This window comes from Nonomuraea sp. KM90, from assembly GCF_052246675.1.
Taxonomy (GTDB): Bacteria; Actinomycetota; Actinomycetes; order Streptosporangiales; family Streptosporangiaceae; genus Nonomuraea.
Genome location: NZ_JBQQCB010000033.1, coordinates 1 through 56953, shown reverse-complemented (window position 1 = coordinate 56953; position 56953 = coordinate 1). Strand labels below are relative to the sequence as shown.

Sequence of the window (56953 nt, the reverse complement as noted above, 5' to 3'; positions counted from 1 at the left end):
ACTCCGACCGGGCCGTGGCGCTGTCCATCGGCCAGGGCACGGACTCGCGCGTCCACCGGACGGAGGACGGGGGGCGTACGTGGGCGGAGACGTTCAGGAACGACGAGCCCCGGGCGTTCTACGACTGCATGGCCTTCTTCGACCGGCGGCACGGGCTGGCCATGAGCGACCCCGTGGACGGCAGGTTCCGGATCCTGGCCACGGAGGACGGCGGGCGGAGCTGGCGGGTGCTGCCCCCGGACGGGATGCCGCCGGCGCTGCCGGGCGAGGCCGGGTTCGCGGCGAGCGGGCAGTGCCTCGTCACGGCCGGCGGGCGGGACGTCTGGCTGGCCACCGGCGGGGCGGAACGGTCGCGGGTGTTCCACTCGGGCGACCGGGGACGTACGTGGACGGTGGCCGACACGCCCATCCCGGCCGGGGACCCGGCGCGCGGCGTCTTCGGCCTGGCCTTCCGCGACCGGCACCGGGGCATCGCGGTCGGCGGCGACTACCGGCCGGAGCAGCAGTCGCCCAGCGCGGGGGCGGTCAGCAGGGACGGCGGCACCACCTGGCAACCGGCCGCCGCGCCGCCGCCCGCGTACCGGTCGGGCGTGACCTGGCTGCCGCACCTGCCCTTCGCCGCCGTCGCGGTGGGGCCGACCGGCAGTGACGTCACGTATTCGGGCGGGCGGAGCTGGGAGACGTTCGACGGCGGATCGTTCGACACGGTGTCGTGCGCACACGACCGCTCGTGCTGGGCCGCCGGCGAACAGGGCCGCGTCGGGCGGCTCGTACTGCGGTAACCCGCTCGAAGCCGCACCGGGCGGGCTCGTACTCCGGCAACCGCCCGACCTCACCCCCGCCCCCACCCGACCAGCACACCAACCCGAACCGAATAAGACGCGGGCCACGCCCCGGTCGGCGCGCCGGACGCGATCGGCACATCCACGCGGATCGGCAGAGCGGACTCCAATAGGCGGGTCGGCCCGGACGGGCGCGCCGCACCGGGTCGGACGCGCCCGTCCGATCAGCACCGGAAGCCGGACGGCGAGCCAACCCGCCCTACGCGGCTACGCCCCTGCGGGCGTGCCGCAACGAATCAGCGGGCCGCACTCGATCGGCGCGCCGGACCCAATCGGTGGGGCGGACCCGATAAGCGGGCCGCACCCGGTCGGTGGGGCGGACCCGATAAGCGGGCCGCACCCGGTCGGTGGGGCGGACCCGGCCGGTGGGCCGACCCGGTCGGTGGGGCGGATCCGGTCGGCGGGGCGGATCCGGTCGGTGGGCGAGGGTTAGCGGACGTCGTGGGGGCGGAACTGGATGCTGATCCGGGGGCCCGCCGGGCGGGCGGTCTTCGGGATGGCGTGCTCCCAGGTGCGCTGGCAGCTTCCGCCCATCACGATCAGGTCGCCGTGGCCGAGGTCGCGGCGGATCGAGGGGCCGCCGCCGCGTGGGCGGAGCAGGAGCGGGCGGGGGCTGCCGACCGAGATGATCGCGACCATGGTGTCCTCGGTGCTGCCCCGCCCGATCGTGTCACCGTGCCAGGCCACGCTGTCGCGGCCGTCGCGGTAGAAGCAGAGCCCGGCCGTACGGAACGGCTCGCCCAGCTCCGCCCCGTAGTGGGCGTCGAGGGCCCTCCTGGCGTCGTCGAGCACCGGGTCGGGCAGCCGCTCGCCCTCGTCGTAGAACTTCAGCAGCCGGGGCACGTCCACGACCTTGTCGTACATGCGCCGCCGCTCGGCCCGCCACGGCACCCGCTCCGCCAGCCGTTCGAACAGCGTGTCGGCACCCGTCAGCCAGCCCGGCCGCAGGTCGATCCAGGCGCCGTGGTCGAGGTGCGTCCTGCGCACGGCGCCGGCGAGCGGTCCGAGCCCGAGCTCCTCGTCGAGGCCGAGCAATGATGCTTGGAACGCGGCTGTCATGGTGCCGAGTCTACGCCATCGTTCAAACACATATTCGACTGCTGCCAAGGGTCGCCTTCCACCCACCGGACGTGCCAGGCTGTGAGACGCCGGACAAGAGTGGCATCGCCCTCCAACCGCGCCAGAGGTGAAGAGGCCACCCACCGCTTCGTCACGCGAAGGAGCAGGCCATGCTCACCACCGACTACGTTCCGGGCACCCCTTGCTGGATCGACGTCAGCAGCCCCGACACGGAGGCGTCGGACGCCTTCTACACCGGGCTGTTCGGCTGGGATGCCATCTCGCTGGGGCCCGAGCACAGGCACTACCGGTTCTGCCAGGTCGGCGGCCGGACGGTCGCCGGGATCAGCACGGAGACCCCGGGGCGAGGGGCTCCGGCGTGGCTGACGTACTTCCAGGCGCCCGACGCGGGCGTCATCGCGAAGACGATCGAGCAGGCGGGCGGCACGGTCCTGTCACCGCCGATCGACATCGAGGGGCAGGGCGGGATGGCGGTGTTCGCCGATCCGGCCGGGGCCGCGTTCGCCGTCTGGCAGCCGGGCCGGACCAAGGGGCTCGGCCTGGTCACCGAGGCGGGCTCGCTCGGCTGGGTCGAGCTCCACACCCCCGATCCCGCCGGCATCCGCGCCTTCTACCAGGCGGTCTTCGGCTGGCGGATCGAGGACCTGCCGATGGGCGACGCGTCGTACCCCGTGATCTCCCCCGCCGAGGGCGGCGAGTCGTCGGCGATGGCCGGCCTCGCCCAGCTCCAGGCCGGCGACAGCCCGCACTGGCTGCCGTACTTCGAGGTGCCCGACTGCGATGCCACGGTGGCCCTGGCGCAGCGGCTCGGGGGCACGACGCACGCTCCGCCGATGTCGACGGAGGGGGTCGGGCGGATGGCGTTCCTCGCCGACCCCTTCGGCGCCCGGTTCGCGGTCATCACCAGCTCGGCCTGAGCGGCGGCGGCCCCGGCCGCGGTGGATAGCCGGTCGGCCTGCACGCACGCAGTTCGCGCAGGCCGACCCTCCCCGGCGTGAGTCATTTTCCCAGCTCAGGAGTGTGACTGCGGGTACTTCTTCCCGATGGCCCGCACTCCTAACACGCCAGGGCACTTTCCTGTAACGTCTTAAATGTGTTAGCCCGTTACATGACCGGAGCCCTCGCCGCCCGTACCGGTGATGAGATGTCCGGACCCGCGCTCCTGGTCACGGGGCTGGCCGTCACAGGGTCGCCGCTGCTGGCCTCGTGGCTGCTGGCGGGGCTCACCGTGTCGGCCGCCGCCGGGGGGCCGGTGCTCGGGGTGCTGCTCGACCGGGCCCGGCGGCCGGGCCGGCTGCTGGCGGCGTGCCTGCTCGGGTACGCGGCCGGGCTCCTGCTCCTCCTCGGGCTGCTGGTCCCGGGCGGGCAGGTGCGGGCGCCGGATGCGGTCCTGGTCGGGCTTGCGGTCGTGAGCGGCCTGCTGGGGCCGGCGCTCACGGGTGGCTGGACGGCCCAGCTGCCCCTGGTGGCCGGGCCCGCGCGGCTGGGCAGGGCCACGGCGCTCGACTCGATGAGCTACAACGCGGCGGGGCTGGCTGGGCCCGCCGTGGTGGGGGTGCTGGCGGCCGCGAGCGGCGGGCCGGCGACGGTGCTGGCGTGCGCCGGGCTGCTGCTCGCCGCCCTGCCCGCCGCCTGGCGCCTCCCCGCCCGCGGCCCCGGGCCCGGTGGTGGACGGGGTGGAGGGCCGGGCGAACGGCCGGGTGGAGGGCGGGGGATCCGGGCCGAGATGGGTGCGGGGTTCGCGGCCATCGTCCGGAACGGTGCGTTGCGGCGGGCCACCCTCGGGTCGATGGTGTCGTGTTGCGGCCTGGCCATGCTGGTCGTGTCCGCGCCCGTGCTCGGCGCCCGGCTGACCGGTGAGAGCGGCCACGGCACGCTGCTCCTGGCCGTCACCGCCGCCTGCGGTCTCGCCGCCCTGCCGCGCGGGCGCGGGCCGGATGCGGCGCCCGCCACCACGCCCCCGGAGCGGCGGTGGGATGTGGTGCTGGTGGCCGGGACGGCGGTGTTGGGGGCCGGCATGGTGCTGGCCGCCGTCTCGACGGCGTTCTGGACGGCGGTGGTGGCCGCCGCCGTCGCCGGATTGGGCGAGGGGCCGCAGCTCACCGCGCTCTTCGCGGTACGGCACCGCGAGGCCCCCGCCCGGCTGCGCAGCCAGGTGTTCACCACGGGCGCCAGCCTGAAGATCACCTCGTACGCGATCGGGGCCGCGCTGGCCGGGCCGCTGGCCGCGTACTCGGTCGGTGCCGCCCTGCTGGCCGGTGCGGCGCTGCAGGCGCTGGCGCTCGCCGTCCTGCTCTCCCGGCGGCCGGCCCCCGACGCTCCTCGGAGGTCAGTCGCCGATGGCGGAGGAGGTGCGTGAGCGGTGGGCGGCCACGCGTTCGCGGGTGGCGCAGCGGGTGCTGCAGTAGCGGCGCGGGCTGCCGCCGCCGAAGTCCAGGTACGGCCGCCCGCAGCTCGCCGAGGCGCACAGCCCGCCCGGCACCCGCTGGTGGTCGGCGAGCAGCACCGCCAGTGCCATCGCCGACGAGGTCAGGAACCACTCCCCCCACGGAGCGTCGTCCGCGCTGTCGACGTGGACGTGCCAGCTCGTCGTGCCCCCGTGGCTGGTCAGCCGGGGGGCGTGGGCCGCTCCCGAGAGCAGGCGGTTGAGCCGGGCCACCGCCTCCTCGACGGTGGCCGAGCCCAGCACCTCCCGCAGGCGCGCCGCCGCCGCCCGCATCGCCGCCACGTCGTCCGCGCCCAGGTCGAGGTCGCCGATCTCGCCGTGCTCGCGCAGGACCCGCGAGACCGACTCGATCGACGGCTGCTCGTGCAGCAGCGCCACGCACAGGTCGACGGCCCGCGCGGCCATCGCCTTGGTCGAGTGAACCTCCACCCCAGCAGCGTATGCCCGCCCGGCGCGGCGGTCCTCAGCCGCCGCAGGCGGCGAAGACGTACGAGTCGCGCAGCACGGTGTACCGGTCCCTGACCCGGACCTGCCCCGTCACCGTGTCGATCTGCACGATCGTCACCCTGGTGGCCCCCGACGAGTGGCCGGCCAGGTGGGCCGTCACCTGCGTCTCCCCGGTCCAGTCCAGCATGTGCAGGTCCCCGGCCGGCAGCCTGACCTTCTTGCGGCCGGTGATCTGGTCGCCGTCCATGTCGTACGTCACCAGCTCCGCCTTGGACCCGGTCACGAGGCTCGCCACGGTACGCCCGTCGGCCGCCAGCGCCTGCGGCACGTTGGCCTCGATGACCTGCGGCGGCGTGGCCCGGCGCAGCTCCTCCCCGGTGAGGCCGTGGACGACCAGGTCGGTGACGGACTCGTCGGCCGGGACGCTGGTGAACACCTCGTCGCCGTCGCCGCTGAAGCCCAGCACCGACACCTCGTCCGGGATGGTGCCGAGCAGGTCACCGGTCGCGGTGTCGAAGACGCGGGTGTCGGCGGGCCGCTCGCCGCCGATGACCGCCGCCAGCCGGGCGCCGTCGTCGGAGAGCAGCAGGGTCACCTCGTACTGGGCCGCCTTCGGCAGCGCGTCCCGCGCGAACTGCCTGACCCCGCCACCCAGCGTCCGCACGGCCAGGCGGCCCTTCTTGGTGAAGTACGCCACCCGCCGCCCGTTCCCGCTGACCGCGATGGCCGCCGGGACGTAGCCGTTGGAGGAGCCGTCGGCCTCGCGCGCGACCCCCTGGGCGTCGGGCAGGGTCGTCCGCTCGCCGCTGTGCATGACGAGCCGCCAGTCGCCGCACGCCCTGGTGCCGCCGCCCTTGACCGGGCAGCTCTTGATGGAGGCGTAGCGGATCGTGTCGCCGGAGTGGAAGCCAGAGTGGGAGCCGGTGTGGGAGCCGGAGTGGGAGCCGTGCGGCTCCGCGTGGGCGGTGGCCGGCCACGAGAGCGCCAGTGCCGTGGCCATGACCACGAGGATCTTCGCGCGCATGCCGTTCACTCCCCCGCCAGAACGAATGTGCTGCCCTTGGAGCCGATCGTGTACTTGTCGGCCTGCGTGGCCGTGCCGGTCGCGGGGTCGACGGTGAGCACCCGTACCACCGCCGCCTTCCCCTCCTCGCCGGTCCTGACCGTGGCCGTGAGCCGCCCCCCGGCGTCCCACCAGGCCAGGTACGGCGTCGCGTCCGGCTTGAGCGGCAGCTCCGCGCCCGCCGAGAGCCGCCCGGTCGCCAGGTCGTACGTGCGCACCCGGGGCGGCTTCTGCTCGCTCGTCGTGAACAGCGCCACGGTGGTGCCGTCGGCGGCCAGCGCGTGGGTGGCGGCGTTCATGACGAGCGTGGGCGGTGTCCGCCTGATGACGCCGCCGCCGAGCCGGTGGGCGTACATGGCGGTGGTGTTGTCGCTCACCGTGCGCGTGGTCAGCACCTCGTCGCCGTCGGCGCTGAAGCCGAGCGCCCCGTGTTTGGGGGACAGCGCCGTGATCGCCCCCGTGGCGACGGTGATGACCTTGGTGGGCAGGCGGTCGGGCGCGTCGAAGTAGTCGATCAGCACGCGGTCGCCCGACGGGGACAGCGAGAGGTCGATCTCGTCGCTGCCGACGCCCTTGGGCCTGGCCGCCCGCGGCAGCTCCGTGACCGGCCCGCCGGCGGTGCGCCGGACGACCAGGCGGTGGTCACCGGCCCGCTCGTAGGCCATCACGCGGCCGTCCGCGCTGATCGCGAACACCCCAGTGAAGGCGCCGGCCCGTCCCTTCCCGTCGATCCCGCGCCCGGCCGCGCCGCGGACGACGGCATCGCGGCCGTCGCGCAGCCGCAGCCGCCAGTGGCCGCAGGGCAGGGACTCCTGGTGCTTCCTGTCGTAGCACGCCTTGATCCAGGCGGCGCGGGCCGCCGGTGGGGCGTTCTGGGCGTGTGCGGCGGCGGGGGCGAGTCCCAGCGCGCCGGCGACCGCGGGCGCGAGGAGCGCGGCGGCCGCTGAGGAGTGGCTCATGGTCGTGTCCTTTCACTCACCCCCTTAGACACGCACCCCTCGTGGCCGGTTGGTCACAGATCGGCCACGAGCGCGGCGAGCCGGTCCATGGACTCCCTGCCGCCCGCCACGTCGAGGGCGTACCGGGAACTACAGGGGCCGGCGACCGGCGAAGCCCAGCTCCGTACGGTGATACCAGGCGAGCTCCCGCTCCCCCTCGATCCAGCACAGCCGGACCGACACCCCGTCGAGCACCGAGGGGAAGTCGACGAGCACCGGCGCGATGCCCTTGACCTCGATCCCCAGCTCGCTCCACCCGCTCAGGATCTCCTCGATGCGGGCCTGCAGCCCCTTGAGCTCGGGCAGGCCGCCGAGCTCGGACCGGCCCCCGGAGCGCCGCTCGAAGTCGATCTCGGCAAGGTCGGCGCGGGCCGCGATCACCTCGGCCGCCTGTTCCATGACGGCGGGGAGCAGCGCGCGGGCCTCGTCCAGGGTGAAGGTCCGGTCCATGCGCAAACGTTAGCGGTTCGGCCCGTAGGCGTGGACGAGCAGCCGCTCGGCGTGGTCGAGATAGTCGTCCAGATAGGCGGCGGCCTTCTCGGGCGGCCCCGACTCGATCAGCCCGAGCAGGATGCGGTTGCGGTCGACGAACGGCTCGTGGAGGGCCCGCGGGTTCTCCATCACGTGGAAGACGAGCCGCAGCTCGGCCAGGAGCTGGCGCATGGTCTCGTCGATCCTGGGGCTCTCGTTCATGGAGACCAGGGCCTGGTGGAAGCGGATGTTGGCGGTGCCGACGCCCTGCCAGTCGTCCTGGGCGGCGGCCCGCTCGGCGTCGAGCACCGTCTCCTTGATCAGGGCCAGCGCCTGCTCGGGCGGGGTGCGCCGCACGGCCGCCCCTTCGAGCACGCGGCGCACGCGGTAGAGGTCGATCACGTCCGCGGCGGACGGGAGGCGGACGAACACGCCCCGGTTGAGCCGGTGGTCGAGCAGCCGCTCGTGGCTCAGGAGCCGGAACGCCTCGCGCAGGGTGTTGCGCGACACGCCGAGCGCCTCCGAGATGGACTCCTCCGACAACCGCTGACCGGGCTGGAAGAAGCCCTCGCTGATGCGGTCGCGCAGGATGTCGGCCACCCGCTCGGCCGTGCTGCTGCGTCCCAGTCGGGGCCGGTCCTGGGAGAGATCAGCAACCGCGTCATCCACATTTAACAGGGAATCATGGAGCAAACCTCTTGTCGAATTGTTCAACGATCCTTACGTTGATAATTATCCCCCCTCGACTACAAGGAGCGATCGGATGTCAGGCTCCGCGCAACAGACCCGGCGGGTGATCCTCGCCAGCCTGATCGGCACGTCGCTGGAGTGGTACGACTTCTTCCTCTACACCACCGCGGCGACCCTGGTCTTCCCCAAGCTGTTCTTCCCCTCCCTCGACCCGGTCAGCGCGACGCTGGCCTCGCTGACCACCAATGCCGTGGCGTTCGTGGCCAGGCCGCTCGGCGGCATCGTGTTCGGCCACTTCGGCGACCGCGTGGGCCGCAAGACCGTGCTGGTGGTGACGCTCCTGGTGATGGGCGTCGCGACGTTCCTCATCGGCGTGCTGCCCGGCTACGCCAGCGTGGGCGTGCTGGCCCCGGCCCTGCTGGCGCTGCTGCGGTTCGTGCAGGGCCTGGGGCTCGGCGGCGAGTGGGGCGGCGCGGTGATCATGTCGCTGGAGCACGGCGACGGCCGGCGCCGCGGCTTCAACGCGAGCTGGCCGCAGGTCGGCGTGCCCGCCGGCTACGTGCTGGCCACCGGCCTGCTGACCATCCTGTCCTTCACGCTGACCGACGCCGCCTTCCTGTCATGGGGCTGGCGGGTGCCGTTCCTGCTGTCGGGCGCGCTGGTGTTCGTGGGCCTGTGGGTCCGGCTGAGGATCACCGAGTCGCCGCTGTTCGCCGAGGTCGAGCAGAAGGGCGCCAAGGCGAGGATGCCGCTGGTCGAGGTGCTGCGCACGCACCCGCGCGCGCTGCTGTCGGCCTTCACCGCGCGGATCGGGGTGGACGTGGCGTTCTACACCTTCACCGCCTACATCATCGTCTACATCACCGGCGTGCTGGACCTGCCCCGCTCGTACGCGCTGAACGCCGTGCTCATCGGCTCGGCGCTGCAACTCGTGCTGATCCCGCTGGCCGGCGCCATGTCCGACCGGTACGGCCGCCGCCCGGTCTACTTCGCGGGCGTGGTCGGCGCGGCGGTGTGGGTGTTCGTGTTCTTCCCGCTGCTCGACACCAAGTCGTTCCCGCTGATCGCGCTGGCCGCCGTCGTGGCGCTGGTCACCCACGCCGCGATGTACGGCCCGCAGGCGGCCTTCATCGCCGAGTTGTTCAGCACGCGGCTGCGCTACAGCGGCGCCTCCATGGGCTACCAGGTCGCCGGGATCGTCGGCGGGGCGCTCGCCCCGATCATCGCGATCCAGCTCTTCGAGTCGTACCGGTCGACGGTCGCGGTCTCCGTCTACGTGGTCATCGCCCTGGCCGTCACCGCCGTGGGCCTGGCCATCGCCCCCGAGACCCGCGACCTCGACCTGGCCGACACCACGCCCGGACCCACCCGGAGGGCCCCGCAGGTGGGACCCTTCGACTGATCTCCGCAGGGAACGCCGCGGAAGTCGCGGGCGGCGGCTGCCAACGCCGCCCGCGCGGGGGCTCACCTGCGCCTACACCTACACCGGCACCTTCGGCGGCGCCACCGGCCTGGCGGGCCGCCACCGGCCCCGGAAGGCCACCATCGAGACCAGGAACACGATCTGGCCGCCGAGCGCCACGCCCAGCCAGAGCTGCCAGCCCCCCGACTCCACCACCATCGGGGAGACGACCAGCAGGACCACGATCATGACCCGGACGACCATGCCCCAGATGCCCAGCGCGGAGCCCTGCAGCCGGGATTCGACGTCCTCGGCGTCCTCGGAGAAGTTGGCCATCCACGGGACGTACGCGATGCCCATGAACAGGAAGAGCAGCGCGTACACGGCGGTGACGTGCCCGGTGGCCACGCCCGGCCCGATCAGCGCGATGAAGTACGCCAGCGCCGCCGCGGTGAGCACGGTGCCCGCGGCGGTGAACGGCTTGCGCAGCCGCAGCCGGTCCGACAGCCGCCCGACGACCACCACGGCCAGGGCGTTGAGCACGATGCCCAGCGCCACCACGCGGTTGGCCGCGGCCGGGTCCATGCCGAAGGCCGAGGCCAGGATGGTCTGCCCGAAGATCGCGAACGTCCAGTAGAGCACCTGCCAGCCGGTGTTGCCGAGGACGTGGGCCCACAGGTGCGGGTGCCTGAACAGCTCGCGTACGCGGCCGTGGCGGACGTCCTCCTCCACCACCAGCTCCTGCTCGGCCTCCATCACCTGCGCCCGCAGCGCCGCCGACGGCTCGGCGATCTTCCAGATGATGACCGCGCACATCACCAGCGACACGACGCCCATGATGATCGCCTGCGACTGCCACGCGTTGCCGAACAGCGGCAGCGTGAACCCCGCGATGAACGAGGCCAGGAACGACGCCCCGACCGGCCCCCACGTCCAGAACGCGAACGCCTGCGCCCGCCCCAGCCGCGGCGAGAAGTCCCGCACCAGCGACGCGGTGATCGTGATGCCCGCGCCCTCGATGAACAGCATCAGGCAGCGCACCCAGAACAGCCCCGCCACGCTGTCCACGGTGGCCAGCAGGAAGTTGCAGGCGGCCGTGATCGTCAGGGTCGGCACGAGGATCGTGACCCGCCCCCACCGGTCGGACAGGATGCCGCCGAACCCCGCCGAGAGCCCGCCCACCAGCACCGACAACGCAGCGAGCTGCCCGTAGACGGTGAGGGACATGTCGAGGTCCGACATGAGGAGCGGCAGGATCGTGGCGAGCGTGGTCTCGAAGTTGGCCACCAGGCTGGCGAGCACGGCCACCGCCAGCAGCAGGATCCGCCGGCGGCCGACCGGGTAGACGCTCAGTTCGCGGACATAGAACGGCTTCATTCCCATCCTCCGGGGACGGTCCTGTGGCTGTCGCTCTAGAACGCGTTTCTAGTTGCTCCAGGGTTTCCGTTTTGTGTAGATAAGTCAACGTTCTCAGGGATCACGATGTAATCTCGGTCACACGCCGGGCGTTGTGACGCAATCGCCATCGATTCACAGAACAACCGCCCCCGAATAGGCATAAACTGCGCGCCTGTGAGCCTGCCTGTACGAGAACGTTCCCCCCGGCCGGGTGGCGGCCGACACCGCCGTCCCGTGCCCACGTCCTTGCCGCCGGACGCCCCCATGCTCGTGCTCGCCACCCCCGGCGGCACCGATGGCGTGGCCGAGGAGATCGCGGCCGTGGTACGCGTGGACAACCCGCAGATCGAGGTGCGGCTGACCAGCATCACCGACCTGGCGGACTCCCTGCCCGCCGGCCGGGACGCCGTCGTCGTCCCGCTGCTCACCTGGGAAGATCCCGCCATCATGGCGGAGATCGGCAAGGCCGTCGCCGCCAGCGGCTCGGGGGCCGTCGTGACCGAGGCGCTCGGGCCGCACCCGCTGCTGGCCGAGGCCCTGCACATCCGGCTGGCCGAGCGCGGCCTGGCCCGGGCCGACCGCGTACGCCTGCTGAACGTCTCCAGCCCCGTGGACGCCGTCATCCTCGCCACGGTGGGCGGCGAGCGGGCGGTGCACGCCGTGCAGGCCACCGCGGTGCTCCTGGCGTCCAGGCTCACGCTGCCGGTCGTGGCCGCCTCGCTGGACAGCGAGCCCGGCGTCGGCATGGCCGCCCAGCGGCTGCGGGGCGCGGGCGCGGAGCGCCTGGCCATCGCGCCCTGCATGATCGGCCACGAGGCCCCGCAGGGCATCGTGGGCCAGGCCGCGGTGTCGATCAACGCCGGCCACGCCGAGCCGCTCGGCGCCCACAGCGCTGTCGCCGAACTTGTCGCGCGCGCTTACGGGAGTCAACTCGCGACTTGACAAGGGCTTGTAGAGATCGCGGGACTCGCGTTACCTTCGGCGCATGCGCCGAGTGGTCTGCAAGGGTGAGCGGCTCGGCCTCCGTGAGGTGACGGAGGCCGACGTGCCCGCCCTGCACGCCGTCTACGGCGACCCCGCCACCACCCAGCACCTGCCGTTCGCCCCGCGCAGCCCGCAGGAGGTGGCCGTGCTCGTCGACCGCGCCTTGGAGGCCGCCGCCGCCGAGCCGCGCCACCTCTACGTGCTGGCCGTGGTCGACGCCGACCGCCATGACGTCATCGGGGTGGCCCGCCTGCAGATCGAGACCGACCATCCGCACAGCGCGGAGATCGGGTTCGGGCTACGCCATGATCAGTGGGGCCGGGGCATCGGCACGGACCTCGTACGCCTGCTGCTGGCGTTCGGGTTCAAGCAGCTCGGGCTGCACCGCATCTGGGGCGCCCGCTCCCCCGCCAACCTGCCCGCCCAGCTCGCGATGCTGACCGCCGGGATGGTCGAGGAGGGCCGCATCCGGCACCACGTGCACACGCCGCACGGGTGGCGTGACTCGATCGTGCACTCGGCGCTCGAGGACGAGTGGACGCAGCGTTAGCCCGCCTGCCAGGCTTCGACGACTCTGGCGGCCACCTGCGCGGGGAGGCCCTCGGTGCCGTCCACGGCGAAGTCCGCCACCCGCGCCTCGTCCAGGATGGACGCCAATTCCCCCGCCCTTTTGAGGTGCCGGTCAAGCCCCTGGGGGTCGAGCGAGTGGCGGACCCGCAGCCGCCGGTGCACTTCTCGAAGTTCGACGTGGACGCGGCAGACCGCGAGAGGGACGCCGAGCACCTCCTCATGAGCCCGCCGCTCCGCCCGGCTCTCGACGACCCCGGCCGGCACCAGCCGCTCGGCGCCCGCCGCCGTGAAGTTGGCGGCCACGGCGCGCAGGTCGCGCATGGTGAGGCCGCCGTTGAACGGGTCGTCCGGGGGCGCGGGCCAGGCCCGGCGGAGCCAGTCGAGGTCGATGACCGCGTGGGGCACGGCCGCGGCGGCCAGCAGGTCTCCCGCCGCTTCGGCCACGGAGGTCTTGCCGGCGCCGACGGTGCCGGTGATCAGGAGAGCCGCCGCCATGCCGGTGACCTTACCGGTCGGCACGCGTGGCGGGCGCGGGGATTGTCGGTGCGGCATCCTACGATGAGGCACCTCACGGAGGGATAGTCACATGCTCGACTCGCTGATCGTGCCCTTGTTCGTCACCACGGACCTGCCGCCTTCGGCGGAGCTGGCCGAGTTCGGGGAGTTGCTCGCCGAGACGGCCCGCGTGCTGGGTCGCGAGGGCGCAGGCTACGAGGCGTTCCTGGCGGGCAAGGTGTTCTGGCTCGACCAGCCCGACCCGCGCCCGGCGGGCGAGGGCGAGCTGCGCTTCGCCGGGATGCTGGGCTACCTCGCCGCCTCCGGGACCGGCCACACCTCGCGCGAGGTGGTCGGCGACGTGCGGCAGGCGATCGGGAAGGCCGTCGCCGAGCACTACGGCGACGTGGGCGTGGCCCCGGCCGTGTTCGCCATCCGCGACCAGGACGTGCGCGAGCGCACCCCCGAGTCCGCCCTCTACGTCGACACGCGCGACGCCGCGGCCGAGCTGGTGAGCGCGACCAAGTCCTACCTCTGACCGGGCATGCCGCTCCTTCCTCTAGCCAGTTCGGCCCCGCACGTGCGATCGTGAACGGCGATCTCTCCCGGCGAAGTTGGAGGCCCTCGTATGGCGGTGCTCGGCGCGATCTGCTTCGGGCTGGTGATCGGCTGGATCTCCTACGGGACGATGCGCCGCAGGCAGACCAGCGCGGGGCTGGCCGACCTGGCGGCGGTGCTGGCCACGGTCGGAGGGGGCCTGGTGGCGGCGACGCTGGAGCTGCCCGAGGTGTTCGGGGGCTACGCGGTGGGGCTGGCCGTGGGCTTCTTCGGCTATCTGGTGCTGGTCACGCTGCTGCCCGGCTCGAAGTGGACGGGCGAGCCGTCCGGCAGGCCCACGAGCACGTACGACGCCCAGAGTTCGGGCTCGGCGGAGCCGTAGAGCTCGCGCAGCCCGAGCACGGCGGCGCGAGCAGGGCCTTGCCGCCTCCGTCGCCGGCGCGGAGCCTGGCGTGGAGGTCGCGCATGAGGGCGCGGGTGATCTCGGGAGAGACGGGCCAGAGGGCGAGCACGGCTGATCTGGCGCCCGCGCGCAGCAGGGCGTGCCCCAGGGCGGCCACCCCGCTCCCGTCCCGCGGGCCGTTCTCCGGCGTGCCGGGCTCGTGCGCGGTCACCAGCACGAGGCCGGCGTCCACGCTCATGCCCATGAGCCGGCGAGCGGTGAGCAGGCCGTCGGAGAGGCGGATCCCCGAGCCGAGCGGGTCGGCGTCGTCGAACACGCCGGGGCAGGCCAGATGGACCACGTCCCACGAGCCGGGCAGCAGGGCCGACGTGGCGTCCTCCCCCGTGCGCGGCGGGGTGCCGAGCAGGGTGGCGACGTCGCCGGCCTCGGCCGCCACGACGGGTCGCGCGGCGGCGTCCGGGGTGTGGCCGAGCACCAGGGAGCCGCGTCCCCGGGCCGCGGGCCTGCGCGTCAGGCGGGCCAGGACGGCGGCGGAGGGGGCGTAGGCCACGGGGCAGCGTTCGAGCAGCGGGCGTCCGCCCGGGGAGAGGGCGTGGAGCGGGACGCGGTGGAGCTCGGCGTGCGGGAACAGGTGGAGCAGGCTGACGTCGTCGCCGAGGGCTTGGAGGGCCGGCGAGAGCAGGCGGTCGGCCAGGCGGCGCCAGAGGTCGGCGCGGCGGCGGCGGGCCTCGATGTCCAGCAGGTCCGGCCGGCGGCCGTCGGCGGTGCCGAGGAAGTCGGTCAGGAGGGCGCGGTCCACGGTGGTGAGGAAGGCGCGCGGCTCGGGCCAGCCGGTACGGTGCGCGAGCACGACCACGCTCCCCTCGCCACCACCGGAAGTGCCGTCCTCCGCCTCGCCACCGCCGGGAGTGCCGCCGCCGCCGAGTTCCCCCTCACCGGCGCAGACGTGGAACCCCAGCAGCGCGACCGCCCCTCCGCCGGTCTCGGGGACGCCGACGAGGGCGTCGAGCTGTGCCCTGGTGGGCGGGGTGGCCAGGCGCGTGGCGACGTGGTCGGGGGCCGGGGGTTCCATGCGCCGCCACAGCTCCTCCAGCTCGGCCCGGGCGGTGCGGGCGCGCTGGAGGAGCCGGGCGGCCCGCTCCGGGTCGCGGGTGTTGCGGGCGGCCGACCTGAGGGTCCGTACGGCGTCGAGGCCGCGCTGCTCGGCCTCCAGGAGGTCGGCGGGCACGCCGTGCGGCGCGGGATCGGGCCGGTGGCCGAGCTGGGCGGTCAAGGCGTCGAGCTTGGCGTGTTCGGCGTGCGTCCAGGCGGTCATCCCCAGGCCCAGGCGTACGGCGAGCCTGACCGCCCGGTCGCGGGCGGACTCCTGGCCCAGGGCGCAGGCGCGCTCGGCGTCGGCGAGCGCGCCGGGCAGGTCGCCCAGTTCCTCCGCGACGATCGACCGGTGGTGGCAGGCGGTGGCGAGCTCCAGGTCGTGCCCGAGGCCGGCGAGCAGGTCGATGGCCGCCGTCAGCCGCCGCCGGGCGCGGGCGTAGGAGGCGGTGGCGAGGTCGAGGGCGCCGAGGCGGCTCAGCGCCACGGCCTCCCCCGCCCGGAAGCCGAGCTCCCGCGCCAGGGCGAGCGCCTCCTCCAGCCGGGCCTGGGCGGGCGTCGCCAGGGCCGATCGCTCCAGGCCGGCGAGCGCGATCAGGGCCGGCACCGTGCCGCGGCCCCGGCCGTGCGAGCGTTCCAGGTCGAGGGCCCGCTCCACGAACCGCCTGGCCTCGGCGGGCTCGCCGCGCAGCTCGTGGACCAGCCCCAGGTCGGCGTAGGCGGCGGCGAGGTCCTCGCGGCGGCCCAGCTCCTCGCCGATCGCGATGGCCTCCCGGTAGCGGGATCCGGCCGCGTCCAGCTCCCCCAGCTTGAGGTGGAGGGCGGCGCGACCGGCCAGCAAAGGGGCTCGCAGCGCCCGCCAGACGGGGGCCTCGACCAGGGCGAGCCCCTCCTCGTACGCCTGGGCGGCCTCTGGCCAGCGGGCCACGTCGGTGAGGGCGGCGGCGAGCAGGCCGAGGGACTGGACGAGCTGGGCGGGGAGCGCGGAGTCCGAGTCGCGGGCCAGCTCGACGGCCCTGGTCAGATGCCTGACCGCCGTCTCCGCCCGGCCGAGTCCGACGGCGGCGGCGCCCAGGTTGCGCAGGTGCTCGATCACGCGCCTGTCGCGTAACTCGTGCCCGCGGGCGGCGTACTCGTAGGCTGCGGCCAGGTCGCCCAGACGGCGGCAGTACGTCGAGAGCCTGGCCAGCAGGTAGGACCGGTCGTCCGGCTCCCCGGGCACCGGCCGGTCGAGGGCCTGTTCGGCGAGGGCGCGGGCCGTCTCCAGGTCGCCCGCCGCCTGCGCCTCCTCCATGCGCAGCCGGCGCTCCAGCCGCTCCACCTCGTCCCTCCGCCGTCCGCCGGCCCGCAGGGACGCCAGGGCCTGGGTGAGGGTGGCGCGGCCTCGGGTGGGGTCGCCGAGCGTGAGCTGGATGGCGGCCACCCGAGCCAGGACCGTACCGTCCGGGTCCCCGGCCATGGCCGCCACCACCTCGAACGGCGCTCCGGCCGTCCCGAGGTCCGGCGCCTTCTCCAGACCCGCGAGGCCCTCCTCCAGCGCGGCCCGGGCCCGGCGGAACTCCCCGCGTGCCTCCAGGGTGAAGCCGAGCTTGATCGAGGCGAGGGCGGCCAGCCGGTCCTGGCCCGCGTCGCGGAAGCCCGCGAGGGCCGCCTCCAGCGCCTCCGCCCGCGCCCCCAAATCCCTGGTACGGCCCGCGAGCGCCGCCAGCCGGTCGCGTACGACGGCTTCCTTGAGCGCGTCCCCGGCGGCCAGGCCGAGCGCCGAGTACAGCCGTTCCTCCGCCTCCTGGAGCTCCCCCAGCTCCACGTCCACCGCGGCGCGCCCGAGCGTGGCGATCAGCAGCGCCTCCAGGTCGCCCTGCCCGGCGGCCAGCTCCAGGGCCCGGTCCAGGTCGGTCAGGGCGTCGTCGACGCGGCCCAGGGCGGTCAGGCAGGCGGCGCGCATGGTCAGCGCCATCGCCTCCTTCGCCCGCGCCCGCAGCCCGGCGAACGTCTCCCCCGCCGCCCCCAGCTCCTCCAGCGCCCACTCCGGATCCCCCTCCGCGTACGCGAGGGCGCCCAGGTTGTACCCCACGGACGCGGCGCCGTCGCGGTGGCCGAGGGCCTCGTACTCGCGCCTGGCCAGCTCGAAGGCGATCCGGGCCCCGCCGGTGTCGCCGTGGCCGCGGCGGCGCTGCGCGATGCGGTACCACTCGTCGGCCGGCTCGCGCCGGCGCCCGCGGCGCCGCACGATCTCCACCAGCCGGGTCTCGCAGGCGGCGGCCTGGCCCGGGTGGCCGCGCCGGGCGAGGAGGACGGCGTGCGCGTCGAGCGCACGGCAGGCGTCCTCCCAGGCGCCGGCGGCCTCCAGCTCGATGGCGCAGGCGGCGATGCGTTCCCCGGCCGCGGTGAGGTCGTCCTGGTCGACGGCCGCCGTGGCGGCGTGGACGAGCGCCAGGGAGGCAGCCCGGGCCTGTCCGAGCTCCAGGTGCGGGTCCCGGGCCCGGGCCGCGCAGGTGACGGCGGCGGCGGGGTCGCCGGCCGCGAGGTACGCCTCGGCCGTGTGTGCCTGGTGGGCGGCCTCGTCCGCGGCCAGCCCGGCCGCCTCGCACAGGGCGATGGCGCGCAGGTGGTGCTCGACGGCTCGGGCGGGGTCGCCGGTTCGCAGGTGTACCAGGCCCATGGCGGCGAGCTGGGCCGCCTCCGAGCGTGGGTCGCCCAGGTCGTGGTGGACGGCCGCCGAGCGCGCGTACGCGGCCAGCGCCTGCTCCGGCCGCCCCTGGTCCTCGTGGTCGCCGCCCAGGCGGGCCAGCGCGTACGCCGCCCGCGACCGCGACCCGGCCGCCTCGAACGCCCGTACCGCCCGTTCCAGCACGTCGCCCGCGATCCGCCCGCGGCCCGCCTCGGCCAGCCGCCCGGCCGCCCCGAGCAGGAACTCACCCCGCTCGCCCGGCGCCTCGGCCCCTTGCTGCTCCGCCACACGCAGCAGCTTGAGCGCCACGTCCTCGTCCGGTGTCTGCAGCGCCAGCTCGGTCGCGACCAGCGCGAGCTGCTCATCCACCCCCGGCCCGCCACCCGGGCCGGGGGTGCGACCCGGGTCCAGGACGGTGTCGAGGGTCGCGCTCAGCTCCGCGAGGAGGCCGGGGTCGCCGTCCCCGGCCAGGGTCAGCGCCTCGGTCAGGTCGCGGGGGTCGCCCTGCGCCGCGTGGCGGGCCAGCAGGGCCCGGCACAGCGCCCGCTGGGCGGGCACCTGGTCGTGGGAGGCCTTCAGCGCCAGCTCCGCTCCCTGGCGCGCGGCGAGCACCGCCTCGCGCAGGTCCTCGGCCCGCCGCTCGCCCGCCACCCGCACGGCACGCCAGCACAGGACCTCGGAGACGAGCCCGTACGCCGACACCTGGAAGTCCGGCCGCTCACCGGCGGAAAGAGCCTCCCGCAGCACGGCGACGGCTTCGTCGGCGACGGCGACGCCCGCGTGACCGGCCGCGGCGGCGGTGAGAGGCGGAGGAGCGCCGGGGGCCTCACTCGCCACCACGGGGGTGGTGGGGAGGGCTTGGGCGAGGGCCCGGGCGAGAAGCAGGAGGGTGGCGGGTCTGGCCGGGTCGTGGTCGGCGAGGACGGTCAGGGCGGCGCGGGCGAGCGCGACGGGCTCCGCCGGGTCGTCGCCCGTCACGACGGCGCGTCGCAGCAGCGCGTTCGCCAGGTCGGCCAGGAGCCCGGCCCGGTCGGGATGACCGGAGGGGGCGAGCCGGACGGCGTCGCGCATGACGTCCACGGCCGCGTCGAGGTCGGCCGGGTCGCCGGTGACGCCGTAGCGGCGCCGGCGGCGCTCGCCCAGCAGCCGGAGCCGTACGACGGGATCGGTCCCGAGCCCCGGGGCCGTCTCGTCGGGTGTGACGTGCAGGGCCTCCAGCATCTCCACGCCGGCTTCGAGCGAGCGCTCGTTCCCCGTGACGACGTACCACTCGATCAGCCCCGCCGCGTACGGCGCCAGCACCCCCGGATGCGCCCACTGCTCGTGCCAGAAGTCCAGCGCGCACTGCCCCACCCTGATGAACGCCAGCAGGTCGGCGTCCGCACAGGAGGCGGCCGCCCGCGCCCCGGTGAGGTCGACCAGCGCCTGCAGCGCCCGCGACCGGTCCCGGCCGGCCGGCGTCTCGACCGCCGCCAGGTACGCCCTGACCAGCTCCTCGTCGTCGGCCGCCGCCAGCCCCAGCGCCGCGGCCAGCTCCCCGGCGGGGGCGGCCTCCCCGTCCCCGCCCAGCGCCGCCCGCAGCAGCACGTGCACCGCGTCGTCGATGACGTCCCGATCCCCGGTCAGCCCGTACAGGCGCACCAGACCCGAGCCCAACAGCCCCAGCGCGCCGGGCGCCCAGGAGGGGTCGGGCGAGCGCATCGACTCCTGCAGCAGGAACTGCCCGAGCCGGTCCGCCGCCTCCGGCGTCGGGTGCGCCATGGCGCGGCGGACCAGCGCCTGGATCAGCAGCCCCACATGCCGGTACGCGGCCGGGTCCACGTGCCGGAACACCTCTTCGATCAGCCCGGCCCAGGTCTCGGCCGACTCGCCCGGCGGCACCCTGGAGCCGCGCAGCTTCTCCGGCAGCCGGCCCGGGTCCGCCACGGCCACGGCGGCGAAGAAGGCGCCCGCCACCGCGGCGTCCCGCGTGGTCCGCTGGTCGAGCCGGTAGCGGGCCAGGTGCAGCATCCCGATCAGCCGCCAGGTGGTGGCGTCGGACCGGTCCCCGGCGCAGGCCCGCATCGCCTGCTCGGCCTCTGAGAGGGCCGCGGGGTCCCAGATCAGCTCGGGATCCGCGGCCCGCTCGAACCGCTCGATGCGGGCCGCCAGCGCCACGGCCGGATCCGTCATGGGCACACACTCTCACCGGGCGTGCCCCTCCGTACAGGACCACCGGCCCGAGTCCGCCCGCAGTGCCAGCTCGGGGCCAGCTCGGGATCAGCTCGGGGTCAGCTGGGGGTCAGCTCGACGAACGACACGCCCGGCATGGGGAGGTCGAACGCCAGGGTGAGCGACGGGCCCGTGACGCTGGCGGGCGGGGTGAGCTCGTCGAGGCCGTCGGCCGCCCGGAGCTCGTCCCACTGCCCGCCGACCGGCCAGTCGCCGCCGCCCATCGCCTCCCAGGCCGCCTCCACGTTGGTGTGGTCGCGGTCGATGCGGTGGTGGGTGAGCGTGTACGTGCCGGCCAGCCCCTCGACGGTGAGCTCCACCGTACGGGTCAGCTCGGGGGCGCCCTCCGCCTGGGCGCCGTTGAGGGTGCCGTTCCAGACGAGCACGCCGACCCGGCCGTCGTCGTGCCGCGCCGCCCACGCCTCGACGCCGGCCACGTCCCCGGCGAGCTCGGCCGCCAGCTCGGCGTCGCCCAGCCGGTTGGCCAGGCTGAGGGCGTGGAAGCGGGGCTTGCGCAGGTTGCCGACGGTCAGCAGCCCGAACCCGCCGTGGAACAGCCGGGGCGGCTGGCCCAGCTCCTCGAAGTGGTCCGAGGCCACCCAGTGCGACAGCGCCGCGATCCGGCCGGCCGCCGACTTCATGCCGTGCAGCACGAACGCCGCCCCGAACGGGCCGTCGCCGATGCCGTGGAAGTGGGTCGGCGTGGGACCCCACTCGGTCCACCAGATCGGTACGTCCCGCCCGTACCTGGCCAGGGTGGGCCGCCAGTCGAGCGGCGCGTTCCCGTACGTGTGGGTGGAGACGAAGTCGAGCGCCGCGCCCGACTCCGCGACGTGGGCGAGCAGCTCCTCCACCCAGCCGTTGGCGGCCGAGGAGGGCCCGCCGACGCGCAGGTCCGGGTGCACGTTCTTCACGGCGGCGGCGGTGACGTCGTAGAGCAGGAAGTACTCCTCCCGCGTGCCGGACCAGAACACCGCCAGGTTCGGCTCGTTCCAGACCTCGAAGGCCCAGTGCTCGATCAGCTCGTGCACGCCGTACCGGTCCGCCAGGTGCTCGACCAGCGCCCTGACCAGGTCGCTCCACGCCTCGAAGTCCTTGGGCGGCGAGATGACGGCCTCGTACTGGAAGACGGTCTCGGACGGGTCGGAGGCCAGGTCGCGGGGCATGTAGCCGAGCTCCACGATGGGCCGCAGGCCGAGCGAGACGACCCGGTCGTAGACCGCGTCCACGCCGGAGAAGTCGTAGGCGCCGTCCTTGTACACGCCGAGGTCGTCGCCGAGGATGGCGTGCGCCCTGACCGTGCGGACGCCGAGCTCCTCGTGCACCGTCCGCAGCGCCCGCGCGAGCTCCTCGCCGATCGGGCGGCCACCGGTCTCGTCGGTGCTGAGCAGGTGTGACAGGTGTTCGGACCCCACCATGTACGCCCACGGCCGCGGCAGGTCCCGGGTCACCCGCCGCGCGTCCACCCGTAGCGACACCGTGGCCGCCGCGGCGGGCAGGGGGGCCGCCTCGACGGCCGGGGAGAAGGGGCCCGTCGCGTCCATGGCGGCGACGGCGGCCACGGTGTACGCCGCCGCCCCGTGCCCGGTGTCCACGAACCGGCAGGCGGGCACGGCGGGCACGTCCACGTCCGGGAGCACGGCGGGCACCCCGTCCCGGTGCACCAGGTAACCGATGGCGCCGGGCACGGGATCCCAGGTCAGCGTCACATGGCCGGCCCCCGGGACCGCGCGGAGACCGGACGGGGCCTCCAGCGCGGGCCTGGTCGAGGGGGTGACCGTCGAAGGGTCCATCAAGAGCTTCCCCGTTTCATCGCACGTCCCATTCCTCTAGCTGCATCACCGGCCGCAGCGTGGCCTCCACGCCGGAGCCGGCGAAGTACCGGTGCAGGTTGCCGCCCGTGAGCAGGTTGCCCAGGGCCGCCATGGCCATGCCCTGGTCGAGTGCCAGGTACCACTTGGACACGACCCCGGAGCGCACCGCGATCGCGTCGTAGAAGCCGCCGGGGCCGTAGGCGTCGAAGTCGCGGCGCAGCCGGGCCAGGTTGTCCAGCGCCGCGGCCTTCGCGTACGGCAGCGCCAGGAAGCTCGCGTGCGGCGTCACGATGCCGTCCCCGAACGTCTCGGGCGCCGGCTGGGCGGGGCGGCAGCCCTCGTAGCCGGGGTCGGTGCGGGTCTCCTCGCGGTCGGAGGTGTAGCCGGGCTCGTCCATGCCGAGCTGGTCCACGCCGTAGACGCGGTAGCCGCCGTGCGGGTCGTTGGACGGCGAGAAGCCCCAGTAGCCGTACCTGGCCTCCTTCAGGCCGTGCTCGATCTGGGCCCGGACGAACACCGGGTGGTTGCGGCCCCAGCTCCGGGGCGCCCACTTGGCCTCGGGCACCACCAGGTCGGGCATGAGGGCCTCGAACATGGAGCCGCCCCAGTTGGGGACGTACCGCATGCCGCGGTACTCGTACGTGCCCTCCCAGACGTTGACGCCCAGGTACCGCTTCCAGGACCCGACCGGCTTCTGCTCCTGCCAGCCGAAGTCGCAGGCGTTGTCCGGGAAGGTGCGGTAGGGGCCGAAGTAGCTCTCGCGCGGGAGCTGGCCGAGCGCGATGCCCACGTACTGGCCGATGCGGGTCTCGGCGGGGGCGCCGTAGTGGTGGCAGGTCGAGTAGACGGTCGTGCCGGTGCCGGCGTAGTCGCTCTCGACGAAACAGCCGTCCGGCGGCCGCTCCGGCCAGAAGCCGCCGCGCAGCAGGCCGGTGCCGGCGTCGGGGCGGGCGGCGGGGTCGTAGTACGACGTGAAGTCCATCGAGGTCACGAGGCGATCGGCGGCCCGGGCGTGGGCGGGCACGGCGTTGCGGACCATCATGAGCGCGGTGGCCAGCCAGCCGTTGTCCACGCTGGAGGCGAACAGCCGCACCGGGTCGCCGGAGTCGGGGAAGGTGTGGACGAGCTGGAGGGTGGCGGGGTCGTACCAGTTGTAGTACTGGCCGGTGGGGGTGTCGCGCTCCATCCGCTCCAGCGCCCCGAGCACCCTGCCGACCCGGTCGGTGGCGTCCCGGCCGCTGATCAGGCGCAGGTCGCGGGCGACGAGCGTGCTCCACAGGTACGTGCCGATGTTGGTGGGCGAGGTGACCTTGGCCCGCGTCCTGAGGTCGCCGGTCACCTTGTCGGCGGGCAGGCCGGTGGCCGGCTCCACCATGGCGGCCATCGATCTCCAGGTGTCCTTGGCGTAGCGGTGGAGCGTGCTGTCGGCGTTCGCGGGCAGGGCCGGCGCCGCGGCGACGGACACGGCTAAGGACGTCACGAGCAGGACCGTCTTGCGCATGGAGGTGCTCCTCTACTTGAGGCCGGTGGTGGCGATGCCCTGGATGAAGAAGCGCTGCAGGAAGACGAACAGGAACAGGATCGGCGCGATCACCACGACCGATCCGGCGACCAGCAGGTTGTAGTGGGTGCCCTCGAAGCCGTTGAGGATGTTCAGCGCGACCGGGAGGGTGTACATGTCCTCGCTCTGGGCGACCACGGCCGGCCAGAGGAAGTTGTTCCACGCGCCGAGGAACGTGATCAGCCCCAGCGTGGCCAGCGGCGGCCCGCACAGCGGCAGGACGACCGTGAAGAAGATCCGGAACTCCCTGGCGCCGTCGACCCTGGCCGCGTCGATCAGCTCGTCGGGAAGGTCGGAGATGAACTGCCGCATCATGAACACGCCCAGCGGCGTCACCACGGTCGGCAGGATGATCCCGATGAAGGTGTTGACCATGCCGAGCTTCGCGATCAGCACGAACTGCGGCACCACGAGCACGATCGCCGGGATCGCGAGCTGCACCAGCACCAGGCCGAAGGCCAGGTTCTTGCCGCGGAAGGAGAGCTTGGCGAAGGCGTATCCGACCATCGAGCAGAACAGCAGGTTGGTGGCGACCAGGACGAGCGCGATGATCAGGCTGTTGGCGAACGCGGTGCCGAGGCTGACCCGCTCGAACAGCTCGGTGAAGTTGGCCGGCGTCCACGTCTCCGGCCAGAACGTCGGCGGGTCGCGCCTGATCTCCCGCTCCGGCTTGAGCGAGCTGAGCGCCGTCCACAGGAACGGCCCGGCGACCAGGGCCAGCCCCAGGGAGAGCCCGAGGTAGATCACCGCGCGCTGGCGGCGGGTCCTTCTCACCTGTTCCTCCCCAGCCTGAGCTGCAGTACGGCGAGCGCCACGATCACGGTGAACAGCACGGTCGAGGCGGCCCCGGCGTAGCCGTAGTTGCCGACCCCGAAGTGGTTGAAGATGGCCAGGGAGGCCGACAGCGTGGCGTCGAGCGGCCCGCCCCTGGTCATGACCAGCGGCTCCTCCAGGAACTGCATGAAGCCCACCGAGCTGTAGACCGTGCAGAACAGCAGGACCGGGCGGAGCGAGGGCACGGTGACCGAGTGGAACTTGGCCCAGCGGCCGGCGCCGTCCACCTCCGCCGCCTCGTACAGCTCCCTCGGGATGCTCTGCAGCGCGGCCAGCAGCACGACCATGTCGAAGCCGAAGCTGCGCCAGGCCGTCATCACGATGATCGCCGGCAGCGCGGTGCTCTCGCTCTCCAGCCAGTTGTGCCCCTGGATGCCGACCAGCTCCAGCAGCCGGTTGACCAGCCCGGCCTCCGGCTCCAGCAGGAACTTCCAGGCCACGGCGATGCCGATGATGCTGGTGATGTTGGGCAGGTAGTAGCCGAGCCGGAAGAAGGCGGCGGGCAGGCGGGCGATGCCGGAGTTGAGCAGCACGGCGGCGGCCAGCCCGAGCCCGATGGTCAGCGGCAGCGCCGTGACCACGAACACGACGGTGTTGACCGCCGCCCTGCGCATGGCGCCGTCGTTCATGAGCCGCAGGTAGTTGTCGATCCCGACCACGTTGACGGCCAGCGGGTCGGCCACGTCGGTGCTGCGCATGTCGGTGAAGCTCATCCCGATGCCGACGAGCAGCGGCCCCAGGTAGAACACCGCGAACAGCACCACGAACGGCAGGATGAAGACCCAGCCGATGCCCGACCGGCGTAACGCGCTCCTGACCTTCACCGGGGGCGGGGCGGCCGGTGCCTGCCTCGTGAGGACCGTCATGGCGCTACAGGCCGGTCCCGATCGTGTCGGCCTGCGACTGGATCGCCTTGGCCGTCTGCTCGGGCGTGGACCGGCCGCGGGCCAGCTTCTCCAGCTCGGCCTCCAGGACCCGGGCCACCTGCTCCCAGGTGGGGAACGGCGGCGGCGTCTTGGCGTCCTTGAGCTGCTCGCCGAAGACCGCGAGCTGCTTGTCCGCGGTCAGCTCGGGCTGCTGCCAGGCCGACTGCACGGCCGGCAGGGCCTTGACCGTGGTGTACCACTTGGCCTGCACCTGCGGCTCGCTCAGCCACTGGATGAACTTCCAGGCCGCGTCGCGGTTCTTCGCCTTCTTGAACACCGCCATGTCGGCCCCGCCGACGAAGCTCGTCGCCGACACCGGCCCCTTCGGGTAGGGGGCGACGTCGAACTTGTCCGCGAAGCCGGGGCCGCCGTCGTTGTTGAGCACGCCGATCATCCACGGGCCGGAGAAGAAGCCGCCGACCCGGCCCTTGATGAACGTCTGCGGGAAGGCGTTGGCGGGGGTGTCGGTGGGGGCCAGCTTCTGCCGGAACAGCGACTCGTACTGCTTGAGCGCGGTCACCGCCTCGGGGGTGTCGAAGGTGTACTTCCCGTCCTTGACGATCTCGCCGCCGGCCTGCCAGATCAGCGGCAGCACCTCCTGCCAGGAGGCGCCGAGAGTGTAGCTCTGGTTGAAGCCGTCCGCGGCGCCGCCCTTCTCCTTGAGCGCCTTGGCGAACGCGGTGAACTCCTGCCAGGTCCCCGGCGGCTCGACCCCCGCCTTCCTGGCCAGGTCGGTGCGGTAGTAGAGGACGCGGGTCTCGACGTACCAGGGGACGCCGTACGCGGTGCCGTTGACGTCCACGGTCTGCCAGGCGCCGGGGAAGAACGCCGCCTTGTCGACCAGGTTGCCCGGCGTCGGCTCCAGCGCGCCGGTCTTGGCCAGCTCTCCCGACCAGGTGGAGCCGATCATGCTCACATCGGGGGTGGCGCCGCCCGCGATGGCCGCGGTGATCTTGTCGTGCGCCACGTCCCAGCCGATGGCCGTCACGTTGACCTTCACTCCGGGGTTGGCGCTCTCGAAGTCCTTGACGAACGCGCCGAGCGCCTTGCCCTCCTCCCCCATCGCCCAGACCGTGACCTCCCCCGTGATCTTGCCGGTCGTGACGTCCTGCGCCTGCTCGGGCGCCCGCTCCGCGCTGCGGCCGCAGCCCGCGGCCAGGATCGCGAGAGCCAGCACGCCCACGGCGGCGCGCCGGGTGGTGGTGTTCATGTTCGTGCCTCCTGGGGGTGGTGACCGCAGCTGGAGCGGATGACCAGCTCGGTGGGCAGGATGAGGTTGCTCGGGGTGTCGCGGACCCCCGTGATCAGCTCGTCGAGGGCGCGGGCGGCGCGGGCGCCGAGCTCGCGCATCGGCTGACGTACGGTGGTCAGCGCCGGCCGCGCGTGCCGGGCGGCCATGATGTCGTCCCAGCCGGTGACGGCCACGTCGCCGGGCACGTCGAGGCCCAGCTCCTCGGCGGCGAGCAGCGCCCCCAGCGCCACCTCGTCGTCGGAGCAGACGATGGCCCGCGGCCTGCCCCTGCTCTTGAGCAGCCTGACGGCGGCCTCGAAGCCGCACTCCACGGTGTAGTGGCGGGTGTCCACGGCGTCGATGGCGCCGCCGAGCGCGGCCCGGACGCCCTGCCAGCGCTCGTCCACGTCGTCCCGGCTGGTCAGCGGCGCTCCGAGGAAGGCGAATCGCTCGTAGCCGTGGCCGGTCAGGTGGCGGGCGAGCGCGTGCGCGGAGCCGGCGTTCTCGCTGCGCAGGGTGTCGGCGCCGGGCAACGGGTCGCGGGAGATGAACACCAGCCGCACGCCCAGCCGTACCAGCTCGGCGACCAGCGGATCGGGCACGGTGTGACCGAAGATCAGCATGCCGTCGACCCGCCCGGCCAGGTCCTTGACCAGGTCGTTGACCCGGGTGCGGCCCTTCGTGGACAGGATGACCACCGACCGGCCCAGCTCCGAGGCGACCTCCTCGTAGCCGAGCAGGACCTCCGTGTAGTAGGGACCCGCGAGGTCGGGGAAGACGATGCCGTTGGCGGCGTGGCGGCCCTCGGCGAGGCTGACTCCCAGGCGGCTGGGCGTGAAGTTGAGCTCCTCGACGGCCTGGAGCACCTTCTCCCGCGTCCTGGCGGCCACGGGGCCGGTGCCGCGCAGGGCTCTGGACACGGTCGCGATCGACACGCCCGCCCGCTTGGCCACTTCGTAGATGGTCACGTCCATGAGCCTGTGTCTTCCCTTCGTGTAAGCGCTTTCATCCTTGCCTGCTGTAAGCGCTTACACAAATGCAGTGTGCCAGCCGTGTTAACTTCTCGTACAGACCCCGTCGAGTAACGGTGAGGTCACGCCGCCGCTGGGTAGTCAGACGGGCATGCTCTATGGCAAGGAACATGTCCGGCGTTACCAGGAGACCGACGGCGCCGAAGGACACGACTGGAACAACACCGTCGTCCTGCTCCTGACCACGAAGGGCCGCAAGTCCGGCCGGCCCTTCACGACGCCCCTCATCTACCAGCGCTTCGGCGACGACTACCTCGTGGTGGCGTCCAAGGGCGGCGATCCGGACCACCCGCAGTGGTACAAGAACCTTCAGGCCGCGCCCGACGTCGAGGTGCAGGTGAAGGGCGACAAGTTCAAGGCCCGTGCCCGCACCGCCGGCCCGGAGGAGAAGCCGGAGATGTGGCGGGTGATGGCGGCGACCTGGCCCGACTACGACGAATACCAGCGGAAGACCGACCGGGAGATCCCGGTCGTCGTGCTCGAACGCGTCCGCTGACGTCCTCCGGGATCCGCGGACGGAAGGCCCCGCCGTGGCGGGGCCTTCCTGGTTGCAGGCTTGCGTTGCGGGCCTGGTCGCGTCAGGCCTGATTGCGTCAGGCGATCTCGTACGCCCTGATGACGGTCTGGGCGAAGGCGTTGCCGCCGGTGTCGACGGCCTTGATCCGCAGCGAGGCGAACTTCCCGCGCGCCCCGGCCGGGTGCCAGGTGTCGGCGGACCAGCCGCCCTTGGCCGACGGGTGCACCAGCGTGGGCAGCCAGGTGCGGCCGTCGTCGTAGGAGATGTCCATGCTGAGCGTGCGCAGCTTCAGGTCGGGCGAGCCGTCCTGGCGCTGGACGCGGAGCGGGATGCGCGCGTGGCCCGCGGCCGCCCGGTTGCGGTCGTCGAGCTCCGGACTGGCCTTGACGGTCAGCAGCGGCAGCGCCGGCCGGGTGCCCGGCTCGGGGGTCTTCGACCGGAACCGCCACTCAGCGCTGACCCGCGTGGAGAACTTGGTCAGGGTCGGCGCGCGGTCGGCGGTCATCGTGAGCCGGTAGTCGCTCTCCTTCTGCTCGGCCGGCACGTCGACCCAGCCGGGCAGGAACTCGGCGGAGTGGATCTCCTTGCCGTCGCGGTAGAGCTTGGCCTGCGGTGCGAAGTAGTCGCCGACGGAGTGCCGGTCGAGCGTCGGGTCCTCGAACATGCCCACCGCGAACTGCAGCATGTTCTCCTCCCGCCAGCTGTAGTCGCTGTCGGGGTTGAGCCCGGCCCCGAAGACGCCGTTGTTCCAGCGGTCGGTGGTCTTCTGGCCGGCGCGGTAGGTGGTGGTCTGGCCGAAGAAGAACTGGTCGAGGTCGTTGAGCCCCTCCGGCGGGTCCCTGTACTGGACGAAGGACGGGTACCAGCCGGTGTCACCCGGCGAGTAGTACTCGGTCCGGTGGAACGGGAGCGGGAAGCGGGACACGTGGCTGTACGGCATCCAGGCCAGCTCCTTCCCGTACAGCACGGGCAGCGCCATGTGCTCGCCGAGCTTGCCGTCCTGCTGGGCGGCGTACGTGGAGGTGACCTCGGCCAGGTCGCGGCGGCTCGGCCGGTAACCGGGGTCGGCGGGGATGCCCGGCTCGGCCTTCATCAGGTGGTAGAAGTACGGGCTGGCGTCAAAGCGGCCCTCGCCGTTCGGCTTGGCCCACTGGGTCCAGCGGTAGTAGGCGAAGTTCTTGCTGGCCGTCCGGGTCGTCGGGATGGCCTTGATGCCTTCGACGCGGTCGGCGCCCCACATGGAGTTCAGGTCGACGTCCACGCCGAGGGGCTGCTTCCCCTCGATCAGCTGCAGCATGCCCAGCATGCCGATGGCCAGCCGCGCGGTCGGCTCCTCCGTACGCACGTCCACCGGCTTGGCGCGGCGGGCGTCGGCGGTGACGGTGCGGTCGGCGTCGAGGGTGAACTCCGGCTCGGCCGCCATCACCAGCGTGCCGTCGTGGTCCTCCATCAGGATGACGACCGTGTACCGGTGGCCCTTCTCCAGCCGCAGGTCCAGGGTGCCGCCGGCGACGTCGTAGTTGGTCTGTTCCTTGGTGTCGAGGTCGATCAGGCCGGCGAAGGCGAGCTTGGTGGGCTGCCCGTCCGAGCCGGTGAAGGCGAGCTTGAGGCCGTGCCTCTCCGGCTGGACGCGCATGCCGATGCCGGTGCGTACGGTGACGTCGCCGCCCTTGGCCACGACCGTGCCGCTGTACATGCCGGTCGCCCCCGGCCGGGCGGTCACCGTGACCTGCGCGGTGCCGTGGGCGGGCACCTCGACCGAGGTGGCGCCGACGGTGAACGGCGTCGCCGGCTCGCCGTGGGCGTCCTTGGCCGTCACCTCCAGCTCCAGCCGGACGGCGGCGTCGCCGTCGTTGCGGTAGGTGAGCGTGCGCTCCTTGGGCTCGTTGTCGGGCAGCTCGACCTCTCCCATGGAGAGCGAGGCGGGCTCGGCGGTGACCTGCTGGGTGACGGCCCGGGCGACGTCCACCCGGCCGGAGCCCTGGACGTAGGCGCCCAGCTCGGCACCGGGGGCGGTGGAGGCCATGAGAGCCGCCTTGATGCGGTCGGCCTTCCAGTCGGGGTGCAGGCCGGCGACGATCGCCGCCGCCCCCGCCACGTGCGGGGTGGCCATGGACGTGCCGCTCATCGCCGTGTAGGAGTCGTCGACCGGGATCCCGGCCCAGGTGCCGGCGGCCCTGGCGGCGACGATGCCGACGCCCGGGGCGACCAGGTCGGGCTTGACGGCGGCGTCGCCGGCGCGCGGGCCGGTGCTGCTGAAGTTCGCGACCGAGTCCGCGTCGCGGTTGGAGGCGCCGACCGTCAGCGCGCGGTCGGCCGCACCCGGGGAGCCCAGGTTCTGGGGCCCGTCGTTGCCCGCGGCGATCACGAACAGCGTGCCGTACTGCTCGGTGAGGCTGTCGACGGCCTGCTCCAGCGGGTCGGTGCCGGGCGCGTCGGGGCCGCCGAGGCTGAGGTTGGCGACGCGGGCGCCGTTCTCCGCCGCCCACGTCATGCCCTCGATGATGGCGGAGTCGGTGCAGAACCCGCCCTGGTCGCAGATCTTGCCGACCATCAGCTTGGCGCTGGGGGCCACGCCCTTGTTCTTGCCGCCCGAGGCGGCACCGGAGCCGGCGATCGTGGCGGCGACGTGGGTGCCGTGGCCGTGGAGGTCGGCCGTGTCCGGCTCGGCGGTGAAGTTCTGGGCCTTGACGACCAGACCCTGGAGGTCCGGGTGTCCGGGGTCGTAGCCGGTGTCGAGGACCGCGACGGGGACGTCCTTGCCGGTGTGGCCGGCCGCCCACGCTGTGGGCGCGCCGATGTGCGGGACGCTCACGTCGAGCGACACCTTGGCCTTGCCGTCCAGCCAGATCTTGGCCGGCGCGGCCGCCGTCCTCGCCTGCGCGGTCAGCGTCTTCCACAGCGCGCCGGTACGGGGCTCGCTCCTGGCCACGCCGTTGATCGCGGGCAGCGGGCGCCCGCCGGCGGCGCGGAGCGTGCCGGCATCGGCCTGCTCCGGGTACGTCACGATGAGCGGGAGCTGCGGGCTGGCGGCGTCGTCGTAGCCGAGCTCGGCCAGCCGGGTGACGTTGAACAGCCGGGGGTCCAGCGTGCCCGCCGCCAGGAGGGGCATCGCGTCCGCGGGCACGATGCTGAGCCCGTCGGTGGACCGGCGGTGCACGAAGTCGATCTTCTCCCGGCCGGGGCCGGGAGCGATGTCGAGCTGGGTCTGCTTGTCGGCAAGCGCGCGGAGGGTGACCTTGTCCCCGGTGATGAGGGTGATCGTCTTCGCGGGCTCTACCTGGGCGGGGGGCGGAGTGGGTGCCGCCTGAGCCGGTACGGCCGCCGTTGTGACGGCCAGTAGCACGGCGCCCAGAAGGGCGATTCTCTGTTGCACACCCCGCTTTCTAACTGTCGGTGAATTTTGGGGACAAGGTGGTTGATGTGGCCTATTGCGGCAACTGCCGGAAATGGCCAAGATCGAGGCCATGCTAGAAGACGCCCGCGCACTGGAGATCGTCGGCATCAGCGCGTTCGACGAGCGCATCTACCGGGGCGTGCTGGCCTGCCCCGGCATCACGGTGCAGGAGCTGGTCATGAGGAGCGGCGAGAACGCGGGGCGCGTCCAGTCGTCGCTGAGCAGGCTCCGCGCCAAGGGCCTGGTCAGCCGCCTGTGGGGGCGCTCTCCCCGCTGGACGGCGACGAACCCGGGCACCGCGATCCGCGCGCTGGTCCGGGGCATGCAGAGCGAGCTGGACCTGCTCACCGACACGGCCGACGAGCTGGAGACGGCCTTCCGCAACGTCGGCACGGACCCCGAGGGGAGCGGGCAGTTCGAGGTGCTGGCCGGGCCCGAGGAGCAGGCCCGCTGGTACGTCCGGCTGCAGCAGGAGGCCAAGGAGGAGGTGCTGACCTTCGACCGGCCCCCGTACGTGCTGGACTACCACAACCCGCTGCAGACCGACCTGCTCCGCAACGGCGTGCGCTACCGCACCATCTACGTGCCGGAGGCCTTCGACCACACCGGGGCGCTCGACGAGGTGGGCAGCCTGATCAGGGCGGGCGAGGAGGCGCGGATCCTGCCCTCGCTGCCGTTCAAGATGGCGCTCGTGGACCGGCGGCGGGCGGTCATGCCGCTGTACATGGACCCGCCGCTGACGCGCGGCGTGCTCATCAGGGGGTCCACCATGGTCGTGGCGCTGGTGGAGCTGTTCGAGCGCCTGTGGCGGGAGGCGCTGCCGGTGCGCCCCGAGCTGTGGTCGCACGACAGCTCGCCCGAGCCCGCCCAGGAGGAGGAGCCGGCGACGGACCTCGTCCTGGAGGACCGCAGGCTGCTGGCGCTGCTGGCGGCCGGGCTCAAGGACGACGCCATCGCCCGCCAGCTCGGCACCAGCCCGCGCAGCCTCCGCCGCCGCCTGCGCCATCTCCTGGACGAGCTCAACGCGGAGACCCGCTTCCAGGCCGGCGCCCAGGCCAGCCGCCGGGGCCTCGTCTGAGGCGCCCCGTGCACGGTTTCCTGCACGGTCTCCCTGCACGGCCTCCTGCGCGGCTCAGGCGACGACGTCAGGCCCGCAGGCTCGCGTACAGCTCCGTGGTGCGCCGGGCGATGCGCTCCCACGAGAAGTGCTCGACGGCCCTGGCCCGGCCGGCCCTGCCCATCTCCCTGGCCCGGCCGGGATCGCCCAGCACGGCGTTGACGCGTTCGGCCAGGTCGGCGGCGAAGCGCTCGGGGTCGTGCGGGGTGCCGTCGGCGCCCTGGTCGATCGGCACGAGCAGCCCCGTCTCGCCGTCGGCCACCACCTCGGGGATGCCGCCGGTCGCCGTCGCCACCACGGCCGTCTCGCAGGCCATCGCCTCCAGGTTCACGATCCCCATCGGCTCGTAGACGGACGGGCACACGAACACGGTGGCGTGCGTCAGGAGCTGGATCACCTCGGGCTTGGGCAGCATCTCCTGGATCCAGAACACCCCGTCGCGGTCGAGGCCGCGCACCAGCTCCGTCACCTCGGCCGCGATCTCCGGCGTGTCGGGCGCGCCCGCGCACAGCACGAGCTGCGCTCCGGGGTCGAAGGCCCGCGCCGCGTGCAGCAGGTGGACCAGGCCCTTCTGGCGGGTGATGCGGCCGACGAAGACGATGTACGGCCTGCGCGGGTCGACCCCGTGCTTCTCCAGGACGTCGAGACCCGGGTCGGGAGCGTACTGGGCGGTGTCGATGCCGTTGTGGATCACGCTGACCCGCTCCGGCGGGATCTCGGGGTAGGCGGCCAGGACGTCGCGCCGCATGCCCTCCGACACCGCGATCACCGCGTCGGCGGCGGCCAGGGCGGTGCGCTCGGCCCAGGACGAGATCGTGTAGCCGCCGCCGAGCTGCTCCGCCTTCCACGGGCGCAGCGGCTCCAGGCTGTGCGTGGTGATCACGTGCGGCACGCCGTGCAGCATCTTCGCGACATGCCCGGCGAAGTTGGCGTACCAGGTGTGGGAGTGGACGACGTCGGCGCCCTCGCAGGCTGCGGCCATCTCCAGGTCCACGCCGAGCACCTGGAGCGCGGGGTTGGCGCTCTCCAGCCCGCCCGGCACGCGGTAGGCCGAGACGCCCGGCTCGTCGCGCCCGGCCCCGAAGCAGCGCACGCGTACGTCGGCCAGCTTCCGCAGCTCTCTGGCCAGGTATTCCATGTGGACCCCGGCACCGCCGTACACCTCGGGCGGGTATTCCCGGCTGAGCAGATCAACGCGCATGAGAAGACCTTACGATCAACCGGAGCGCCTGGAACACTTCGACAAGCCCAACGTCGGCAACTCCGCTTCGTACATTGAGCACCAAATCCGGACACGCAGGAAGTTCACCGTGCGGGGTTTCGTCGATAGATCGGCCATTTGAGGGTAGCGTCCTGGACATGAGGTCCCGGAGGGTGCTTGCGGTTGTGCTGGCAGGTGGAGAGGGCAAGAGGCTCATGCCGCTCACGGCGGATCGGGCGAAACCGGCGGTGCCGTTCGGGGGGATGTATCGGCTCATCGATTTCGTGCTGTCCAATCTCGCGAACGGCGGGTTCTTGAAGATCGTCGTACTGACGCAGTACAAGAACCACAGCCTCGACCGGCACGTCTCGCGGACCTGGCGGCTGTCGGCGATGCTGGGCAACTACGTCACCCCGGTGCCCGCGCAGCAGCGGCTCGGGCCGCGCTGGTTCTCCGGCTCCGCGGACGCCCTGTTCCAGAACCTGAACCTGATCTACGACGAGATGCCGGAGCACGTGATCGTGTTCGGCGCCGACCACATCTACCGGATGGATCCGCGGCAGATGGTCGAGCAGCACGAAGACTCCGGCGCCGACGTGACGGTGGCGGCGATCAGGCAGCCGCTGTCGCTGGCCGACCAGTTCGGCGTGATCGAGACCGACCCCGAGGGGCGCCGGATCGTGGCGTTCCGGGAGAAGCCGAAGGACGCGGTGGGGCTGGCCGACTCCCCCGACGAGGTGTACGCCTCGATGGGCAACTACGTGTTCAAGACGCAGTCGATGATCGACGCGCTGCGAGAAGACGCGCTCGACCCCACCAGCAAGCACGACCTGGGCGGCAACATCATCCCGATGCTGGTCAAGTCGGGCGGCGCCGACGTCTACGACTTCGCCAACAACGTCGTGCCGGGCTCCAGCGAGCGCGACCGGGGCTACTGGCGCGACGTGGGGACGCTGGACGCCTACTACGAGGCCCACATGGACCTCATCTCGGCGCATCCCGTGTTCAACCTGTACAACGACAAGTGGCCCATCTTCACCGGGCACGACCCGCTGCCGCCGGCCAAGTTCGTGCACAACGACGGCGACCGGGTGGGGCGGGCGATCGACTCGCTGGTCTCCCCCGGCGTGATCGTCTCCGGCGGGACCGCGATCCGGTCGATCCTGTCGCCCAAGGTGGTGCTCCACTCGCACTCGCTGGTGGAGGACTCGGTGCTGATGGAGAACGTCAAGGTCGGGCGGGGGGCGATCGTCCGCAAGGCGATCATCGACAAGAACGTGGTGATCCCGGACGGGGCCCGGATCGGCTTCGACCTCGACTACGACCGCACCCGGTTCGCGCTGACGCGGGGCGGGGTCGTGGTCATCGGGAAGAACGAGATCGTAGACCGCTGACCACCTCCGGGGGCCGGTTCGCCGATCCCCGGAGAGTTCCCGGCCCACCCGGCCCACCCGGCCCGATGGATGCCTCGGGGTGGGCCGCGTGGGCGTCACGTCGCCTTGGAGCCACACCGCTCTCGCGTCACGTCACCCTGGGGCCGCGTTGGCGTCACGTCGCCCTGGGTGCGCCACCTTGGCGTCACATCGCCTTCGGGCTGTGCCGCGCTCGGGCCGCGACGCCTCCCGACCGTCCGGCTACCGACCAGCTCACGCGTCCGCTCCAGACGTCCGCCCGAGCCCAAGCGCGGCCACACGGCTTGGCCCCGGTCGATCGACGCCACCTGCGACAGCCCCTGCACCCAAGGGCGCGCCGAGGCAGCACACCGCGAGGCGACTCACCGCGAAGACCGCGCACCCAAGTCGGCACCGTAGGAGGCGACGCAGCGGAAAGCCGCGCAGCCTGAACGGCGACGCGGCCCAAGCGCAGTAGGACCGAAGGGAGCGCGGCGGGGAAGCTGTGCGGCGGAGGCGGCGGAGCGCGGCCGAGCGCGACGCCGCGCGCAGCACGGCCCCGAGCGGCGTGGCAGGAAGCGGCGCGGCCGGGAAGAGGCGTGATCCTAGGGCGGCGCAGTGGGAAGCCGCGCGCGCCCACGCGCGATACGACTCAAGCGCAGCACGGCCCCGAGGCGGGGAGGCGGAAGGCGCGGCACAGCCCGAACTCGAAGCGGTGGCGCGGTGGCGCGGGAACGCAGCGCTACCCCAAGACAGCGTGGGTCCAAGGCAGCGCAGCCCTCGAAGCGGCGCGGCCCTCAAAGCGGCGCGTGGTGGAGGAGTGTTGGTGGAGGGGTGAGGAGGGGTCATGAATGGTTGGTGGCACGAGGGCCGGCCAGGGGTCCCGGGTCACCGTGGCAGTGTCCCGGGACCGAACCGGACTGATGTTCAGAGCCGGCCGTGCCGAGTCCTAGAACCGGTCAAGCCAGGTGCCGGGCCAGCCGTAGCCGTCCCAGCCGCGCGAGCCCCAGGCACCACGGGTGTGGTCGCCATAGGTCCCGACGCCCCAGTGATGACCCGGCCAGACCGTGTCGGAGTGGTAGCCGTTGTCGTGCTCGTTGTCCCAGCTGTTGCCGTTCCAGCTGTTGCCGTTCCAGCCGTTGCCGTTCCAGCCATGGCCGTTCCAGCCGTGGCCGTTCCAGGTGGTGTCGTGGCTGTCGTCGTGACTGGGCTTCCAGTCAGGCTTCCAGCTTTCTTCCTTCTTCTCGTCGCGCTTGCCCTGGCAGGCATCCGCGTCGCGGCGGCCGGCGTAGACACCCCAGCTGTCGATGCGCAGCGAGTGCGTCATGTCCGCCACGCTCAGGTCGCAGTGGGCCGTACCGGCACTGGCCGGCGTGGCCATCGCGATGAACGTGGCGGCGGTGGCGAGCGCGCCACCTGCCGCTATGAGCTTACCTTTCATGATCTCCCCCTGTAGTCACCTTGTGACAACAGTTCATCACTGTACGTAGTCGCTCCCGTAACGTCGCGTAACGCCACGCCCGGAACGTCTCGCCCCTTTGTCGGTCCCGCCCCGATGCGGGGTTCATGGGGGCATAGCCATTGGTTATGGCCGCAGGTCTTGGACGTTTCCGGTGCCGGAACCGGATCATCGTCGGCATGAGTACGCAGCCCTCCCGGCCCGCCCGTCCCCCTTCCGGCTCCGTCCCGACCCGGAGGTGGGCGGCCCTGCTCGCGGCCGTCGCGCTCCTGGTCGCGACCGCGTGCGGCGCCACCGCCGCCGAGCCGCAGCCCGCGCCGGCGCCCTCGACCGCACCCTCGACCGGGCCCTCAACCGTGCCCTCGACCGGGCCCTCAACCGTGCCCTCGACCGGGCCCTCGACCGGGCCCTCGACGCCGGCCGGGGTGGCCGCGGCGGCGCGGGCGTACGTGGACGCCGTGAACGCGCGCGACCTCGACGCCCTCGTCGCCGCGTTCGCCCCCGACGCCGAGATCGTCGACGTCTCCCGGAGCATCCGGGGGCACGACGCCATCCGGGAGTGGGCCGGCAACGAGGTGGTCGGCGGGACGCTGCGGGTCGTCTCGATCGCCGAGAACCGGGCGGACGGGCAGAAGCTGCTGGTCCACTGGGCTCCGGCGGGCTCCGACGGGTGGCGGGCGCACTACGACTTCACGGTCCGGGACGGGCGCGTGGTCCGGGCCGACCTCCAGTACGCCTGATCAGGAGCTCCCGGTGTGCGGCAATTGGGTCTTGTAGCGGCCGCCCTTCGGGATCACCCTGAACGGCAGGAGGCAGTGACATGTCGCACCCACTCGGAGTCAGCCGTCCGGATCTCGAAGTCACCGACCTGCCCACGCCGGAGGAGGTCTTCAAGGTCTCCAAGATCGGCCCCAAGGAACTGGTCAAATACGCCGTCGGCCCGAGCCTGATCGCCCTGGGCATCTCGATCGGCAGCGGTGAGTGGCTGCTCGGCCCCCTCAGTGTGGGGCAGTACGGATTTGTCGGCGTCGGCTGGGTCATCCTGGTGTCGGCCCTGCTGCAGACGTTCTACAACGTCGAATGCTCCCGCTACGTCCTCGCGACCGGCGAGACGCCGGTGGTCGGCTGGGGGCGGGTACCGCCGGGCTGGGCCCTGTGGGTGCCCCTGTCGGTCCTCATCGTGATCTTCGCGTTCATCGCGGGCGGCTGGGCCGCGTCGGCGGGCCAGGGCGTGTACGCGCTGGTCCACGGCGTACCACCGGCGGCCACGGACGCCGAGCCGCGCTGGTGGGCCATCGGCCTGCTGGTGCTGGTCTTCCTCATCTGCGCCGCAGCCCGCCGGATCAGCCGCGCCCTGGAGCTGGCCAACTGGGTGATGGTCGGCACCATCCTGCTCGCCCTGCTGGCCGTGGACCTGCTCGTCGTGCCGTTCAGCCAGTGGTGGGAGGGCATCCGCGGCTTCGTCACCCCGGCCGCCCCGCCCGCCGGCATCACCGCGACCCAGCTCGGCGCCCTGGCCGGGTTCACCGCGCTGGCCTCCGGCCTGAACTGGTACATCATGGGCCACTACCGCGACAAGGGCTACGGCATGGGCCACCGCGTCGGCTACATCTCGGGCCTGCGCGGCGATCGGCGCCCGATCCTGGCCAGCGGCGTCACCTTCCCCGACAACGAGCTCAACCGCGGCCTGTGGCGGCGCTGGTACCGGCTGCTCATGGTGGACATGTGGGGCGTGTTCTTCGTCGGCGCCATCCTCGGCATGCTGCTGCCCACGATCCTCATGGCACAGGCGGTCACGCTGGCGGGCGAGAAGCCCACCCGGGCGAACGTGCCGACGTTCGTGGCCAGCGCGCTCGGCGACGAGTACGGGCAGGTGGTCTTCTACGTCGCGCTCGTGATGGGGGTGCTGATCCTGTTCTCCACGCAGCTCGGCATCTTCGAGGCGATGGTTCGGGTGACGACGGACGCGGCCAACGCCACCAGCCCGCGCCTGCGCCGGCTGATCGAGGGCGACCCGCGCCGCTTCTACTACCCGTTCATGCTCCTGCTGCTGGTCATCATCTCGATCATCATCTTCCAGTCGCTGCCGGTGGGCCTGGTCGAATGGTCGGCCAACATGTCCAACCTGGGCGCGCTGCTGTATCCGTTCATGCTGATGTACCTGAACAGCAAGCTCCCGCGCCCCGCCCGCCCGCGCCCGTGGCACTACGTCATCCTCGTGCTCAACTTCCTGTTCTTCGGCTTCTTCTTCGTCAACTTCATCGCCGACTTCATCGGCGACCCGCTCGTGACGTTCTAGGCGCTCTCCCAGAGCCGGATGTCGGCCCGCACGTGCCCGCCGGCCGGCTCGCCGAGGACCAGGTACGCCAGGTCGCCGGCCCGGGTCAGCAGGCACAGCGGCTCCGCGGGCCCGGCCCGGTCCGCGGGGCCGCCGGTCTCCGGCGGGCTCGCGAGGCACTGGGCCAGGGTGGCGCCGACGCGGCTGCGGGTCATGTCCACGTAGGCGCCGGAGCCGTACGCGGAGAGGGCGAAGTCGGCGTCGTACGCCTCGGCGGACCGGGGGCCCTGCCGGGTGAGCATCCAGAACCCCAGGAGCTTCCCGTCCGCCGGGAGCGGCAGGAACACCGTGCCGCGGTAGAGGGGCTGCCTGCCGGTCGTCCGCGGGTGCCGGCTCGCGGCCGTCGTGGCGGGGGCCGCGCCGATGGGGTCGGTGGACGGGGGCAGCCGCAGCACGACGGTGCCCACGGCGACCGCCATCCCGGCCACCGCCACCGGGAGCAGGACCCGGTTGAACGTCACCGCCCAGTTCCGGCGCCCGCGGGGCGCGCGGGCGGGGGACGGCGGCAGGCCGAGGAGCGAGGCCCGGTAGCGCTGCCACAGGCTCAGGTCCCGGTACGGGCGCAGCGCCCGGTCGTCCAGCTCGAAGGCCCTGGTGTCGATGAGGGCCTGCCAGTAGCGGCGGGCGAGGGAGCGCCGCTCCGTCATGGCGTCGCTTCCCGCGCCCTGTCCGGCGGCCCGTCCTGCGGCGCCGTCTCCGGGGCGGGGCGCAGGCCGCGCAGGGTGCCGACCTGGCGCAGCAGCGCGGGGGCGGAGGCGCCGACCGCGATGGCCGCCATGGTGCCGGTGATCTGGTCCCGGAACAGCAGGCACGCGGCCGCCCCGAGCCCCAGCCTGGTCACGGCCACGAGCAAGTCCGCGACCGGATCGAGGTATTCGTCCAGCCGCGGTAGCTTCGCGCCCTTCTTCTTCGCCCTGGCCTTCCTGCGGGCCTGCTGCCACGCCGTCAGCGAGCTCCACACGTACAGGACCTCTATGACCGCTCCCCCGACGGCGCCCAGCCCCGCGGCCGCCATCCAATCCACGACTCCGCCCCCCGGTTCCGGCTATCCGCCAAGCATGCTCAGGGTCGCGGTGGCCGTGCGAGGGCCGCGGGGTCAGGTAGTGCTCACCTTCGCGCGGCACGAGTGTGTCGCCGCGCCACGGGCCCTTCAGCTCGGCCGGGTGGTCAGGAAGACGTCGCCGTTGCCCGGGGCCTGGCCGCCCTCCGGCGTCCCGTACGTCAGGCCCGTGATCGCCACCTGGCCCGAGGCCGTCGTGGTGGCGTACAGGTTCGGCTCGGCGAACGGGTCGACGGCGTCGTCGCGGGCCGTGCCGAGCTGGGCGGCGGCACGCTGGGCGCCCTTGGCGTCCAGCCGGAGGGTCAGGACGTCGGCCCCGCCCGCCTGCACCCCGACGCGGCCCCGGGTGTAGCCGGCGACCGCCACCTCCCCGCCCGGCAGCGGGGTCACCGCGGCGCCCTCGTCGGCGGCCGGCGTGGCCAGGGTGTGCCGCCAGCGCTGCCTGCCCTGGGCGGTGTAGGCGACGGTGAGCGCGTCGCCCGCCGTGGCGCCCGTGGCGACGGCGAGGCCGGTGGTGGTGACCGTGACCGCGTTCAGCCGGTCGTCGCCCGATCCTCCGGCGGTCGTGGCCCACGTCCTGGTGCCGTCCGGGGTGTAGGCGGCGATCCAGGCGTCCAGGCCGCCGAGCGCGGTCGTGCCGGGCAGGGCGGCGGTGGCGCCGCCGGTCACGTAGAGGGTGGTGGCGTCCGCGGCGATGCCGTACGCCTTGTCCTCCCCGGGGCCTCCGTACTGGCGGATCCAGGACACCTCGCCGTCCGGGGTGAGGCGGGCGAGCAGGGCGTCCTTGTCGCCGCTGTTGGGGCCGTCGAGCGCGCCCTTGGTGTAGCCCGTCACGTACGCGCCCCCGTCGGGCGCGGCGGCCAGGCCGTACAGGCGGTCGGCCGCCTCCGGGGCGCCGAACTGGGTGATCCAGCGGACCTCGCCGCTCGCGTCGAGCCTGGCCACGAACGCGTCGTCCGCGGCGTTCCCGGCGTGGCGGCCGTCGAGGTCGCCCTTGGTGTAGCCGGCCGCGAGGACGCCCCCGTCCGGCAGGGGCGCGACGCCGTACAGGCGCTCGTCCGCCGCCGTGCCGAACTGCCTGGTCCAGCCCCCGGTACGGGTCACCACGGCGTCCAGCCGGCCCGCGTGCTCCTGGCCGCTCACGGGACCGCCGGCGGCGTACCCGATGGTCAGGGAGCCGTCCGCGTGGGCCGCGACGCCGCCGGCCCAGTCGGTGGCGGCCGTGCCGTGCAGCGGGGCGGTCAGCCCGGTCGGCGGGGTGACGCTCAGGCCCGGGCCCAGCTCGGCCATGGCCTGCTCGAAGGCGGGGGCCCAGACCGTCCAGTCGTGACCGCCGTCCATGACGCGGAGCTGGGCGGAGATCGCGGGCGAGCGCCTGGCGGCGTTGTACAGGGCGGCGGACTCGAAGTCGATGTCGTGGCGGGCGTCGGCGGGGTCGGGGTTGGCGTACTCGTCGTCGCCGACCGCCACGAACAGCCGGACGGGCAGGTCCGGGTCCAGGTCCGGGAGCAGGGCCGGGTAGTTGAGCTCGCGGTAGACCTCGTCGGAGAACTTCTCGCCGCCGTGGCCGAACGCGCCGTGGTCGCGGGCCGAGGAGTCGGACGGGGGCAGCGGCGTGTAGACCGCGGGGCTCAGCACGGCGGCCGCGCCGAACAGGTCCTGGTGCGCGAGCGCGAACCGCAGCGCGCCCGCGCCGCCCATCGAGTAGCCGCCGACCAGGCGGGCCTGCCGGATGGGCGCCGTACGGTACGTGGCGTCCACGTGCGCGACCAGGTCCCGGGTCAGCGCCGTCTCGACCGGCCGGCCGTCGGTGTGGCGGGAGTCCACGTACCAGTTGCCGCGCTCGTTCCACGGCGCGTCCGGCATGACGGCGATGACGGGCGGGATCCGCCTGGTCCGGATCATGTCGTCCAGCGTCGTCCGCACCCTCGTCCACGCCTGCATGGTGTCGCCCCGGCCGTGCAGGAGGTAGAGCACGGGGTGGCGGGCGGTGCCCCGGCCGTATCCGGCGGGCAGGTAGACGTTGTAGGCGATCTTCTCGCCCAAGGCGCTCGACGGGGCCTCGCCGGTGGTGAGGGTCCCGCCCGCCCGTACGTCCGTCTCGCCGGGCACGGCCTGCAGGCCGATCGCGGTCAGGACGGCTAACGCGCCGGCGGCGATCCATCGGGGAAAGGGCATCGACCGCTCCTGTAAACGTTTACCGTATGGGCCTGTTGTTTCGGGAGAGTTTCATGGGGTGCGGGAGGTCCTGTCAACCGGCTTCTTGTGGGATGCGGCCGTGGTGTGTTTCCTTGGCTTGGTGATCTCCCCCTACTCGGGCTGGACCAGGGAGCACTGGGCGGGCCTGGCCGACCGGCTGCTCCTGTCGGCGCGCCCCTTCGCCTCCCCCACCCACGCGCGCATCAGCTTCCCCGGCCCGTCCGGCGGCTACGGCCCGGACGTCGACGCCCTGGAGGGCTTCGCGCGGACGTTCCTCGCGGCCGGCTTCCGCGTCGCGGGCGAGGGCGGGCGCGACCCGCTCGGCCTCATGGAGTGGTACGCCGAGGGCATCGCCGCCGGCACCGACCCGCACTCCCCCGAGCGCTGGGTACGCCTGGACGAGCACGGCCAGGCCAAGGTGGAGGCCGCCTCCATCGCGCTCGTCCTGCACCTGACCAGACCCTGGCTGTGGGACCGGCTGACGCCGCTGGTGCGGGAGCAGGTGGTGGACTATCTGGCGCCGGCGATCGGCTCGGACTACCCGCCGATCAACTGGGTCTGGTTCCAGATCGTCGTGGAGCAGTTCCTCGCCTCGGTCGGGGGGCCGTACGCGCAGGAGGACATCGACGCCGGGCTCGCCCTGGCCGCCGGCTTCGAGCGCGCGGACGGCTGGTACGCCGACGGCCCCGAGCGCGCCTACGACCACTACGCCGGCTGGGCGCTGCACTTCTATCCGCTGCTGTGGAGCGAGATGGCCGGGGTGGCGCCGGACCCGGTCTACCTGTCGCGTCTCGAACGCTTCCTGGACGACGCGGTCCACCTGGTCGGCGCCGACGGCTCGCCGCTGGTCCAGGGCCGCAGCCTCGCCTACCGCTTCGCCGCCGCGACGCCGTTCTGGGTCGGCGCCAGGGCGGGGGTGGGCTCGCCGGGGCTGCTGCGCCGGGCCGCGTCCGGCATCGTGCGGCACTTCGCCGACCGTGGCGCGCCCGACGGCGACGGCCTGCTGACCCTGGGCTGGCACGGGCCCTGGCGGGCGATCGCGCAGGACTATTCGGGCCCCGGCTCGCCGTACTGGGCCGCGAAGGGGCTCTTCGGGCTGTCGCTGCCCGCCGATCACCCGGTGTGGACCGCGGTGGAGGAGCCGTTGCCGGTGGAGACGGGCGACTTCGGGCGGGTGGTACGCGCCCCCGGGTGGCTGGTGAGCGGCACGCGGGCGGACGGGATCGTCCGGGTCGTCAACCACGGCACCGACCACTCGCACCCGGGCTCCGACCTGGCCGACGCGCCCCTCTACGCGCGGCTGGGCTACTCCACGGCCACCTTCCCGCTGCTGTCCGGCGACCCGCTGGACCAGTCGGTCGTGGTCCTGGACGGGGAGGGGCGGGCCAGCCACCGGACCGGGTTCACCTCCGGTCCGGTGCGCGCGCTGCCGTCGGGCACGCTGGCCGGCTCGTCCCGGTGGCGGGCGCACTGGGGCGAGCAGGGCCCCGGCCCCGACCACGGCTACGCCCGGGCGGGCGCGGAGATGCGGCACGGGCCCGAGCTGGAGGTGGTCTCCGCCGTGCGCGGGGCGTGGGAGGTACGGTTCGTCCGGCTGACCGGGGAGCCCGGCAGGCTGCGGGTGGGCGGCTGGCCGTCACCCGAGGGCGGTGCCGTCACCCGCGTGGTCGGCGGGCCGGGGCTGACCGAGTCCGGCACGGCCGTGGCCGCCACCCCGCTGGGCGAGCGCACGCTGGTCCCGTGGTGCGCGACGCCGGGCGCGGCCGAGCCGGGCCGCTGGTACGCCGCCGCGCTGCTGCTTGGGCACGGCGACGCGGCGCCGTCGGTCGAGGACGGGAAGATCGGCTGGCCGGACGGGACGATCGACGACGTTCCCACCGCCTGATCGGCGTCCCTTCCACGTTCGTCGAAGTGATCTCTGGTCATGATCTCCCGCTGTTGGCTTGGCCGGCGTCTCGATCAGGGCGGGCGCCCGGCTCGCCCACCCTCACGCCCGGCTCGCCCGCCCTCACGACCGGCGGAACAGCTCCAGCAACTCCTCGGCCCGGTGGGTGCGGCCCACCCACACCTCGCGCCCGCGGCGCTCCCTGGTGATGAGCCGCGCGGCCCGCAGCCGGTCGCAGTGGTACGTGATGCTGCTGGGCGCGATCTTCAGGTCCGCGGCCAGCATGCTCATGGTCATCGGCCGGCCGATCGCGCACAGCAGCCCGGCGCGCACCGGGCCCATCAGCGCCGACAGCTCGTCGTGCGCGGGCGCGGCGGGCCGGCTCCACAGCGTCTCCGCGCCGGGCACCGGGTACGCGATCCAGACGGCCTCCTCGTTGTCCAGGCTGACGATGACCGCGTCCTTGCCGGCCAGCATCGGGACCAGGACGATCCGCCGGTCGCCCAGGTCGTACGCGCTGGCCTCGACGTCGGCGATGAGCAGCCCGCTCCCGCCGTGCACGATGCGCTGGTTGAGCGCGCCGAGCAGCAGCTCGGGGCCGCCGCGGACGCTCGCGACGCCCACCCGCCGCACCTCCCTGTCCAGCAGGGCGCGGGCGCGCTTCCACAGGGGTTCGACGGTGCTCCAGACGTCGGCGAGGGCGCCGGCGTAGCCGTGGAACCAGCTCGCGGGCCGCTCGGCGGCCGAGCGCCAGTGGGCGGGCAGCGGGCCCGGGCCGAACGCCTGCTCCAGGTCCGTGATCAGGCGGTCGGGCGGCAGCTCGTGCAGCGCGCTGACCTGGGCTTCGACGGAGACGTCGGCTCCTACGGGAGTGAGGGGGACGAGGCTGTCGGGGACCACGGAGTAGCCGGGGGCGGCGAGCGGGCGTACCGCCTGGTGTCCTGGCCGGCCGACGCGCGAGCCGACGGCCGCGCGCCACGGCTCGGGCAGGCCGCGGCGGCGGCCCGCGAGAGCGTCGGTGATCACCGCCAGGGCCGTGAGGTGCGGGGAGATCGAGATGGACAGCTGAGGCGCGGAGGTCATACGCAACTCACTCCACACAGTCGGGCTGATTACGTCGGCTCCTTGGGGTCGACTCGATCGGGCAGTGAGTCAACCTATTCCGGTGGCTTTCTCCTGACTTACAGTCCGATTGCACGGTTGCGAAGAATGCTCGGATTACGTCAGGTCGGGGAGGCCGAGGTCGAGGTTGGGCTGCTCGATGCCGCCATCCACCTCCAGCACCGTGCCCGTCACGTACCGGGCGGCCGGGGAGGACAGGTAGAGGACGGCGGCCGCGACGTCCTCGGGCTCCCCGATCCGGCGCAGCGGCGTGGCCTGCTCCATGCGGGTGCGCAGGCCCTCGTCCTTCATGACGATGTCCAGGGCTGAGGTGGCCACCGCGCCGACGGCGACCGCGTTGACGCGTACGCGGGGCGCCAGGTCCTGTGCGGCCAGCCGCGTGTAGTGGGCGACCGCGGCCTTCGCGGTGCCGTACGCCAGGTAGCCCCGGGCGGACAGGCGGCCCATGGCGGAGGAGATGTTCACGACCGCGCCACCGGTCTCGAGCAGGCGGGGCACCGCGGCCCTGGTCAGCTCGTGCATGATGCCGACGTTGAACTGGAACGCGTTCTGCAGATGCGCCCGGCTGGTGTCCATGAAGGCCCGGGGCAGCGCCCCGCCCACGTTGTTGACCACCACGTCCAGCCGCCCGAACGCCTGCGCGGCCCGCTCGGCGAGCGCCTCGGCGGCGCCCGGCTCGGCCAGGTCGGCCGGGACGATCAGGGCTCGCCTGCCCGCCTTCTCCACCTGGTCCGCGACCGCGCGGAGCTGCTCCTCGGTACGGGCGCAGAGCGCCACGTCCGCGCCCGCCTGCGCGAGCGCGATCGCGGTGGCGGCGCCGATGCCCCGGCCCGCCCCGGTGACGACGGCGGCGGCGCCGGGAATCTGGAATCGGTCCAGGATCATGCCGCCAGCCTAGGGATGAACTGCAACGTGTTTCAATACGCGGGCGCCGCCATGACGGGAGTGGCTGCGATCTGCCCGGATATACGGTCATATTTGTTTTGCGCGTTATTGCGGAGCCGACGCCCTCCGCACGTCTGCGTGCCGCTGTCTGAGCGGCGGCACGCGCCGACCGTACTGCTGGCCCATTCGGCGCTCACGCAGGTGGTGACGTTGGAGCTGCGGCCGACGACGTCGTACCGGGCGATCGAGCTGGACGTGCCGGCGGCGTGGCTGGGCGTGCTGGGCGCGAGCATCGCGATCGCGCCGCTACCGCCGGCCCTCCCGGCCGTGCACACGACCGACCGGCACAGCGAGCGCCGCGTCGCCGCGGCCGGGCACGGCGCAGCACGGGCAGCGCAGCACGGGCAGCGGTCCAGCAACCGACGCGGTGCGACCCGCGACACGGAGAGGTGCGACCCGCGACGCAGCACAGCACGGCGCCCGGCGCGGTGCGTGCCGCGGCGCGGAAGTGCGGCGGCGGGTTGCGGAGCGTCGGTGCCGGGCCGTGGCCGGGAGTCAGCGGCGGGCTGGGGTCGTCAGGGGTGGGTCGCCACTCGTCGCCGCCGCCCCTCGTCGCCCTTCAGGGGTGGGTCACCACTCGTCGCCGCCGCCCTCATCGCCCTCGAAGAACTCCTCCACGACCTCATCGACCACCTCGCCGGCCACGAGACCGCCCACCACGCCGGCGGCGCCGGCCGCGGCCACCATGCCCAGGCCCGGCCCGCCGTGGCGACCGCCGTGGTGACCTCCGTGGTGCCCGCCGTGGTGGTCACCGTAGTGGGCGTGGTGGCCCGGCGCCGAGTGCTGGGAGAGGCCGTCGAGCCAGCGGCCGAGCTCCGCGGCCCAGTCGGTACGCAGGGCGTCGTCGTGGCTGACGTGGAAACGGCCGATGGCGTCGCTGGAGGAGTAGCGGCCGCTGCGCTTGTCGGCCTCCAGGACCACCGCCAGCCCGGCGGGGTCGGCCACGAAGGTCACCTCGATCTCGCCCACCAGCCCGGCGTACCGGCCGGACGGGTAGAACTCGATCTCCTGGTAGAACGGCAGCTCCTGCCGCACCCCGTACAGGTGCCCGGCCTCCAGGTCGGCCGACTTGAAGCCGAACCCGAGCTGCAGGAGCGCCTCCAGGATCCGCAGCTGCGACGGCAGCGGCTCGATCGCCACCATGTCGAGGTCGCCCTTGTCGACGGCCTTGGCGATGGCCAGCTCGGTGCGTACGCCCACCGCCATGCCGGTCAGCTGCTGCCCGCCGATCTCGCTGATCGGCGACTCCCACGGAACCGGGATGCGGAAGTCGACGGTGCGCTCCTCGCCCTTGCGCAGCGTGAAGGGGCCGGAGACGCGGGCGCTGGAGAACTGGCTGAGCCCCGCCGCCTCGCCGTCGCCGTGCTCGATTTCCACCCGGGCCACCAGGCCGAGGGTGATGTGCTCGATCTCGGCGTCGAAGTCGCCGCCCTTGAGCCGTACCTCGCCCTCCAGCGTGCCGCCCGGCCGGGTACGCGAGGTGGACAGAACGGTGTCCACCGAGGGAGCGCCCACGCCGAACGCACCCAGCATCCTCTTGAAGACCACGGCTCTGTTCTCCTGTCGAAAAGTCGAAGATCGATGGTGTGCCGCCCGCGTCAACGATCGACCCGGGACCGGAGTTCCGGCGGCCGCTCCCTCATGAGCAGCTGATCCAGCTTCGCGTTCACGGCCGCCAGCTCCTGCTTGACCGATTCGAGCTCCGTACGCGGGTCGGCCTCGGCGGGGTCGACGTCGTTCATGGCGTTGACCACGACCGCGATGAACAGGTTCAGGGCCACGAACGTGGACATCAGGATGTAGACGATGAAGAAGATCCACGCCCACGGCTTCTCCTCCATGACCTCCTGGGCGACGTTCCCCCAGTCGTCGCCGGTCATGATCTGGAAGAGGGTGAACAGCGAGCGCGGCAGCTCGTCGAAGCGCTCGGGCACGATGTCGCCGAACAGCTTGGTCGCGATGACCGCCGCGATGTAGATCATCAGGACGAGCAGGCCGATGATGGAGGCCATCCCGGGCACGGCCGCCAGCAGCGCCCCGACCACGCGCCGCATGCTGGGCACGGCCGAGACCAGCCGCAGCGCCCGCAGGATCCGCAGCGCGCGCAGCACCGACGTCGGCCCGGAGGCCGGGATGAGCGCGACGACCACGATGATGCTGTCGAACCAGTTCCAGGGGTCGGTGAAGAACTTCCCGCGGTAGGCGTAGAGGCGGGCGGCGATCTCGGCGGTGAAGACCGCCAGCGCGATCCGGTCGATGGCGTGCAGCAGGCCGCCGGCCCGCTCCATCAGGTACGCGCTGGTCTCGCAGCCGATGGTGACGGCGTTGACGACGATGACCAGGATGACGGCCCGCTGCGCGAGACTGCTCTCCAGTACGGCCCGGACACGTTCTTGGCCTGACAACGGACCCCGCTCCCCTCAGGATGATCGTTGATCATCGTAGGGGCCGCGACGGCTCAGGTCCGGAGCAGGCGAAGGCTGAGATATGGATCACATCGGACCTTCCCGGAGATCACCACTCGAAGCGCTCGCTGAGCAGCCGGTCCCCCCGGAACGCCGTGCGCCCGCAGGTCCCGGACCATCGACGTCATGAACCCGGGGCCGCCGCAGAGGAAGTACGCGGCGTACGAGGTCGCGGGCGTACAAGGGCCTCGTCGCGGTGGCGGGCGGCGCGGAAGAGGGTGGCGTCCGGGTGGCGCAGGGCCAGGTGCACGAACGGGGTGACGCCGAACCGCCCGCCACCAGCACGGCGGGCCGGTCGTCGAGCTGGGCCTCCCGGGTGAAGGCGCCGTACGGGCCGTCGGCCGGCGCCGTCGCGCCCACGGGCAGGCGGCGCAGCCGCGCGGTGAACCTGCCCGCGTCCTTGATCGCGAACACCAGCCCGGTCCCGTCCGCGCGTACCACGCTGAAGGGGCGCCCTTCCCCCGAAGTCAGGACTTGTGGGGACGAGCCTCGAAAGATCGCCCGAAAAATCGGGTGAAGGGTCGGCGGCGCCCGGCCACGGACCCTTCACCCGGTCAGCGGCCGCTCCACTTGATCTCGTACGCCTTGAGCGTGAACTCCTTGCCGTCCACGGTCGTGGTGACCTCGCCGTCGGTCGTGTTGACCAGCAGCAGTTGCTCCGGCTGTGCCAGCACCCGGACCGCCGGGTCGGAGGAGGCGACGTCCTCGATCTGCGCCCCCGCCGGGAACCACTTGGCGAAGCCGCTCACGAGACGGCCCGTACCCGTCTCGTCCCCGGTGCGCGGCGCCCACAGGCAGGCCGGGCAGGCGCCCTCCTTGGCCTGCGGGTTCCAGTAAAGCGCGGTGGCGGCGCCGCTGCGGGCGAACTCCATCATCGACGCGGCCTGCACGGCGAGCCGCTTGGGCTCGGCCCACTTGGTTCCGTCCTCGGGCACGAAGTACCACTCCGACCACCAGACCGGCATGTCGGTCTTCTTCCGCAGCCACTCGGTGACCGCGGAGAACTTGGTCAGCGCCCCGAACTCGTCCGGCAGCAGCTCGTGCGCGTCGGTGACCGAGGCGCCGTCCACCACGATGAAGTCGGCGCCCTTCTTGTTGTCGAACCAGTAGTTGAAGGCGTCCAGGACGTTCTGGTTGACGACCCCCCAGTCGCCGCGCAGCTCCGAGTCGCCCGTCCGGTTGCTGTCGAAGCCGATGTACGGGCCGCCGATCTCGGCGTCCGGCCGGACCGCCTTAACGGCGTCGTAGACCTTGTTGTACATCTCGGTGTAGCCCTTGTAGTCCGCCGGCTTGGAGTGGTCCTTCCAGAAGCCCTTGAACTCGTTCCACACCATGAAGTACTTGACGTCCTTGTACCGCGCGGCCACCGCCGCCGACAGCTTGGCGAAGTCGTCGAAGTGCTCGGGGTAGGGCGCGTCCTCCAGGTGCTCCGCCCAGGCGGAGTCCTCGGTGGGCCCCTCGGGGCCGCCCTTCATCCAGTCGGGCGCACAGCACAGCGTGATGATCGGCGTGCCCTTGGACAGCCGCATGAGGTTCATCCGGCTGTCGAGGTCCTCCCAGAAGTACCGCCCCGGGTACGGCTCGGGGTTCAGCGCGCCGAAGCCCATGATGTGCTGGTTCTGCAGCATCGGCGTGCGGGCGAGCGACCCGGCCACGTCCTGCTCGAACTCCTGGGTGATGTTGTTCGCGCTGATCCCCGTGTGCGTGAAGCCCCAGCGGGGCCAGCCCTCGTCCACCTCGGGCGGCGTGACCGCCGGGCTCGCCGCCTGTGTCTGCTCCTGCGGCGCGGCGGAGGATTCGCGCGGCTCCGGAGCCCCCTGCTCCGGCTGCCCCGCGGGCCCGCAGCTCGCCACGACCACGGCCAGGGCGGTGGCTCCCGCGGCCGAGGCGGTCACCCGGCCGAGCCGCCGCCAGAACGATCCCCCGGTAGTCGATCCCACCCGATCCTCACCCGATTCCGACGCTGTGCATGCCGCTCGTAGCGTTCCATGGGCGGGCTTACAGAGGGACAGCCGGAGGAGACTTTCATAGGTAATCGTTATCGTTCAGTGGCAAAAGCCGCGAATCATCCCGCCAGCGCGGCGGCGGTGTTCACCACGGCCACGTGGCTGTAGGCCTGCGGGAAGTTGCCGACCTGGCGGCCTCGCTGGGTGTCGTACTCCTCGGCGAGCAGCCCGACGTCGTTGCGCAGGTCCAGCAGCCGCTCGAACAGCTCGCGCGCCTCGCCGCCGCGGCCGAGCAGCGCCAGCGCGTCGGCCAGCCAGAACGAGCAGGCCAGGAACGTGCCCTCGCCCCCGGTGAGCTCGTCGAGGTTGTCCAGGTCGTGGCGGTGGCGCAGCACCAGGCCGTCCTGGCCGAGCTCGCGCCGCACGGCCTCGACGGTGCCGGCCACGCGCGGGTCCGACGGGGGCAGGAAGCCGAGCCTGGGGATGAGGAGCAGGGCCGCGTCCAGCCCCTGCGAGCCGTAGAACTGGGTGAAGGTGTTGCGGCCGGCGTCGTAGCCGCGCTCGCATACCTCGCGGTGGATCTCGTCCCGCAGTGCCCGCCATCGGCCGGCGGGGCCGGCGTGGTCGCGCCCCTCGACGGTGCGGATCATGCGGTCCGCGGCGACCCAGGCCAGGACCTTGGAGTGGACGAAGTGGCGGCGGGGGCCGCGGACCTCCCACAGGCCGTGGTCGGGCTCCTGCCAGTGGCCCTCCAGGTAGTCCATGAGGGAGCGCTGCAGGTCCCAGGCGTCGTCGTCGTGGTAGAGGCCGGACTGCCTGCCCTGGTACAGGCAGTCCAGCACCTCGCCGTAGACGTCGAGCTGGATCTGGGCGTACGCGGCGTTGCCCACGCGTACGGGCCGTGAGCCCTCGTAGCCGCCCAGCCACTCGACGCGCCACTCGGGGATGCGGCGGGTGCCGTCGATGGTGTACATGATCTGCAGGTCGCCCGGGTCGCCCGCGACCGCGCGCAGCAGCCAGTCGCGCCAGGCCCTGGCCTCCTCCTCGTAGCCGGTCGCCAGCATGGCGCGCAGGGTGAACGCCGCGTCGCGCAGCCAGCTGTAGCGGTAGTCCCAGTTGCGGGCGCCGCCGAGCAGCTCCGGCAGCGAGGTGGTGGCCGCGGCGACCAGGCCGCCGGTGGGGGCGTACGTGAGGGCCTTGAGGGTGAGCAGGCTGCGCCGCACGGCCTCGCCGTACCCTCCCCGGTACGCGCAGCAGTCCAGCCAGCCGGTCCACGTGCGCTCGGTGTCGTCCAGCGCGGTGAAGGGGTCCACGCCGGCCGGGCGGGGCAACCAGGACTGCTGCCAGGTCAGCACGAACGGCAGCCGGTCGCCCTCCGAGACGGCGAAGCGGGCGGCGGTGGTGCCGTCGCGCTCGTCGAGCGGGACGGGGGAGGCCAGCCAGGCGGAGTCGGGGCCGGCCACGGCCGCCAGCTCCCCGCCGTCGTAGCGGGTCCAGGGGACGATGCTGCCGTAGTCGAAGCGCAGCGCCAGCTCCGTACGCATCTCGACGCGGCCGCGCACCCCCTCGACGATCCGTACGACGTCGGGCGCCTCCACGCGCGGCGGCATGAAGTCGAGCACCCGCACGCTCCCGCCGTCAGCCTCCCACGTGGTCTCCAGGATGAGCGTGCCCTCCCGGTAACGGCGGGCGGCCCTGGCCTGCCCGTCGGCGGGGGCCAGCAGCCAGCGGCCCGCCTGCGCGTCGCCGAGCAGCGCGGCGAAGCAGGCCGCCGAGTCGAAGCGGGGCAGGCACAGCCAGTCGATCGAGCCGTTCCGGCCCACCAGGGCGGCGGTGTGCATGTCGCCGATCAGCGCGTAGTCCTCGATCCGCATGGTGCACCCCCCGGTCGCCCACCGATCCCGCCCCTACCCGCCGACCGGCCGCCAAACGGCCCCGGCCCCTGGCGGGGGCACGTCCGGCCGCACCCGCCCCTGGGGTAATCCCTGGGTCGCTCCCTGTGTCGCGGGCGCCCCGGACGGGCGACCCTTGGGGCATGGCCGCTGAGGGTGACGTTCTCTCGGCCGAGGTCGAAGCGGCGCCTGGCAGGCAGCAGCAGGCGGCGGCCGCCCTGACGCGCCTCGGTTTCAAGGTGCTCCACATCGGGACGACGACCAGCGTGAGCGCGCCCAGGGAGGTCTGGGAGCGGGTGTTCGGCCTGCCCCAGGTGGAGGTCCCCGGGGAGCTGAGCGAGCTCGTGGTCGCCGTCCACCTCGCGGAGCCACCCGACTTCCACCCCCTTTGACCTCCATTTCTGGTCTCATCTCGCAAAGGAGCGACATGACCACGATGACCGAGCGACGCGAGGACACCGTCTACTTCGAGGCGGCCCTGCGGCCGGACAGCGGCGCCTCGATGTTCGCCGAATCCTCCGCGACGCAGAACGCCGGACTCGACCAGTTGAAGCCGGCCCCCGGACTCGCCGAGCGCACCGCCGGCGCGCTGCAGGCCAAGGGCTTCACCGTGCGGCACGTCGGCACCTTCTCGATCAGCGCGGAAGGCCCGAGGTCGCTGTGGGAGAGCACGTTCGGCACGCACGTCGAGGTGCGCCAGGCCGACCTGGAGGGACGGCCGCCGGACGTGACCGCCACCCCGGGCACGCAGGTGCCGTACCTGGCGCACGTGAGCGGCGAGCCGTTCACGATGCCGCCGGACCTGGAGCCGTACATCGAGCGGGCCTACCCGCAGCCGCCCCCGCGCTTCTTCGCCTCCCCGATCCCGCCCCGCGTCGGCTACCACCACCTGCGGGTGCCCGACGACGTCGCGCTCCTCCTGCGCTCGCACCAGGTGCACGACCGTGGCGTGACCGGGCGCGGCGTGCTGGTCGCGATGCCCGACACCGGCTTCTACCGGCACCCCTTCTACGACCACCACGGCTACAACTACAACGCCACCCTCGCCCCCGACGCCACCGCCGTGCAGCACGACGAGCACGGGCACGGCACCGCAGAGGCGGCGAACATCTTCGCCAGCGCCCGCGACGTCGACTTCGTCGGCGTCAAGATGGGCGCCAACGCCACGCTCGCCTTCAAGACGGCCTCCGACCTGGCGCCGGCCGTCATGACCAACAGCTGGGGCTACCACCTGCCCGGCGTGACCACGCTGCCGAACTTCCTGCGCCCGCTGGAGATGGCGGTCATCGAGGCGGTACGCGAGCGCGGCATCACCATCTGCTTCTCCGCGGGCAACGGGCACGTCGCCTTCCCGGGGATGATGCCGGACGTGATCTCCGTCGGCGGCGTGTTCGTGGACGAGACCCAGGTCAACGGGGAGTTCAGACTGGAGGCGTCCGACTACGCCAGCAGCTTCGACAGCCTCATCTACGCCGGGCGGCACGTGCCCGACGTGTGCGGCCTGGTCGGCAAGACCCCTCGGGCCATCTACATCATGCTGCCCGTCGAACCGGGCGACGAGATCGACACCAGCCTGGCCGGGACCGGGTACCCCACCAAGGACGGCACGGCGCCCAACGACGGCTGGGCCGTGATCAGCGGCACCAGCGCGGCCTCTCCCCAGGTGGCCGGGGTGTGCGCGCTGCTCAAGCAGGCGCAGCCGGGGCTGTCGCCCGCCCTCGTCAAGGCCGTGCTCAAGGCGTCGGCGCGGGACGTGGTGGACGGCAAGAGCGCGATGGGGCAGGTGGCCGGCGACGGCTACGACGGGCCCACCGGGTCGGGGCTGGTGAACGCGGAGGCGGCGTACCGGCTGGCGCGCTCGGTCACGCCGCGCAACCTGCACACCCTCCCGCCGCCCCGCTGACGGCCCCATCACGGCGAGGCGGCCTCACGATGACGCCGGCGCGGTCTCCTGGCGGAGGAGGGCGAGGGCGGCGTGCTTGGCCAGGCCCGCGGCGCCGGTATCGGCACCTTTCTGGGCATCGGTGCCGGCGTAGTGGTCGGCGAGCACGGTCGCGCCCTCGACCAGCGCCAGGAGCTGCTTGCCCAGCCGGTCCGGGTCGGCCGCGCCGGCCCGGCGGGCGATGCCGGTCAGCAGGTCGAGGTGGCGGCCGAGGTGGCGGGCGGCCACGGCCCGCGGGCCGCCGTCGTGCCGCTGCGCGGCCGCGTTGACGATCGCGCAGCCGCGGAAGCCGGGCTCGGCGTACCAGCGGCCGAGCGCGTCGAAGACGGCGGCGAGCTGCTCGGCGGGGTCCTCCCCCGCCGAGTCCGCCGCCTCGCGCAGCCACCGCACGACCCGGTCGCTGCGCGCCTCCAGCACCGCCTGGACGAGCCCGTCCTTGGAGCCGAAGTGCCGGTACAGCGTCTCCTTGGACGCCCCGACGGCCGCGCACAGCTCGGCCACGCCGATGCCGTCGATGCCGCGCTCGTAGAGCAGGCGGGTGGCGGTGCCGAGGATGGTGGCGCGGGTCTGCGCCGGGTCGAGGGAGGCGCCTTTGGGTACGGGCATGCCCCGGATCGTACCGGACGGTACTAACTACGCCGGCTCACGCGAGGCCGGCGCTGCGCCGCTCGATCGCCTGGATCACCGCCACCATGTCCGTCCCCCCGAGCCCGAGGGCCGCGCTCTCGCCGAACAGCTCGTGACAGACGTCGAGCAGCGGCGAGGCGATGCCGGTCTTGCGCGCCGTCTCGGCGATCAGGCGGCAGTTGTTCTCCAGCACGTCGGAGATCGACGCCTGCACGTCGAAGTCGCGGGCGAGCAGTTTGAGCGCCTTCACCCGTGACACGCTGCTGGCCATCGGCCCCGCGTCGAGCACCTCCAGGAAGCGCCGCATGTCCAGGCCGTGCCGGTCGGCGAAGTGCGCCGCCTCGGCGAGCCCGGTGACCATCGTGATCAGGAACAGGTTGACCGCCTGCTTCATGAGCAGCGCGTTCGGCACCGGCCCGCAGTCGACGCTCTCATGGCACATGGGCCGCAGCAGCGGGCGCACCTCGGCGGTGAGCGCCGGGTCCCCGGCCAGCATGCCCACCAGCCGGCCCGCCTCGGCGGGCTTGCGCGAGCCGGAGACGGGTGCCTCGACGTAACCTCCCCCGGCTGCGCGCACGTCGTCCTCGAGCGCGCGCGAGTATTCGGGCGAGGTCGTGCCCATGTGGACGATCACGCGCCCGGCGACGTGGGCCGCGAAGCGGGGCGTGCCGCGCCCCAGCGTCGCGTCGATCGCCGCGTCGCCGGAGAGCATGAGGAACACCACCCGCGCCCGCTCGAACACCTCGCCGGGGCTGCCGGCGACGCGCGCCCCGGCCGCCCGCACCGGCCCGGACCGCCCGGCGGTACGGTTCCAGACGACGAGCGGCGTGCCCGCCCTGGCCAGATTGAGCGCCATGGGCCGGCCCATGACACCGAGCCCGATGAAACCCACGTCCACGGGCTCCATACTATGACAAGCGTCATATCGAGCAAGAGGGTGTCGTCTCATGCAGAGCGAAACGTGGAGTCCGAGAGAGCGCATGGTCTACAGCGCGGCCCAGCTGCTGCGGGCGCGGGGGGCGACGGCGACCGGCATCCGCGACGTGGTCGCGCGCGCCGGCGCGCCCCGCGGCTCGTTCCAGCACTACTTCCCCGGCGGCAAGGACCAGCTGGTGGGCGAGGCACTGGAGTGGGCGGGCGGGTTCGCGGAGCGGCGCGCCGCCTCCTACCCGGCCACCACCGACGACCCGACGCCGGCCGGGCTCTTCGCCCACATGGTGGAGGGGTGGAAGGCGGAGTTCACGGCCCGGGGGTTCGAGCGCGGCTGTCCCGTGATGGCCACGGCCGCCGACCTGGCGGGCGGCGACTCGGCGGTCAACGGGCACGTACGCGCCGCGCTGGAGGGCTGGGGGCACGCGGTGGCGGCCGAGCTGGCGCGGATGGGCGTGCCGGCGGGGCGGGCGGACGCGCTGGCGACGCTGATGATCAGCGCGCTGGAGGGTGCGATCATGTGGGCCCGGATACGCCGGGACGTCGGGCCGCTGGAGACGGTGGTCACCGAGCTGGCACCGCTGCTCGACTCGGCCGCCCGTCCCTGAGCGGCGTGGGAGACTCGCAGGGGCGGCGCATCCGGGTGGCTCATTCGAGCAGCGGGTCTCCGGGCAGCCGGGCTTCAGGCGGCAGGGCTTCGGGGAGCAGGGCTTCGGGCGGCAGGGCTTCGGGCAGCAGGGCTTCGGGTAGCGGGTCTTCGGGCAGCGGGGTGGAGGAAGGCGATGGGAAAGCCGGCGCGGCACGCCACGATCACCGATGTCGCGGCGCTGGCGGGGGTGTCGGTGGGCACGGCCTCCAAGGCCCTCAACGGTCGTGGTTCGCTGCGGGAGGAGACGCGGGTGCGGGTGCGGGAGGCGGCCCGGCAGCTGAACTTCGAGGTGAATGCGGGGGCGCGGAGTCTGCATTCGGGGCGTACGTACACGGTGGGCATGATCACCACGGATACGATCGGGCGGTTCAGCATCCCGGTGCTGATGGGTGCGGAGGACGCGCTGGGGGCGGGGCAGATGTCGGTGTTCCTGTGTGACGGGCGCGATGATCCGATCCGGGAGCAGTACCACGTCAAGACGTTGATCGGGCGGCGGGTGGACGGCATCATCGTGACCGGCCGGCGTACCCAGGCCCGCGCCCCGATCGCCGCGTCGCTGCCCGTGCCGGTGGTGTACGCGTTCATCAGCTCGACCGACCCCGACGACTGCTCGGTGGTGCCCGACGAGGCGGGTGGCGCGCGCAAGGCCGTCG

Annotated in this window: 47 protein-coding genes and 1 pseudogene (1 of these 48 cut by a window edge); 18 read left to right on the top strand and 30 right to left on the bottom strand. The window is 73.1% G+C overall.

Translation table 11 applies throughout. The features are described 5' to 3' along the window. Positions 1-782, top strand: partial view of a WD40/YVTN/BNR-like repeat-containing protein gene (locus ACTWPW_RS28895; RefSeq protein ID WP_443170491.1) — the 3' portion only. It extends 274 nt beyond the left edge of the window; 782 of the gene's 1056 nt are visible here — the last part of the coding sequence; its start codon lies beyond the left edge, outside the window; the stop codon is at positions 780-782. A 489-nt stretch (positions 783-1271) separates the two neighbouring features. Here ACTWPW_RS28895 and ACTWPW_RS28890 read toward each other — a convergent pair whose 3' ends face one another. Continuing rightward, positions 1272-1901: an alpha-ketoglutarate-dependent dioxygenase AlkB gene (locus ACTWPW_RS28890; protein WP_375109839.1), complete on the bottom strand. Its 630-nt coding sequence runs from the start codon at positions 1899-1901 to the stop codon at positions 1272-1274. 170 nt (positions 1902-2071) lie between these two features. On the opposite strand from ACTWPW_RS28890, the gene ACTWPW_RS28885 reads away from it, so the two are divergent. Then, positions 2072-2839 (top strand): VOC family protein, encoded by a 768-nt coding sequence (locus ACTWPW_RS28885; RefSeq protein ID WP_443170490.1) that lies wholly within the window; start codon positions 2072-2074, stop codon positions 2837-2839. 176 nt (positions 2840-3015) lie between these two features. Further along, on the top strand, positions 3016-4281 hold the full coding sequence (locus tag ACTWPW_RS28880; RefSeq protein ID WP_443170489.1) for an MFS transporter: 1266 nt from the start codon (positions 3016-3018) through the stop codon (positions 4279-4281). On the opposite strand, the gene ACTWPW_RS28875 is transcribed toward ACTWPW_RS28880, so the two are convergent. The 5 genes from ACTWPW_RS28875 to ACTWPW_RS28855 form a co-directional block, all read right to left on the bottom strand. After that, the gene (locus tag ACTWPW_RS28875; protein ID WP_443170488.1) at positions 4252-4797 is read right to left on the bottom strand and encodes a CGNR zinc finger domain-containing protein; all 546 of its coding nucleotides are present in this window, start codon (positions 4795-4797) and stop codon (positions 4252-4254) included. The genes ACTWPW_RS28880 and ACTWPW_RS28875 overlap by 30 nt on opposite strands. 34 nt (positions 4798-4831) lie before the next feature. Then, positions 4832-5839, bottom strand: coding sequence for a hypothetical protein (locus ACTWPW_RS28870; protein WP_443170487.1), 1008 nt, complete (start codon positions 5837-5839; stop codon positions 4832-4834). A gap of 5 nt (positions 5840-5844) precedes the next feature. Further along, the gene (locus ACTWPW_RS28865) at positions 5845-6837 is read right to left on the bottom strand and encodes a hypothetical protein (RefSeq protein ID WP_443170486.1); all 993 of its coding nucleotides are present in this window, start codon (positions 6835-6837) and stop codon (positions 5845-5847) included. Between the two features lie 129 nt (positions 6838-6966). Then, positions 6967-7326, bottom strand: coding sequence for a DUF2203 domain-containing protein (locus ACTWPW_RS28860; protein ID WP_375109833.1), 360 nt, complete (start codon positions 7324-7326; stop codon positions 6967-6969). Between the two features lie 9 nt (positions 7327-7335). Continuing rightward, positions 7336-8016, bottom strand: a complete 681-nt coding sequence (locus tag ACTWPW_RS28855) for a GntR family transcriptional regulator (RefSeq protein ID WP_375109832.1) — start codon at positions 8014-8016, stop codon at positions 7336-7338. A gap of 94 nt (positions 8017-8110) precedes the next feature. Here ACTWPW_RS28855 and ACTWPW_RS28850 point away from each other — a divergent pair, with 94 nt between their 5' ends. Next, a complete protein-coding gene (locus ACTWPW_RS28850; RefSeq protein ID WP_443170485.1) occupies positions 8111-9439 on the top strand; it encodes an MFS transporter in 1329 nt (442 codons plus the stop codon). A 78-nt stretch (positions 9440-9517) separates the two neighbouring features. Here ACTWPW_RS28850 and ACTWPW_RS28845 read toward each other — a convergent pair whose 3' ends face one another. Next, positions 9518-10816: an MFS transporter gene (locus tag ACTWPW_RS28845; protein ID WP_375109830.1), complete on the bottom strand. Its 1299-nt coding sequence runs from the start codon at positions 10814-10816 to the stop codon at positions 9518-9520. Between the two features lie 255 nt (positions 10817-11071). Between ACTWPW_RS28845 and ACTWPW_RS28840 the strand changes: the two genes are divergently transcribed. Together ACTWPW_RS28840 and ACTWPW_RS28835 are read left to right on the top strand one after the other, a co-directional pair. Further along, positions 11072-11779: a sirohydrochlorin chelatase gene (locus tag ACTWPW_RS28840; RefSeq protein WP_443170484.1), complete on the top strand. Its 708-nt coding sequence runs from the start codon at positions 11072-11074 to the stop codon at positions 11777-11779. Between the two features lie 43 nt (positions 11780-11822). Further along, positions 11823-12371 (top strand): GNAT family N-acetyltransferase, encoded by a 549-nt coding sequence (locus tag ACTWPW_RS28835; RefSeq protein WP_375109828.1) that lies wholly within the window; start codon positions 11823-11825, stop codon positions 12369-12371. Here ACTWPW_RS28835 and ACTWPW_RS28830 read toward each other — a convergent pair. Next, complete coding sequence (locus ACTWPW_RS28830) at positions 12368-12886, bottom strand: adenylyl-sulfate kinase (RefSeq protein ID WP_443170483.1); 519 nt, start codon at positions 12884-12886, stop codon at positions 12368-12370. The two genes, ACTWPW_RS28835 and ACTWPW_RS28830, sit on opposite strands and share 4 nt — an antisense overlap. 91 nt (positions 12887-12977) lie before the next feature. Here ACTWPW_RS28830 and ACTWPW_RS28825 point away from each other — a divergent pair, with 91 nt between their 5' ends. Further along, positions 12978-13424: a hypothetical protein gene (locus ACTWPW_RS28825; RefSeq protein WP_375109826.1), complete on the top strand. Its 447-nt coding sequence runs from the start codon at positions 12978-12980 to the stop codon at positions 13422-13424. Between the two features lie 90 nt (positions 13425-13514). After that, positions 13515-13826 (top strand): hypothetical protein, encoded by a 312-nt coding sequence (locus tag ACTWPW_RS28820; RefSeq protein WP_443170482.1) that lies wholly within the window; start codon positions 13515-13517, stop codon positions 13824-13826. On the opposite strand, the gene ACTWPW_RS28815 is transcribed toward ACTWPW_RS28820, so the two are convergent. The 7 genes from ACTWPW_RS28815 to ACTWPW_RS28785 form a co-directional block, all read right to left on the bottom strand. Continuing rightward, on the bottom strand, positions 13732-19782 hold the full coding sequence (locus tag ACTWPW_RS28815) for a CHAT domain-containing protein (RefSeq protein ID WP_443170481.1): 6051 nt from the start codon (positions 19780-19782) through the stop codon (positions 13732-13734). The genes ACTWPW_RS28820 and ACTWPW_RS28815 overlap by 95 nt on opposite strands. 98 nt (positions 19783-19880) lie before the next feature. Next, positions 19881-21614 carry a GH39 family glycosyl hydrolase gene (locus ACTWPW_RS28810; protein ID WP_443170480.1) on the bottom strand — a complete coding sequence of 578 codons (1734 nt, stop codon included), beginning with the start codon at positions 21612-21614 and terminating at the stop codon, positions 19881-19883. Between the two features lie 16 nt (positions 21615-21630). Next, positions 21631-23136 carry a glucoamylase family protein gene (locus ACTWPW_RS28805; RefSeq protein ID WP_375109822.1) on the bottom strand — a complete coding sequence of 502 codons (1506 nt, stop codon included), beginning with the start codon at positions 23134-23136 and terminating at the stop codon, positions 21631-21633. Positions 23137-23148: 12 nt separating this feature from the next. Further along, a complete protein-coding gene (locus tag ACTWPW_RS28800; RefSeq protein WP_375109821.1) occupies positions 23149-23970 on the bottom strand; it encodes a carbohydrate ABC transporter permease in 822 nt (273 codons plus the stop codon). Next, the gene (locus tag ACTWPW_RS28795) at positions 23967-24896 is read right to left on the bottom strand and encodes a carbohydrate ABC transporter permease (protein ID WP_443170479.1); all 930 of its coding nucleotides are present in this window, start codon (positions 24894-24896) and stop codon (positions 23967-23969) included. The genes ACTWPW_RS28800 and ACTWPW_RS28795 overlap by 4 nt, the downstream gene beginning before the upstream one ends. A gap of 4 nt (positions 24897-24900) precedes the next feature. Continuing rightward, positions 24901-26166, bottom strand: a complete 1266-nt coding sequence (locus ACTWPW_RS28790) for a sugar ABC transporter substrate-binding protein (protein WP_375109819.1) — start codon at positions 26164-26166, stop codon at positions 24901-24903. Beyond that, complete coding sequence (locus ACTWPW_RS28785; protein ID WP_375109818.1) at positions 26163-27155, bottom strand: LacI family DNA-binding transcriptional regulator; 993 nt, start codon at positions 27153-27155, stop codon at positions 26163-26165. Before ACTWPW_RS28785 ends, ACTWPW_RS28790 begins: the two co-directional genes overlap by 4 nt. Before the next feature lie 154 nt (positions 27156-27309). On the opposite strand from ACTWPW_RS28785, the gene ACTWPW_RS28780 reads away from it, so the two are divergent. Continuing rightward, positions 27310-27714 (top strand): nitroreductase family deazaflavin-dependent oxidoreductase, encoded by a 405-nt coding sequence (locus tag ACTWPW_RS28780; protein ID WP_443170478.1) that lies wholly within the window; start codon positions 27310-27312, stop codon positions 27712-27714. 97 nt (positions 27715-27811) lie between these two features. Here ACTWPW_RS28780 and ACTWPW_RS28775 read toward each other — a convergent pair whose 3' ends face one another. Further along, positions 27812-31111 carry a S8 family serine peptidase gene (locus ACTWPW_RS28775; protein WP_443170477.1) on the bottom strand — a complete coding sequence of 1100 codons (3300 nt, stop codon included), beginning with the start codon at positions 31109-31111 and terminating at the stop codon, positions 27812-27814. Between the two features lie 91 nt (positions 31112-31202). Here ACTWPW_RS28775 and ACTWPW_RS28770 point away from each other — a divergent pair, with 91 nt between their 5' ends. Beyond that, positions 31203-32210 (top strand): TrmB family transcriptional regulator, encoded by a 1008-nt coding sequence (locus tag ACTWPW_RS28770; protein WP_375109815.1) that lies wholly within the window; start codon positions 31203-31205, stop codon positions 32208-32210. Positions 32211-32277: 67 nt separating this feature from the next. On the opposite strand, the gene glgA is transcribed toward ACTWPW_RS28770, so the two are convergent. Beyond that, positions 32278-33450 (bottom strand): glycogen synthase, encoded by a 1173-nt coding sequence (gene glgA / locus ACTWPW_RS28765; RefSeq protein ID WP_443170476.1) that lies wholly within the window; start codon positions 33448-33450, stop codon positions 32278-32280. Between the two features lie 158 nt (positions 33451-33608). Here glgA and glgC point away from each other — a divergent pair, with 158 nt between their 5' ends. Further along, the gene (gene glgC, locus ACTWPW_RS28760; protein ID WP_364125687.1) at positions 33609-34844 is read left to right on the top strand and encodes a glucose-1-phosphate adenylyltransferase; all 1236 of its coding nucleotides are present in this window, start codon (positions 33609-33611) and stop codon (positions 34842-34844) included. Positions 34845-35790: 946 nt separating this feature from the next. Here glgC and ACTWPW_RS28755 read toward each other — a convergent pair. Next, positions 35791-36282 (bottom strand): hypothetical protein, encoded by a 492-nt coding sequence (locus tag ACTWPW_RS28755; RefSeq protein WP_443170475.1) that lies wholly within the window; start codon positions 36280-36282, stop codon positions 35791-35793. Between the two features lie 197 nt (positions 36283-36479). On the opposite strand from ACTWPW_RS28755, the gene ACTWPW_RS28750 reads away from it, so the two are divergent. Then, a complete protein-coding gene (locus ACTWPW_RS28750) occupies positions 36480-37040 on the top strand; it encodes a nuclear transport factor 2 family protein (RefSeq protein WP_443170474.1) in 561 nt (186 codons plus the stop codon). Positions 37041-37120: 80 nt separating this feature from the next. Further along, entirely contained in the window at positions 37121-38599 is a 1479-nt protein-coding gene (locus tag ACTWPW_RS28745) for an Nramp family divalent metal transporter (protein ID WP_443170473.1), read from the top strand. Here the strand turns inward: ACTWPW_RS28745 and ACTWPW_RS28740 are convergent. The 3 genes from ACTWPW_RS28740 to ACTWPW_RS28730 all read right to left on the bottom strand — a co-directional run bounded on the left by ACTWPW_RS28740 (position 38596) and on the right by ACTWPW_RS28730 (position 41876). After that, entirely contained in the window at positions 38596-39285 is a 690-nt protein-coding gene (locus tag ACTWPW_RS28740; RefSeq protein ID WP_443170472.1) for a hypothetical protein, read from the bottom strand. The genes ACTWPW_RS28745 and ACTWPW_RS28740 overlap by 4 nt on opposite strands. Beyond that, a complete protein-coding gene (locus ACTWPW_RS28735; RefSeq protein WP_443170471.1) occupies positions 39282-39662 on the bottom strand; it encodes a hypothetical protein in 381 nt (126 codons plus the stop codon). The genes ACTWPW_RS28740 and ACTWPW_RS28735 overlap by 4 nt, the downstream gene beginning before the upstream one ends. Before the next feature lie 126 nt (positions 39663-39788). Next, positions 39789-41876 (bottom strand): alpha/beta hydrolase-fold protein, encoded by a 2088-nt coding sequence (locus ACTWPW_RS28730; protein ID WP_443170470.1) that lies wholly within the window; start codon positions 41874-41876, stop codon positions 39789-39791. 121 nt (positions 41877-41997) lie between these two features. On the opposite strand from ACTWPW_RS28730, the gene ACTWPW_RS28725 reads away from it, so the two are divergent. After that, on the top strand, positions 41998-43782 hold the full coding sequence (locus tag ACTWPW_RS28725) for a DUF2264 domain-containing protein (RefSeq protein WP_443170469.1): 1785 nt from the start codon (positions 41998-42000) through the stop codon (positions 43780-43782). 123 nt (positions 43783-43905) lie between these two features. On the opposite strand, the gene ACTWPW_RS28720 is transcribed toward ACTWPW_RS28725, so the two are convergent. The 7 genes and pseudogenes from ACTWPW_RS28720 to ACTWPW_RS28690 all read right to left on the bottom strand — a co-directional run. Further along, the gene (locus ACTWPW_RS28720) at positions 43906-44865 is read right to left on the bottom strand and encodes an ArsR/SmtB family transcription factor (RefSeq protein WP_443170468.1); all 960 of its coding nucleotides are present in this window, start codon (positions 44863-44865) and stop codon (positions 43906-43908) included. Positions 44866-45000: 135 nt separating this feature from the next. After that, positions 45001-45789: an SDR family oxidoreductase gene (locus ACTWPW_RS28715; protein WP_375109805.1), complete on the bottom strand. Its 789-nt coding sequence runs from the start codon at positions 45787-45789 to the stop codon at positions 45001-45003. A gap of 630 nt (positions 45790-46419) precedes the next feature. After that, positions 46420-47397, bottom strand: a complete 978-nt coding sequence (locus ACTWPW_RS28710; RefSeq protein ID WP_443170467.1) for a sporulation protein — start codon at positions 47395-47397, stop codon at positions 46420-46422. A 50-nt stretch (positions 47398-47447) separates the two neighbouring features. Next, complete coding sequence (locus tag ACTWPW_RS28705) at positions 47448-48254, bottom strand: ion transporter (RefSeq protein WP_375109803.1); 807 nt, start codon at positions 48252-48254, stop codon at positions 47448-47450. 87 nt (positions 48255-48341) lie between these two features. Next, positions 48342-48755 carry a hypothetical protein gene (locus tag ACTWPW_RS28700; RefSeq protein ID WP_443170466.1) on the bottom strand — a complete coding sequence of 138 codons (414 nt, stop codon included), beginning with the start codon at positions 48753-48755 and terminating at the stop codon, positions 48342-48344. Positions 48756-48868: 113 nt separating this feature from the next. Beyond that, positions 48869-50254 (bottom strand): xylan 1,4-beta-xylosidase, encoded by a 1386-nt coding sequence (locus tag ACTWPW_RS28695; protein ID WP_443170465.1) that lies wholly within the window; start codon positions 50252-50254, stop codon positions 48869-48871. A 125-nt stretch (positions 50255-50379) separates the two neighbouring features. Then, a pseudogene (locus ACTWPW_RS28690) lies at positions 50380-52152 on the bottom strand (glycoside hydrolase family 15 protein); the annotation flags it as partial. Between the two features lie 143 nt (positions 52153-52295). Between ACTWPW_RS28690 and ACTWPW_RS28685 the strand changes: the two are divergent. Together ACTWPW_RS28685 and ACTWPW_RS28680 are read left to right on the top strand one after the other, a co-directional pair. Then, entirely contained in the window at positions 52296-52544 is a 249-nt protein-coding gene (locus ACTWPW_RS28685; RefSeq protein ID WP_375109800.1) for a hypothetical protein, read from the top strand. 35 nt (positions 52545-52579) lie between these two features. Next, positions 52580-54055: a S8 family serine peptidase gene (locus tag ACTWPW_RS28680; RefSeq protein ID WP_443170464.1), complete on the top strand. Its 1476-nt coding sequence runs from the start codon at positions 52580-52582 to the stop codon at positions 54053-54055. 24 nt (positions 54056-54079) lie between these two features. Here ACTWPW_RS28680 and ACTWPW_RS28675 read toward each other — a convergent pair whose 3' ends face one another. Further along, on the bottom strand, positions 54080-54700 hold the full coding sequence (locus ACTWPW_RS28675; RefSeq protein WP_443170463.1) for a TetR/AcrR family transcriptional regulator: 621 nt from the start codon (positions 54698-54700) through the stop codon (positions 54080-54082). A 37-nt stretch (positions 54701-54737) separates the two neighbouring features. After that, positions 54738-55619, bottom strand: a complete 882-nt coding sequence (locus ACTWPW_RS28670; RefSeq protein ID WP_443170462.1) for an NAD(P)-dependent oxidoreductase — start codon at positions 55617-55619, stop codon at positions 54738-54740. 49 nt (positions 55620-55668) lie between these two features. On the opposite strand from ACTWPW_RS28670, the gene ACTWPW_RS28665 reads away from it, so the two are divergent. Further along, positions 55669-56259 carry a TetR/AcrR family transcriptional regulator gene (locus ACTWPW_RS28665; RefSeq protein ID WP_443170461.1) on the top strand — a complete coding sequence of 197 codons (591 nt, stop codon included), beginning with the start codon at positions 55669-55671 and terminating at the stop codon, positions 56257-56259. 174 nt (positions 56260-56433) lie between these two features. After that, positions 56434-56953: LacI family DNA-binding transcriptional regulator (locus ACTWPW_RS28660; protein ID WP_443170460.1), on the top strand; the 520-nt coding region annotated here is incomplete at its 3' end.

Coding starts and splice junctions, on each gene's coding strand:
- ACTWPW_RS28890 (WP_375109839.1), bottom strand. CDS start 1,901: ATGACAGCCGCGTTCCAAGCATCATTGCTCGGCCTCGACGAGGAGCTC.
- ACTWPW_RS28885 (WP_443170490.1), top strand. CDS start 2,072: ATGCTCACCACCGACTACGTTCCGGGCACCCCTTGCTGGATCGACGTC.
- ACTWPW_RS28870 (WP_443170487.1), bottom strand. CDS start 5,839: ATGCGCGCGAAGATCCTCGTGGTCATGGCCACGGCACTGGCGCTCTCG.
- ACTWPW_RS28865 (WP_443170486.1), bottom strand. CDS start 6,837: ATGAGCCACTCCTCAGCGGCCGCCGCGCTCCTCGCGCCCGCGGTCGCC.
- ACTWPW_RS28860 (WP_375109833.1), bottom strand. CDS start 7,326: ATGGACCGGACCTTCACCCTGGACGAGGCCCGCGCGCTGCTCCCCGCC.
- ACTWPW_RS28850 (WP_443170485.1), top strand. CDS start 8,111: ATGTCAGGCTCCGCGCAACAGACCCGGCGGGTGATCCTCGCCAGCCTG.
- ACTWPW_RS28845 (WP_375109830.1), bottom strand. CDS start 10,816: ATGAAGCCGTTCTATGTCCGCGAACTGAGCGTCTACCCGGTCGGCCGC.
- ACTWPW_RS28835 (WP_375109828.1), top strand. CDS start 11,823: ATGCGCCGAGTGGTCTGCAAGGGTGAGCGGCTCGGCCTCCGTGAGGTG.
- ACTWPW_RS28830 (WP_443170483.1), bottom strand. CDS start 12,886: ATGGCGGCGGCTCTCCTGATCACCGGCACCGTCGGCGCCGGCAAGACC.
- ACTWPW_RS28825 (WP_375109826.1), top strand. CDS start 12,978: ATGCTCGACTCGCTGATCGTGCCCTTGTTCGTCACCACGGACCTGCCG.
- ACTWPW_RS28820 (WP_443170482.1), top strand. CDS start 13,515: ATGGCGGTGCTCGGCGCGATCTGCTTCGGGCTGGTGATCGGCTGGATC.
- ACTWPW_RS28815 (WP_443170481.1), bottom strand. CDS start 19,782: ATGACGGATCCGGCCGTGGCGCTGGCGGCCCGCATCGAGCGGTTCGAG.
- ACTWPW_RS28810 (WP_443170480.1), bottom strand. CDS start 21,614: ATGGACCCTTCGACGGTCACCCCCTCGACCAGGCCCGCGCTGGAGGCC.
- ACTWPW_RS28805 (WP_375109822.1), bottom strand. CDS start 23,136: ATGCGCAAGACGGTCCTGCTCGTGACGTCCTTAGCCGTGTCCGTCGCC.
- ACTWPW_RS28795 (WP_443170479.1), bottom strand. CDS start 24,896: ATGACGGTCCTCACGAGGCAGGCACCGGCCGCCCCGCCCCCGGTGAAG.
- ACTWPW_RS28790 (WP_375109819.1), bottom strand. CDS start 26,166: ATGAACACCACCACCCGGCGCGCCGCCGTGGGCGTGCTGGCTCTCGCG.
- ACTWPW_RS28780 (WP_443170478.1), top strand. CDS start 27,310: ATGCTCTATGGCAAGGAACATGTCCGGCGTTACCAGGAGACCGACGGC.
- ACTWPW_RS28770 (WP_375109815.1), top strand. CDS start 31,203: ATGCTAGAAGACGCCCGCGCACTGGAGATCGTCGGCATCAGCGCGTTC.
- glgA (WP_443170476.1), bottom strand. CDS start 33,450: ATGCGCGTTGATCTGCTCAGCCGGGAATACCCGCCCGAGGTGTACGGC.
- glgC (WP_364125687.1), top strand. CDS start 33,609: ATGAGGTCCCGGAGGGTGCTTGCGGTTGTGCTGGCAGGTGGAGAGGGC.
- ACTWPW_RS28755 (WP_443170475.1), bottom strand. CDS start 36,282: ATGAAAGGTAAGCTCATAGCGGCAGGTGGCGCGCTCGCCACCGCCGCC.
- ACTWPW_RS28750 (WP_443170474.1), top strand. CDS start 36,480: ATGAGTACGCAGCCCTCCCGGCCCGCCCGTCCCCCTTCCGGCTCCGTC.
- ACTWPW_RS28745 (WP_443170473.1), top strand. CDS start 37,121: ATGTCGCACCCACTCGGAGTCAGCCGTCCGGATCTCGAAGTCACCGAC.
- ACTWPW_RS28740 (WP_443170472.1), bottom strand. CDS start 39,285: ATGACGGAGCGGCGCTCCCTCGCCCGCCGCTACTGGCAGGCCCTCATC.
- ACTWPW_RS28730 (WP_443170470.1), bottom strand. CDS start 41,876: ATGCCCTTTCCCCGATGGATCGCCGCCGGCGCGTTAGCCGTCCTGACC.
- ACTWPW_RS28720 (WP_443170468.1), bottom strand. CDS start 44,865: ATGACCTCCGCGCCTCAGCTGTCCATCTCGATCTCCCCGCACCTCACG.
- ACTWPW_RS28715 (WP_375109805.1), bottom strand. CDS start 45,789: ATGATCCTGGACCGATTCCAGATTCCCGGCGCCGCCGCCGTCGTCACC.
- ACTWPW_RS28685 (WP_375109800.1), top strand. CDS start 52,296: ATGGCCGCTGAGGGTGACGTTCTCTCGGCCGAGGTCGAAGCGGCGCCT.
- ACTWPW_RS28680 (WP_443170464.1), top strand. CDS start 52,580: ATGACCACGATGACCGAGCGACGCGAGGACACCGTCTACTTCGAGGCG.
- ACTWPW_RS28675 (WP_443170463.1), bottom strand. CDS start 54,700: ATGCCCGTACCCAAAGGCGCCTCCCTCGACCCGGCGCAGACCCGCGCC.
- ACTWPW_RS28665 (WP_443170461.1), top strand. CDS start 55,669: ATGCAGAGCGAAACGTGGAGTCCGAGAGAGCGCATGGTCTACAGCGCG.